54 protein-coding genes and 1 tRNA gene (1 of these 55 cut by a window edge) are annotated in these 57427 nt (G+C 66.9%); 33 read left to right on the top strand and 22 right to left on the bottom strand.

Going from position 1 to position 57427, the window contains the following annotated elements; translation table 11 throughout:
- From PV761_RS07370 to PV761_RS07335, 8 genes are all read left to right on the top strand, one after another.
- Positions 1–796, top strand: partial view of a hypothetical protein gene (locus PV761_RS07370; protein WP_347895562.1) — the final stretch only. It extends 1019 nt beyond the left edge of the window; 796 of the gene's 1815 nt are visible here — the last part of the coding sequence; the start codon falls outside the window, past its left edge; its stop codon occupies positions 794–796.
- Positions 797–845: 49 nt separating this feature from the next.
- The gene (locus PV761_RS07365; protein WP_347895560.1) at positions 846–1862 is read left to right on the top strand and encodes a tetratricopeptide repeat protein; all 1017 of its coding nucleotides are present in this window, start codon (positions 846–848) and stop codon (positions 1860–1862) included.
- On the top strand, positions 1862–2962 hold the full coding sequence (locus PV761_RS07360) for an NADH:flavin oxidoreductase/NADH oxidase (protein WP_347895558.1): 1101 nt from the start codon (positions 1862–1864) through the stop codon (positions 2960–2962). Before PV761_RS07365 ends, PV761_RS07360 begins: the two co-directional genes overlap by 1 nt.
- Positions 2963–3017: 55 nt before the next feature.
- A complete protein-coding gene (locus tag PV761_RS07355) occupies positions 3018–3842 on the top strand; it encodes an ABC transporter ATP-binding protein (RefSeq protein ID WP_347895556.1) in 825 nt (274 codons plus the stop codon).
- Positions 3824–5395: a transporter gene (locus tag PV761_RS07350; RefSeq protein WP_347895554.1), complete on the top strand. Its 1572-nt coding sequence runs from the start codon at positions 3824–3826 to the stop codon at positions 5393–5395. The genes PV761_RS07355 and PV761_RS07350 overlap by 19 nt, the downstream gene beginning before the upstream one ends.
- Positions 5396–5444: 49 nt before the next feature.
- Positions 5445–6227 carry a glucosamine-6-phosphate deaminase gene (nagB, locus tag PV761_RS07345; RefSeq protein WP_347895552.1) on the top strand — a complete coding sequence of 261 codons (783 nt, stop codon included), beginning with the start codon at positions 5445–5447 and terminating at the stop codon, positions 6225–6227.
- A 38-nt stretch (positions 6228–6265) separates the two neighbouring features.
- A complete protein-coding gene (locus PV761_RS07340; protein WP_028270077.1) occupies positions 6266–6601 on the top strand; it encodes a DUF3039 domain-containing protein in 336 nt (111 codons plus the stop codon).
- Positions 6602–6817: 216 nt separating this feature from the next.
- Positions 6818–8602: a DEAD/DEAH box helicase gene (locus PV761_RS07335; protein ID WP_347895550.1), complete on the top strand. Its 1785-nt coding sequence runs from the start codon at positions 6818–6820 to the stop codon at positions 8600–8602.
- Between the two features lie 66 nt (positions 8603–8668).
- On the opposite strand, the gene PV761_RS07330 is transcribed toward PV761_RS07335, so the two are convergent.
- Both PV761_RS07330 and PV761_RS07325 read right to left on the bottom strand, forming a co-directional pair.
- Complete coding sequence (locus PV761_RS07330) at positions 8669–9316, bottom strand: isochorismatase family protein (RefSeq protein WP_028270075.1); 648 nt, start codon at positions 9314–9316, stop codon at positions 8669–8671.
- Positions 9316–10644: a nicotinate phosphoribosyltransferase gene (locus PV761_RS07325; protein ID WP_028270074.1), complete on the bottom strand. Its 1329-nt coding sequence runs from the start codon at positions 10642–10644 to the stop codon at positions 9316–9318. Before PV761_RS07325 ends, PV761_RS07330 begins: the two co-directional genes overlap by 1 nt.
- Positions 10645–10681: 37 nt before the next feature.
- Between PV761_RS07325 and clpS the strand changes: the two genes are divergently transcribed.
- The 6 genes from clpS to rdgB all read left to right on the top strand — a co-directional run bounded on the left by clpS (position 10682) and on the right by rdgB (position 15090).
- Positions 10682–11050 (top strand): ATP-dependent Clp protease adapter ClpS, encoded by a 369-nt coding sequence (gene clpS, locus PV761_RS07320; protein ID WP_347895547.1) that lies wholly within the window; start codon positions 10682–10684, stop codon positions 11048–11050.
- On the top strand, positions 11043–11609 hold the full coding sequence (locus PV761_RS07315) for a DUF2017 domain-containing protein (protein ID WP_347895545.1): 567 nt from the start codon (positions 11043–11045) through the stop codon (positions 11607–11609). The genes clpS and PV761_RS07315 overlap by 8 nt, the downstream gene beginning before the upstream one ends.
- A 76-nt stretch (positions 11610–11685) precedes the next feature.
- Positions 11686–12741, top strand: coding sequence for a glutamate racemase (gene murI, locus PV761_RS07310; protein WP_347895543.1), 1056 nt, complete (start codon positions 11686–11688; stop codon positions 12739–12741).
- Complete coding sequence (locus PV761_RS07305) at positions 12738–13535, top strand: MBL fold metallo-hydrolase (RefSeq protein ID WP_347895541.1); 798 nt, start codon at positions 12738–12740, stop codon at positions 13533–13535. The genes murI and PV761_RS07305 overlap by 4 nt, the downstream gene beginning before the upstream one ends.
- Positions 13536–13648: 113 nt before the next feature.
- Complete coding sequence (gene rph / locus PV761_RS07300) at positions 13649–14407, top strand: ribonuclease PH (RefSeq protein WP_028270069.1); 759 nt, start codon at positions 13649–13651, stop codon at positions 14405–14407.
- Positions 14404–15090, top strand: coding sequence for an RdgB/HAM1 family non-canonical purine NTP pyrophosphatase (rdgB, locus tag PV761_RS07295; protein WP_347895539.1), 687 nt, complete (start codon positions 14404–14406; stop codon positions 15088–15090). The genes rph and rdgB overlap by 4 nt, the downstream gene beginning before the upstream one ends.
- A 58-nt stretch (positions 15091–15148) precedes the next feature.
- Here rdgB and PV761_RS07290 read toward each other — a convergent pair whose 3' ends face one another.
- Complete coding sequence (locus PV761_RS07290) at positions 15149–15919, bottom strand: VTT domain-containing protein (protein ID WP_347895537.1); 771 nt, start codon at positions 15917–15919, stop codon at positions 15149–15151.
- 140 nt (positions 15920–16059) lie between these two features.
- Here PV761_RS07290 and PV761_RS07285 point away from each other — a divergent pair, with 140 nt between their 5' ends.
- Together PV761_RS07285 and PV761_RS07280 are read left to right on the top strand one after the other, a co-directional pair.
- Positions 16060–17076, top strand: a complete 1017-nt coding sequence (locus PV761_RS07285) for an exonuclease domain-containing protein (RefSeq protein WP_347895535.1) — start codon at positions 16060–16062, stop codon at positions 17074–17076.
- A 61-nt stretch (positions 17077–17137) separates the two neighbouring features.
- Positions 17138–17698, top strand: a complete 561-nt coding sequence (locus tag PV761_RS07280) for a DUF4395 domain-containing protein (protein ID WP_347895533.1) — start codon at positions 17138–17140, stop codon at positions 17696–17698.
- 1 nt (position 17699) lies between these two features.
- Here PV761_RS07280 and PV761_RS07275 read toward each other — a convergent pair whose 3' ends face one another.
- Complete coding sequence (locus PV761_RS07275; RefSeq protein WP_347895531.1) at positions 17700–18845, bottom strand: ADP-ribosylglycohydrolase family protein; 1146 nt, start codon at positions 18843–18845, stop codon at positions 17700–17702.
- 211 nt (positions 18846–19056) lie between these two features.
- Between PV761_RS07275 and PV761_RS07270 the strand changes: the two genes are divergently transcribed.
- From PV761_RS07270 to PV761_RS07255, 4 genes are all read left to right on the top strand, one after another.
- On the top strand, positions 19057–20016 hold the full coding sequence (locus PV761_RS07270; protein ID WP_028270063.1) for an aquaporin: 960 nt from the start codon (positions 19057–19059) through the stop codon (positions 20014–20016).
- 61 nt (positions 20017–20077) lie between these two features.
- Positions 20078–21250 (top strand): exonuclease SbcCD subunit D, encoded by a 1173-nt coding sequence (locus tag PV761_RS07265; protein WP_347895529.1) that lies wholly within the window; start codon positions 20078–20080, stop codon positions 21248–21250.
- Complete coding sequence (locus PV761_RS07260) at positions 21247–24333, top strand: SMC family ATPase (RefSeq protein WP_347895527.1); 3087 nt, start codon at positions 21247–21249, stop codon at positions 24331–24333. Before PV761_RS07265 ends, PV761_RS07260 begins: the two co-directional genes overlap by 4 nt.
- 179 nt (positions 24334–24512) lie before the next feature.
- Positions 24513–25907: an MFS transporter gene (locus PV761_RS07255; RefSeq protein ID WP_347895525.1), complete on the top strand. Its 1395-nt coding sequence runs from the start codon at positions 24513–24515 to the stop codon at positions 25905–25907.
- Positions 25908–25926: 19 nt separating this feature from the next.
- Here PV761_RS07255 and PV761_RS07250 read toward each other — a convergent pair whose 3' ends face one another.
- The gene (locus PV761_RS07250) at positions 25927–26661 is read right to left on the bottom strand and encodes an IclR family transcriptional regulator (RefSeq protein WP_347895523.1); all 735 of its coding nucleotides are present in this window, start codon (positions 26659–26661) and stop codon (positions 25927–25929) included.
- 155 nt (positions 26662–26816) lie between these two features.
- Here PV761_RS07250 and PV761_RS07245 point away from each other — a divergent pair, with 155 nt between their 5' ends.
- From PV761_RS07245 to PV761_RS07235, 3 genes are all read left to right on the top strand, one after another.
- Positions 26817–27356 carry a flavin reductase gene (locus PV761_RS07245; RefSeq protein ID WP_028270058.1) on the top strand — a complete coding sequence of 180 codons (540 nt, stop codon included), beginning with the start codon at positions 26817–26819 and terminating at the stop codon, positions 27354–27356.
- Between the two features lie 58 nt (positions 27357–27414).
- Positions 27415–28869, top strand: a complete 1455-nt coding sequence (gene hpaB, locus PV761_RS07240; protein ID WP_028270057.1) for a 4-hydroxyphenylacetate 3-monooxygenase, oxygenase component — start codon at positions 27415–27417, stop codon at positions 28867–28869.
- Positions 28870–29062: 193 nt separating this feature from the next.
- Entirely contained in the window at positions 29063–30397 is a 1335-nt protein-coding gene (locus PV761_RS07235) for an MFS transporter (protein WP_028270056.1), read from the top strand.
- A 104-nt stretch (positions 30398–30501) separates the two neighbouring features.
- Here the strand turns inward: PV761_RS07235 and PV761_RS07230 are convergent, their stop codons facing one another.
- The 5 genes from PV761_RS07230 to PV761_RS07210 form a co-directional block, all read right to left on the bottom strand.
- Positions 30502–31329 (bottom strand): alpha/beta fold hydrolase, encoded by an 828-nt coding sequence (locus PV761_RS07230; protein ID WP_028272962.1) that lies wholly within the window; start codon positions 31327–31329, stop codon positions 30502–30504.
- Between the two features lie 4 nt (positions 31330–31333).
- Positions 31334–31663 carry a biotin/lipoyl-containing protein gene (locus tag PV761_RS07225; RefSeq protein ID WP_347895519.1) on the bottom strand — a complete coding sequence of 110 codons (330 nt, stop codon included), beginning with the start codon at positions 31661–31663 and terminating at the stop codon, positions 31334–31336.
- Positions 31656–32720: an alpha-ketoacid dehydrogenase subunit beta gene (locus PV761_RS07220; RefSeq protein WP_347895517.1), complete on the bottom strand. Its 1065-nt coding sequence runs from the start codon at positions 32718–32720 to the stop codon at positions 31656–31658. The genes PV761_RS07225 and PV761_RS07220 overlap by 8 nt, the downstream gene beginning before the upstream one ends.
- Positions 32713–33669, bottom strand: coding sequence for a thiamine pyrophosphate-dependent enzyme (locus PV761_RS07215; protein ID WP_347895696.1), 957 nt, complete (start codon positions 33667–33669; stop codon positions 32713–32715). The genes PV761_RS07220 and PV761_RS07215 overlap by 8 nt, the downstream gene beginning before the upstream one ends.
- A gap of 327 nt (positions 33670–33996) precedes the next feature.
- Positions 33997–35382: an amino acid permease gene (locus PV761_RS07210; protein ID WP_347895515.1), complete on the bottom strand. Its 1386-nt coding sequence runs from the start codon at positions 35380–35382 to the stop codon at positions 33997–33999.
- 172 nt (positions 35383–35554) lie between these two features.
- Here PV761_RS07210 and PV761_RS07205 point away from each other — a divergent pair, with 172 nt between their 5' ends.
- The 6 genes from PV761_RS07205 (at position 35555) to PV761_RS07180 (ending at position 41968) form a co-directional block, all read left to right on the top strand.
- Positions 35555–36025 (top strand): Lrp/AsnC family transcriptional regulator, encoded by a 471-nt coding sequence (locus tag PV761_RS07205; RefSeq protein WP_347895513.1) that lies wholly within the window; start codon positions 35555–35557, stop codon positions 36023–36025.
- A 143-nt stretch (positions 36026–36168) separates the two neighbouring features.
- Positions 36169–36879, top strand: a complete 711-nt coding sequence (locus tag PV761_RS07200; protein WP_347895511.1) for an NUDIX domain-containing protein — start codon at positions 36169–36171, stop codon at positions 36877–36879.
- The gene (gene nadA, locus PV761_RS07195; RefSeq protein WP_347895509.1) at positions 36876–38189 is read left to right on the top strand and encodes a quinolinate synthase NadA; all 1314 of its coding nucleotides are present in this window, start codon (positions 36876–36878) and stop codon (positions 38187–38189) included. The genes PV761_RS07200 and nadA overlap by 4 nt, the downstream gene beginning before the upstream one ends.
- Positions 38186–39904: an FAD-binding protein gene (locus tag PV761_RS07190; protein WP_347895507.1), complete on the top strand. Its 1719-nt coding sequence runs from the start codon at positions 38186–38188 to the stop codon at positions 39902–39904. Before nadA ends, PV761_RS07190 begins: the two co-directional genes overlap by 4 nt.
- On the top strand, positions 39901–40815 hold the full coding sequence (gene nadC, locus PV761_RS07185) for a carboxylating nicotinate-nucleotide diphosphorylase (protein ID WP_347895505.1): 915 nt from the start codon (positions 39901–39903) through the stop codon (positions 40813–40815). Before PV761_RS07190 ends, nadC begins: the two co-directional genes overlap by 4 nt.
- 7 nt (positions 40816–40822) lie before the next feature.
- Entirely contained in the window at positions 40823–41968 is a 1146-nt protein-coding gene (locus tag PV761_RS07180) for a cysteine desulfurase family protein (protein ID WP_347895503.1), read from the top strand.
- Between the two features lie 20 nt (positions 41969–41988).
- Here the strand turns inward: PV761_RS07180 and PV761_RS07175 are convergent, their stop codons facing one another.
- The 3 genes from PV761_RS07175 to PV761_RS07165 form a co-directional block, all read right to left on the bottom strand.
- Positions 41989–42495 (bottom strand): GtrA family protein, encoded by a 507-nt coding sequence (locus tag PV761_RS07175; RefSeq protein ID WP_028272973.1) that lies wholly within the window; start codon positions 42493–42495, stop codon positions 41989–41991.
- A 35-nt stretch (positions 42496–42530) separates the two neighbouring features.
- Complete coding sequence (locus tag PV761_RS07170) at positions 42531–43370, bottom strand: fumarylacetoacetate hydrolase family protein (protein WP_043439926.1); 840 nt, start codon at positions 43368–43370, stop codon at positions 42531–42533.
- A gap of 74 nt (positions 43371–43444) precedes the next feature.
- Positions 43445–44107, bottom strand: coding sequence for a DUF1684 domain-containing protein (locus PV761_RS07165; protein ID WP_347895500.1), 663 nt, complete (start codon positions 44105–44107; stop codon positions 43445–43447).
- 98 nt (positions 44108–44205) lie between these two features.
- Here PV761_RS07165 and PV761_RS07160 point away from each other — a divergent pair, with 98 nt between their 5' ends.
- Both PV761_RS07160 and PV761_RS07155 read left to right on the top strand, forming a co-directional pair.
- The gene (locus PV761_RS07160; protein WP_347895498.1) at positions 44206–45033 is read left to right on the top strand and encodes a hypothetical protein; all 828 of its coding nucleotides are present in this window, start codon (positions 44206–44208) and stop codon (positions 45031–45033) included.
- Between the two features lie 75 nt (positions 45034–45108).
- Positions 45109–45915: a transglutaminase family protein gene (locus PV761_RS07155; RefSeq protein WP_347895496.1), complete on the top strand. Its 807-nt coding sequence runs from the start codon at positions 45109–45111 to the stop codon at positions 45913–45915.
- Between the two features lie 20 nt (positions 45916–45935).
- Here PV761_RS07155 and PV761_RS07150 read toward each other — a convergent pair whose 3' ends face one another.
- The 8 genes from PV761_RS07150 to bcp form a co-directional block, all read right to left on the bottom strand.
- Positions 45936–46397, bottom strand: a complete 462-nt coding sequence (locus PV761_RS07150; RefSeq protein ID WP_347895494.1) for a MarR family winged helix-turn-helix transcriptional regulator — start codon at positions 46395–46397, stop codon at positions 45936–45938.
- Positions 46397–47521: an LLM class flavin-dependent oxidoreductase gene (locus tag PV761_RS07145; protein ID WP_347895492.1), complete on the bottom strand. Its 1125-nt coding sequence runs from the start codon at positions 47519–47521 to the stop codon at positions 46397–46399. Before PV761_RS07145 ends, PV761_RS07150 begins: the two co-directional genes overlap by 1 nt.
- A gap of 192 nt (positions 47522–47713) precedes the next feature.
- The gene (locus PV761_RS07140; protein WP_028271599.1) at positions 47714–50947 is read right to left on the bottom strand and encodes an efflux RND transporter permease subunit; all 3234 of its coding nucleotides are present in this window, start codon (positions 50945–50947) and stop codon (positions 47714–47716) included.
- Positions 50948–51016: 69 nt separating this feature from the next.
- Complete coding sequence (locus PV761_RS07135; RefSeq protein WP_028271600.1) at positions 51017–52522, bottom strand: malate:quinone oxidoreductase; 1506 nt, start codon at positions 52520–52522, stop codon at positions 51017–51019.
- Between the two features lie 78 nt (positions 52523–52600).
- A complete protein-coding gene (locus PV761_RS07130; RefSeq protein WP_347895489.1) occupies positions 52601–54277 on the bottom strand; it encodes an ABC transporter substrate-binding protein in 1677 nt (558 codons plus the stop codon).
- A 241-nt stretch (positions 54278–54518) separates the two neighbouring features.
- Positions 54519–55193, bottom strand: coding sequence for a fasciclin domain-containing protein (locus PV761_RS07125; RefSeq protein ID WP_028271602.1), 675 nt, complete (start codon positions 55191–55193; stop codon positions 54519–54521).
- A 250-nt stretch (positions 55194–55443) separates the two neighbouring features.
- Positions 55444–55525 (bottom strand) — tRNA-Leu (locus PV761_RS07120).
- A 140-nt stretch (positions 55526–55665) separates the two neighbouring features.
- Complete coding sequence (gene bcp / locus PV761_RS07115; protein ID WP_347895487.1) at positions 55666–56136, bottom strand: thioredoxin-dependent thiol peroxidase; 471 nt, start codon at positions 56134–56136, stop codon at positions 55666–55668.
- Positions 56137–56232: 96 nt separating this feature from the next.
- On the opposite strand from bcp, the gene PV761_RS07110 reads away from it, so the two are divergent.
- Positions 56233–56715: a MarR family transcriptional regulator gene (locus PV761_RS07110; protein ID WP_051628953.1), complete on the top strand. Its 483-nt coding sequence runs from the start codon at positions 56233–56235 to the stop codon at positions 56713–56715.
- Positions 56716–56727: 12 nt separating this feature from the next.
- Here PV761_RS07110 and PV761_RS07105 read toward each other — a convergent pair whose 3' ends face one another.
- Positions 56728–56886: a hypothetical protein gene (locus tag PV761_RS07105; protein WP_347895485.1), complete on the bottom strand. Its 159-nt coding sequence runs from the start codon at positions 56884–56886 to the stop codon at positions 56728–56730.
- A 180-nt stretch (positions 56887–57066) separates the two neighbouring features.
- On the opposite strand from PV761_RS07105, the gene PV761_RS07100 reads away from it, so the two are divergent.
- A partial coding sequence (locus tag PV761_RS07100) for a helix-turn-helix domain-containing protein (RefSeq protein WP_347895483.1) occupies positions 57067–57427 on the top strand: 361 nt, incomplete at its 3' end.

Here is a 57427-nt window from a genome sequence, read left to right as displayed (position 1 = left end):
CGCGAAGCTCAAGTCCCGGGTGGACCGCACCGAACTTGAAGTCCGCACTCAGAACTACAAGATCCGCTCACAGGTGGGCGCCTACGAGGCGCGCATGCCGGTCCGCGCCACCAAGCTGCTGACCACCGTTGTCACCAGCAAGCGCGCCTGGCCGCGTTCGGTGATGGCCGTGACCCAGGGCGAAGGCAATGTTGTGCCCCAGCTGCTGACCCTCGTGCAGAAGTCGCCGCGGGAGAACTACAAGCTGGTGCAGACCACGCCGCTGCAGCCGGGCACCACGTTCCCGGCCATCGGACGCACCGGAACGGAAACCCTGGCCGCGGACGACAAGTCGGGCCTGCTGTACAGCGGTGCTGAAGCCCTTGCCGGGCTGGGGGACCGCCTGACGAAGGCCGACTCGACCTTCAAGGACAAGCTCGTGGAGGGCCAGTCGTCGCCCTATATCGCCGACACGCTGGCCTACCAGGCAGATGTGGCCAAGACCGGGGTGAACGGCAACTTCAGCTTCACGCACAAGGTGTCCACGGAGGACACCGTGGTGTTCCGCACTGCCGACGGCGGCGCGCTGGTCATGGGCAAGTTGAACTTCGCCTTCGACGGCACGCCCAAGGCCGAGGGCGACAAGCTGGCGATCGGGGACGACGCAGCCGTGCTGGCCGGCGGCAAGGAAACGAGCACGGGCATGGTGCTCAACTTCGCCGAGTCCATGGCGGTCTACATCCCGCCGACCGGCTCGAAGGATCCGATGAAGCTCGTGGCCGCCACCCGCGGACTCGTGGGAGCCAGCTTCAAGTAGCCCGCTCCGCGTATGACCGGCAGCGGCCTGAGTGGCTAGAGTGGAGGCTATGAGTTCGCCAGCCTCCCGTCCAGTCCCTCCGGCCGCTGCCAGCCACCTTAACCTGCGCGGCGCCGTCGACCTTTCCAGCCTTAAACAACGCTCCGCGCCGCCGGCCGGGCAGCCTGCCGCAGCCGCTCCTGCCGGGCCGGCCGGCGCAGTCCCGCCGTCAGCAACGGCCCAGGGGGCGCCGGACACCGGCGGCCAGCCGCTTCGGGTCGAGGTCACCGAGGCCAACTTCCAGCAGCTCGTTGAGCTTTCGGCGCAGGTGCCCGTGGTTTTCGGCCTGTGGGCCAGCTACTCACCCGCTTCAGGCGAGCTGCTCAACGTCCTCGAAGACATCATCAACAGCTACGGCGGGCGCCTGGTCCTGGGTGCCGCGGACATCGACGCCTTCCCGCAGCTTGCGCAGGCTTTCCAGGTACAGGCCGTGCCCACCGCGGTGGCAGTGGTGAAGGGCCAGCCCGTTCCCCTGTTCCAGGGCGGAGCCGACGAACAGCAGGTCCGCAGCCTGCTGGATGAACTGCTGAAGGTGGCCGCAGCCAACGGAGTCACCGGCAGCCTGGGCGCCGGAGCCGCCCCTGCCGAGGCCGAGCCGGCCCCGCTGCCGCCGCTGCACCAGGCGGCCTACGACGCCATTGAAGCCGGAGACTTCGCCGCCGCGGCCGCCGCCTACCGGCAGGCCCTGCTGGAGATGCCCGCGGATGCCGAGGCCAAGGCCGGACTCGCCCAGGTGGAGCTCATGGACCGGCTGCAGTCCCTGACCGGTCCCGACGGTGAAGCGCTGCGCCAGCTCGCCGCCGACCAGCCGGACAACCTCGATGCCCAGCTGGGCGTGGCGGACCTGGACATCGCCGGCGGCCACATTGAGGACGCCCTGGGCCGGATCGTCGGCTTCATCGGCCGGAACTTCGGCCCGGAACGGGAGACTGCCCGGGTACGGCTGCTGGAGCTCTTCGAAGTGGTGGGCCCGTCCGATGAACGCGTCGCCAAGGCGCGGCAGGGGCTGGCACGGGTGCTGTTTTAATGTCGTCGGCGCTTTTTTCGCCGCTGGCGCTGCGCTCACTGACGCTCCGCCACCGCGGTTGGGTTTCGCCCATGTGCCAGTACAGCTGCGGGCCGGACACCGGTGAAGGCGTTCCGCACGATTGGCACCTCATGCACCTGGGTTCCTTCGCCACCGGCGGAGCCGCGCTGATCCTCACCGAGGCAGCGGCAGTGAATGCGGCGGGCCGGATCAGCCCGCTTGACGCCGGCCTCTACAACGACGAGCAGGCCGCGGCGTGGCAGCGGATCACGGCCTTTGTGCACCGCTACGGCGCCGCTGACACCAAGATCGGCACCCAGCTGGCGCACGCCGGCCGGAAGGCTTCGACGTACTGGCCCTTCTCGGGGAAACGCGGGTCAGTGCCGGCGTCCGACGGCGGCTGGCAGACCGTGGGTCCCGGCACCGGCGCATTCGACGGCTATGCGGCACCGACCGCCATGACCGCGGCAGAGATTGACGGCGTGATAGCCGACTTCGCAGCGGCCGCCGTCCGGGCGGTCGAGGCAGGGTTCGACACCATCGAAATCCACGGCGCGCACGGCTACCTGCTCCACCAGTTCCAGAGCCCGCTCATCAACGACCGGACGGACGCCTGGGGAGGGGACGAAACCGGACGGAATCGGCTCACCCTGGCCGTGGTGGACGCCGTTCGCAACGTCATTCCCGACTCCATGCCGCTGCTATTGCGGATCTCCGCCTCGGACTGGGCAGCGGGCGGTATCGACGCCGCCGCCTCCGTCAGGCTGGCCAGTGCCGCCGCCGAGCACGGCGTGGACCTGGTGGACGTCTCCAGCGGGGGCGCCGTGGCGCACCAGCAGATTCCGGCCGGTCCCGGCTACCAGACCGGGTTCGCAGCCCGGATCAAGCGCGAGGCGGGCATCCGCACCGGCACTGTGGGACTCCTGACGTCGGCCGGGCAGGCCGAACACGCCGTCGCCACGGGCCAGGCCGACGCTGTCTTCATCGCGCGTGCCGCGCTCCGCGACCCGCATTGGTGGCTGCGCGCGGCCTTCGAGCTCGGCCACGAGATGCCGTGGGTGCCGCAGTACGAGCGTGCGGTTCCCCGCCACTCGTTCTAGGAAGTAACCCTTTGGGACGATCCTCCCACCGCGGAGGTGAGGCTACGCTGGCACCATGACTGAACCGCAACCCGGTCCGCATCCGGCCGCCGGCCGCCAGGACCACCCTGTTCCTGCCCCGCTCGCTGTTCCGGCCCTGTCCATCCGCGGCCTCGCCAAGCGCTTCGGCGGGAAGATCGCCGTGGACGGCATCAGCCTGGATGTGCCGGCAGGGTCCTTCTACGGGATCGTGGGTCCCAACGGCGCAGGGAAAACCACCACGCTGTCCATGGCCACGGGGCTGCTCCGGCCGGACTTCGGCACGGCCCTGGTGCACGGTACCGATGTCTGGACGCGGCCGCTCGAAGCCAAGAAGCTGATGGGAATCCTCACCGACGGCGTGCGGCTGTTTGACCGGCTGACCGGTGAACAGCTGGTGAGCTACGCGGGCCTGTTGCGGGGGATGGACAAGGACGTGGTGTCCGCCAGGGTGGCGGAACTCCTGGCGGCGCTTGATCTCAGTGCCGACGCCGGAACGCTCGTGGTGGACTATTCGGCCGGCATGACCAAGAAGATCGCCCTCGCCTCGGCCCTCATCCACGCGCCCATGCTGCTGGTGCTGGATGAACCCTTTGAATCGGTGGACCCGGTTTCCGCTGCGAATATCAGGGACATCCTGGACCGCTATGTCGCTTCCGGCGGAACAGTGATCGTCTCGAGCCATGTCATGGACCTCGTGCAGAGAATGTGCGACCACGTGGCGGTGGTTGCCGCGGGCAGGCTGCTGGCCGCCGGCACCGTGGAGGAGGTCCGGGCGGGCGCCTCGCTGGAGGACAGGTTCGTCCAGCTCGTCGGCGGCCGGAGCCAGACGGAGGGCCTGGAATGGTTGCGCACCTTCTAAGGCTCAAGCTGACGCTCCTGCGGAACAGCCTCCGGCGCAGCCCATGGCAGCTTCTGGGCCTGATCATCGGCGGGCTGTACGCCGTCGGGATTGCCGGGTTCTTTGGGGTGGCGCTCGTCCTGCTCCGGACGGCCGACCTGGAGCTCGCCCAGACCGTGGTGGTGCTGGGCGGATCGGCAGCGGTCCTGGGCTGGGGAGTGGTCCCCGTCATTGCGTCCTCGGCGGACATGACCCTGGACCCGGCCCGGTTCACCACGGCGGCAGTCCCCATGCCGCAACTGTTGACCGGACTGGCCCTCGGCGGACTGATCGGGATTCCCGGCATCGCCACGGCGCTCGTGGCGCTTGCCACGGTGGGCACGTGGAGCAGGGGAGCGCCGGCTGTCGCGGCCGCCGTGGCGGGAGCCGTGCTGGGCGTGCTGACGTGCATTGTCCTGTCCAAAGTGGTGACGACGGCGACTGCCGGCCTGGCTTCCTCCCGGCGGTTCAAGGATGTCAGCGCACTCGCCTTTATGGTGCCGCTGATGCTCATGGGACCGATCGTGGCTTTCGTTGCCCAGGGTGCCGCGGGCTCCGCCGGATTCCTGGCTGACCTGGCCCGCATCGTGGCGTGGACGCCGGCCGGTGCCGCATGGTCACTCGGCGGCGACGCCGCGGCGGCCCGGTACGGACCGGCCGGGCTCAAGTTCCTGATCGCGGTGGCAACGCTGGCGGGCCTGGCCTGGTGCTGGAAGGTGCTCCTGCAGCGTGCCCTGGTCACTCCGCCGTTCGCGGCAGGCGGCAGGAAGCGCGGCGGCCGGATGGGCCTCTTCGGTGTCCTGCCGGCCACGCCTGTCGGCGCCATTACGGCCAGGGCCCTCACGTACTGGATCAGGGACCCCCGTTACTCGGGTTCCCTGGTGGTCATTCCGCTGCTGCCCGTCCTCATGTTCTTCCAGGCGGGGCAGACGGGTGATTACGGCGTGCTGGCGATCATCGGTCCGCTGGCGGCCTTCCTGCTGGCATGGTCGATTTCAGCGGACGTGTCCTACGACAACACGGCGTTTGCCCTCCATCTGTCCAGCGGCGTCCGCGGCGTCCACGACAGGCTGGGGCGCGCCCTGGCCTGCCTGGCGTTTGCACTTCCCATCGTGCTGGTCTTTAGCGTCGGGCCGTTCTTCTTCACCGGAAACTGGGACTGGCTGCCCGCGTTGCTGGGACTGGCCCTGGGAATACTGTTCACCGGACTCGGCCTGGCATCCGTGGTCTCGGCCCGGTATACGGTGGCGGTGCCCCTGCCCGGCGACAGCCCGTTCAAGAAGCCGCCCGGGAACGTCGCGCAGACCATGGCGGTCCAGTTCGGCGGGATGGGCGTCCTGCTGGTGCTGGTGCTGCCGGAAGCAGCCCTGGTCATTGCGCAGTCCGTCACGGGCAGCACGGTGCCCGGCTGGATCAACCTGGCGCTCGGCCCGGTGCTGGGCCTGGTCCTCTTTACGGCAGGCGTCCGCCTGGGCGGGAAATGGCTCGATGCCCGGGGCCCCGAACTTCTGGCACAGCTTTCAGTCAACCGATAGGCCGGTGGGGCCATGATTAGTAGTACTGGATGCGGAAAGGCGGTACGCCATGGAAGTGGTTATTCTTCCGGGGAGCAAACAGATCGGGTCCCTCGCAGCCGACGCCGTCGAGGCCCTGCTGCGCCGTAAGCCCGACGCGGTGCTCGGCCTGGCGACGGGAGCGTCCCCGTTGCCGGTCTATGACGAACTCGCCCGGCGTCATAATGACGGCGGCCTCGACTTCAGCCGTGCGCGCGGGTTTGCCCTGGACGAATACGTGGGCCTGGAGCAAGGCCACCCCCAGTCCTACCGGGAGGTCATCCGCCGGGAGTTCACCGACCGGGTGAACATCGCACCCGAAAACGTGCATACTCCCGACGGCCAGGCGGCGGACATCCCCGCGGCCTGCCAGGTCTACGAGGACGCCATCAGGGCTGCCGGCGGGGTGGACCTCCAGCTGCTGGGCGTAGGCACTGACGGCCACATCGGCTTCAACGAGCCCGGCTCGTCCCTGGCGTCCAGGACGAGGATCAAGAGCCTCATCGAGCAGACACGCCGGGATAACGCCCGGTTCTTCAAAAGCATCCATGATGTTCCCCACCACGTGATCACCCAGGGGCTGGGCACCATCATGGAGGCCCGCCATGTGATCTTGATTGCCACCGGCGCCCAAAAGGCCCAGGCTGTCCGGGACTTGGTGGAAGGACCGGTGGCTGCCATCTGCGCCGCGTCCGTCCTGCAAATGCACCCCCACGTCACCGTGCTGGTGGACGAGGCCGCCGCGTCATCGCTCAGGCTGGCCGATTACTACCGCCACACGTATGACAACAAGCCCGCCTGGCAGGGCCTGTAGTTCAGAGGTCCGGTTTTTTGTCCGGCACAACGGCTAAGATGGATGCCATGACTAGCATGACGGACCCCCTCGAAAACGACCCGATGCGCGAGCTTTCCGGACCAGGAACGTCCACGGCCACTATCGAGCGCGAGGAAGTGCGCGAGGAAGTGGAACCCGGTGACCGGGAACGGTTCTCCCACTACGTGCGCAAAGAGAAGATCATGGAGTCAGCCATGACGGGCGAGCCGGTCATCGCTCTGTGCGGCAAGGTGTGGACTCCCGGCCGCGATCCGCAGAAGTTCCCGGTCTGCCCGGAATGCAAAGAGGTCTACGAAGGCCTGCGTCCCGGGAACGACGGCGGCAAGGGCTCCGACGGCGATTCCGGCAAATAGGGCCGTTCACCGGTCACCTGGCTTAAGTCGGTGACCGGCCCGCCCGGCCAGGGCGGGGCAAGACAACCACGGGGGCGCAATCCCTGCTGCGCACGTCCCGTGACCACGATGATTTTTGATGACCGGAGCAGTGCGGCTCCTCCGGAACAGATTGGTGTTTATGTTTATGTGTCTTTCGCTCACGGCTGCCGCAATGCGGGGAATTGAGGGCTCTGCGTGACCGAGACACTCTTTGGCGGGCCAACGCTGCCGCCGGCCTATCCCGAGCGGGCAGCGTGGGGAACCGCGCAGAAGCTCCGTGCGTGGCAGCAGGAAGCGCTCGACCGCTACTTTGCCGCCGGCCCCAGGGACTTCCTCGCGGTGGCAACGCCCGGCGCAGGCAAGACCACCTTCGCGCTGCGTGTGGCGTCGATGCTGATCGAGGCGGGCACCGTTAACCGTGTGACCATCGTGGCGCCCACGGACCACCTGAAACGGCAGTGGGCTGACGCCGCGGCCCGCGTGGGAATCGCGATCGACCCCAACTTCAAGAATGCGGACGGGCAGCACGGACGCGGTTTCATCGGCGTCGCCGTGACCTATGCCCAGGTAGCCAGCAAGCCCATGCTGCACCGCGCCAAGACGGAAGCAGCCCGTACCCTGGTGATCCTCGACGAGATCCACCACGGCGGCGAAGCCCTGTCCTGGGGTGACGGACTCCGCGAGGCTTTCGACCCGGCCGCACGCCGGCTTTCACTCACGGGCACGCCCTTCCGCTCCGACACGTCACCCATTCCCTTTGTGGAGTACGCCGAGGACCGGGACGGCATCCGCCGCTCCAAGGCCGACTACACCTACGGCTACGGGAACGCCCTGCGTGACCACGTGGTCCGTCCTGTCATGTTCATGGCGTACTCGGGCCAGATGCGCTGGCGCACCAGCGGCGGCGAGGAGATGGCGGCGTCCCTCGGCGAGTCGGCCGTCACCAAGGACATCATTTCGCAGGCCTGGCGGACCGCCCTCAACCCGGCCGGCGAATGGATTCCGGCTGTGCTGGCCGGAGCGGACAAACGCCTGAGCGAGGTCCGCCGGACCGTACCCGACGCCGGCGGCCTGGTGATTGCGACCGACCACGAGGACGCCCGCGCCTACGCCGGCCAGCTGAAGAAGATCACCGGTGAATCACCCACCGTGATCCTTTCCGATGACGTCAAGGCATCCAGCAAGATCGAGGAATTCACCGCCAGCGACAAACGCTGGATGGTGGCGGTCCGCATGGTGTCCGAAGGCGTGGACGTTCCCCGGCTGTCGGTGGGCGTCTATGCCACATCCACGTCCACGCCGCTGTTCTTCGCCCAGGCCGTCGGCCGTTTTGTCCGCGCCCGGAAGCGCGGCGAAACAGCGTCGGTGTTCCTGCCGTCGGTTCCGCAGCTGACCGCGCTGGCGAACTCGATGGAAGCTGAACGCGACCACGCCCTGGACCGGCCGGAGAAAGAAGACCCGGACGGCCTGTTCAATCCCGAAGACTCGCTCATGGACGAGGCCAACCGGGAGGACAAGGCGTCCGACAGCCTCACCAAGGGCAAATTTGAGGCCCTCGACTCGCAGGCATCATTCGACCGCGTGCTGTTCGACGGCGGCGAGTTCGGCACCGGCGGCGACATCGGATCCGACGACGAACTGGACTTCCTCGGCATTCCGGGACTCCTGGACGCCGAACAGGTGGGCACGCTGCTGCGCCAGCGCCAGCATGAACAGCAGAGCCGGAAGAAGCTCCGGGCGGGTGAATCTGCCGCCTCGCAGGCTGCCCCCGCTGTTCCCGATCACCGGATGCTCATGGACCTGCGCAACGAACTGGCCAAGAACGTGGCCGCGTGGTCCGCGCGGACGGGAACCCCGCACGGGGTGGTGCATACGAAACTCCGCACCGTCTGCGGCGGCCCGCCGGTGGCACAGGCCAACGAGGAACAGCTGCAGGCCAGGCTGCGGAAGCTTCAGGACTGGTTCATCGGCCGGAAATAGGCGCCCGGACCGCCAGGTCCGGAGCCCGCCGGCAACGCGGGCGGCGAGGCTCAGGCCAGATCCAGGCTAGGCAAGGTCCACTCCGCCGAGTTCCATCTCGGCGTAGGCGTCGTCGAGGTCGGCTGCGATTCCGGCCGTGAGGTTCCGGACCACCGTCACCGAATAGCCGGCCTGGACGGCGTCCAGGGCGGTGGCCATGACGCAGTAGTCGGTGGCGATTCCCACAATCACCACGTCCTCCACATCGTGGCTTTGCAGCCAGTCGTCCAGGCCGATGGCGTCCTCGTCGGCAAACGAACTGGCAGTCAATGCCTCCGCGTCCTCCAACGGCAGGGCGCCGGGCTTCCGGTCGCCTGTGGGCACCGCGTCCTCGGGAGCAAGGATGCCTTCAAAACCGGAGTAGGCGGCGGTGAACTGGCCTTTGCGGAAATAGGCCTGGATGTACTCCGTGTCCAGGTCCGGGTGCAGTTCCGCCCCGCGGGTGCCGGCGACGCAGTGCGGCGGCCACGAGTCGATGAAGTCGGGGTTCTCCGCGAAGTGGGCGCCGGGCTCGATGTGCCAGTCCTGGGTGGCCACGATGTGGTCGAACTGGCCGTGATGGGCGTCCACGTATTCGCTGATGGCCCCGGCCACGTCCGCTCCGCCTTTGACGGCCAGGGAGCCGCCTTCGCAGAAATCGTTCTGCACGTCGACAATGATCAGGGCGCGTGACATCAGTTCTCCTCGTAGACGGTGGGGATGGCCGGCTCGCCGCGCTGCAGGCGGTTGACGACTGCCGGAAGTTCCGCCATGGAGTCAATGTGCCGCTGGCGGGCACGGAACACGCCCTCGGTCCCGGTCCAGCCGGGGAGGAGTTCGCCATTCTTGATGAACTGCTGCAGCAACTGGCGGTCATTGCCGTCGTCTTCGGGCCGGTGCCCTACTCCCACCATCTCGTGGGTGGCGACGCCGCGTTCGTTGAGCCTGCGGAGGGCGTACTTCCTGCCGCCCTTGCTCGTCTTGTTCTTGGCTGCTTTGGCAACGGACACGAATTCGCCGGAGTCGTCGGTGCGGCTGACGAGTTTGTAGACCATGCTCGCGGTGGGGGCGCCGGAGCCGGTGACCAGCGAGGTGCCCACGCCGTAGGAGTCAACCGGTGCGGACTGCAGAGCCGCGATGGCGTATTCATCCAGGTCCGAGGTGACGACGATCTTGGTGTTTTCGTTGCCGAGGTCGTCCAGCAGCCGGCGGACCCACTGGGCCTGCGCCACGAGGTCTCCGGAGTCGAGCCGGACTGCCCCCAATTTGGGACCCGCAAGGTCCACGGCCGTACGGACGGCCGTTTCGACGTCGTACGTGTCCACCAGCAGCGACGTTCCGGCGCCGAACGAGGCGATCTGTGCCTCAAAGGCTTCCCGTTCGGTGTCGTGCAGGAGTGTGAACGAGTGGGCGGCGGTGCCCACCGTCTTGATGCCGTACCGGCGCCCGGCTTCGAGGTTGGAGGTGCTGTCAAAGCCGGCGATGACGGCCGCACGGGCGGCGGCGGCCGCGGATTCCTCCTGGGTCCGCCGGGACCCCATTTCGATGCAGGGCCGGTTGCCCGCAGCGGTGATCATGCGCGACGCAGCGGAGGCGATGGCGCTGTCGTGGTTGAGCACCGAAAGGATGTAGGTCTCCAGGATGCAGGCCTCGGCGAACGTGGACTCCACAATCAGGATGGGGGAGTTGGGGAAATAGGCTTCGCCCTCGGCGTAGCCCCAGATGTCCCCGGTGAAACGGAACCCGGCCAGGTAGTCCAGGGTTTCGTCGTTGACCACGTGCGTGCGGCGGAGGAAATCGAGCTCGGGTCCGCCGAACCGGAAGTCCGCGATGCCCTCCAGCAGCCTGCCCGTTCCGGCCACAATCCCGTAGCGGCGGCCGTCGGGAAGCCTGCGGGCGAACGCCTCAAACACCGACTTCCGGTGTGCGGCACCTGAATGCAGCGACGCCTGGAGCATGGTCAGCTCGTAGTGGTCGGTGTACAAGGACGTGCGGGGATGATCCCAGCCAGCAGGGGTACTCACGAATTCACTCTAGTGCGCATCGCCCTAGAATGGACAGATGACCTTAAGCGTTGCGCTCGGCCCTGACACCCAGGAGAGCACCCAGACCGTAACAGTGACGTCCACCGACGCCCTGACGGCCCCGGACATTCCCTGGAACCTGGTGATCTGGAACGATCCCGTCAACCTGATGAGCTACGTGAGCTACGTTTTCCAGAGCTATTTCGGCTATTCGGAGCCGAAGGCCAACAAGCTCATGATGGAGGTCCATAAGAAGGGACGTTCCATCGTGGCGCACGGCAGCAAGGAACAGGTGGAGCAGCACGCCGTCGCCATGCACGGCTTCGGCCTGTGGGCCACGGTGGAAAAAGCCACCGGCGGCGGCAAAGACGGCGGATCCGGCAAGGGCAAAGGCAAACGTGGCTAAGGCATTCAAATACGGGCTCAAAGGCATTACCGGATACCTCGAACCGGCGGAACGGGAACTGCTGCGGAGCCTGATCGACGACGTCATCTCCATGCTCGAACCGGCCGAAAGCGCCAGCGAAGACCCGCTGACAGCCCTGATCGGGCTGGACATGAATGTCCAGGAACCGTCGGACCGTGCGCTGCGGCGGTTGCTGCCCAACGTCACCCGGACCGACGACGCCGCCGCCCTGGAGTTCCGCCAGCTCACCGAACGCTCACTGCGGGAAAACAAGATCGGCGCCCTGCGGGCGGCGGCGCTGGGCCTGGACACCAACGACGTGGTCCTCTCGCCCGCCGACGCCCGGCACTGGTCGCAGGCGCTGAACGACGTCCGGCTGGTCCTGGCTGAACGGCTTGACATCCGGGACGACGCCGACGCCGAACACGTCCACACCATGCAGGACTGGTCCCAGGCCGAAGACGTGGAAAGCTACCTGGCGCTGGTGTACAACTTCACCACGTGGCTGCAGGAATCGCTGGTGCAGGCCATGCTCCAGTCCATGGAACCGCGGGCCTGAGCGCTTCGGCGTGCGTGCGGCGGGCCTGACGCCAAATTGTGTGACTTATCCAACATGAGTCGGACGACACAATGTGATGGCCGCACCAACAGGGAAGCCCTATCCTCGAATAATCATGACTTCAGCATCGAGCATGGATCCGGCAGCGGACGCTGTGGCGGATTCCCCAGCGAGCAGCGCGGACGACAGCCCCATGGGCTCGCGGCCCATCGGCATCTTCGACTCCGGAGTCGGCGGACTGACCGTGGCGCGGTCCATCATCGACCAGCTGCCCAACGAATCGATCCTCTATGTGGGCGATACCGCGAACGGCCCCTACGGCCCGCTGCCCATCGCCGAGGTCCGCGCCAACGCCCTTGGCGTGATGGATGAGCTGGTGGATTCCGGCGTCAAGCTGCTGACCATCGCGTGCAACTCCGCCTCCGCCGCTGTCCTCCGGGACGCCCGCGAGAGGTACACGGCCCGCTACGGGATTCCCGTGATCGAAGTGATCCAGCCTGCGGTGCGTCGGGCTGTGGCCGCCACCAGGAGCGGCCGGGTGGGCGTCATCGGGACCTCCGCGACCGTGGGTTCCCGGGCGTACGAGGACACCTTCGCCGCAGCCCCGGACCTGCACATCACGTCCGTGGCCTGCCCGGCATTCGTCAGCTACGTGGAGGCCGGCATCACCACGGGTCCGGAACTCCTTGCCGTTGCCCGGGAGTACCTTGAGCCGCTGCGCACCGCCGGCGTGGATACCGTTGTGCTCGGCTGCACGCACTACCCGCTGCTCACCGGTGTGATCTCCTATGTCATGGGGGAGGACGTCACCCTCGTCTCCAGTGCCGAGGAAACCGCCAAGGATGTTTACCGGGCACTCGTTTCACACGATCTTCAGCGGACCGTCGAGGCGCCGCCCCAGCACCACTTCATCGCCACCGGCGAAGCCAGCCAGTTCGAAACCCTGGCCAGGCGCTTCCTCGGTCCCGAAGTGCTCAGTGTGAAGCACGTGGACCACGTTGCCGCGCAGTACCCCACCGGCAGCCTGGCGAAGATAACGCCGGAAATGATCGCGGCAGCCCGGGCCGGCGCCGCCCGGCCACGGATTTCCAACTTCGTCGGCGGATCCGCGGCCGGGGGAACACGGCTGTGAAACTGACCATTGTTGGCTGCACCGGTTCCTTCCCGGGGCCGGGCTCCCCGGCGTCGTGCTATTTGCTGACCGCCCACGACGGCGAGCGGACCTGGAAGATCGTGATGGACCTCGGCAGCGGGGCCCTCGGGGCGATCCAGCGGTACACGGACCTTGAGGACATTGACGCGATCTTCCTCACCCACCTGCACCCGGACCATTGCATGGACCTGTGCGGCCTCCATGTGGCCGTGCGCTGGAAGCCGGGCGGCTGGGGCCGGGACCGGATTAAGGTCTGGGGCCCGGCGGCGACGGCGGACCGGATGGCCACGGCGTATGGGCTGGAGCTGGACCCGGGCATGCACGAGGAATTCGACTTCACCAACTGGACCGAGCGGCAGTCCGTCACGGTGGGACCGTACACCGTGACGCCGTTCGCGGTGAACCACCCCGTGGAGGAGGCCTACGCCCTCCGCGTCGAGGTGACGGAACCGTCCGCAGGCGGCGTGCCGGTCACCCGCGTTCTGACGTACTCGGGGGACACCGACTCGTGTGCCGGGCTGGAGGAAGCCGCAAAGGACGCCGACCTCTTCCTGTGCGAGGCCGCCTTCGAGGAAGGCCGCGACGACGACATCAAGGACGTGCACCTGACGGGTAAACGCGCCGGCGAGGCTGCCGCCGCGGCAGGGGCGCGCCGGCTGCTCCTGACCCACATTCCGGTGTGGACGTCGCAGACCAAAGTCATGGCCGAGGCCAAACCCGTGTTCAGGGGCGACGTCGCCGTGGCCGTGGCCGGAGTCCATTACACCGTCTGAGGCCCAACTAAGTAGCAGCAGGTGTCGTTTTGAAGGCTCAGAACGACACCTGCTGCTACCTACTTGGGTGGAACGCGTCCTGGCCGGGGCTGTGCGATCGCTAAGCTTGCAACATGACTTCTGAAGCAATTGCAACCCCCGTCATTCGTGCCGACGGCCGTACCCCTGATCAGCTCCGCCCGATCAGCATCACCCGCGGCTGGTCCAAGCAGGCCGAAGGCTCGGCCCTGATCGAGTTCGGCAACACCCGGGTGCTGTGCACGGCTTCCCTGACCGAAGGCGTGCCGCGCTGGCTCAAGGGCGAGGGCCGCGGCTGGGTCACGGCCGAATACGCCATGCTTCCGCGCGCCACGAACACCCGCTCCGACCGCGAGTCGGTCAAGGGCAAGATCGGCGGCCGCACCCATGAGATTTCCCGGCTGATCGGCCGCTCGCTGAGGTCGATCATCGACACCAAGGCGCTGGGCGAGAACACCATTGTGCTGGACTGCGATGTTTTGCAGGCCGACGGCGGAACCCGCACCGCCGCCATCACCGGCGCCTATGTGGCGCTTGCCGAAGCCATCCGCTTTGCGCGCGAAAACAAGATCATCTCCAAGAATGCACAGCCCCTCATCGACACGATCGCTGCCGTGTCCGTCGGCATCATCGACGGCATCCCCATGCTGGACCTGCCGTACGTCGAAGATGTCCGCGCCGAGACCGACATGAACGTCGTGGTCACCGGGTCAGGCAAATTCGTGGAAGTCCAGGGCACGGCCGAGGGCGCCCCGTTCGACCGCGACGAGTTGAACCAGCTCCTGGACCTTGCCCTGCTGGGTACGGAGCAGCTCGCGGCCATCCAGCGCGAAACGCTGGCGGAGGCCCCGTGACGGACTCCGCCGGGCAACTGGCGGACCCCGCCGGTCCGGTGCTGGTGCTCGCGACCCACAACAAGGGCAAGCTCCGCGAACTGCGTGAGCTGCTGCGCGGGCAGGTGCCGGGGCTCGACGTCGACACCCAGGTCGTGGACGCCGGCGCCGTCGGTGCCCCGGACGTCGTCGAGACCGGCGTGACGTTCGCGGAGAACTCCCTGCTGAAGGCCCGGGCCGTGGCCGAGGCCACCGGCCTGGTGGCCATTGCCGATGATTCGGGCCTGTCGGTGGACGTCCTCGGCGGGGCGCCAGGGATCTTTTCGGCCCGGTGGAGCGGCCGCCACGGTGACGATGCCGCCAACCTTCGGCTCCTGCTGGACCAGCTGTCCGACGTCCCCGACGAGTACCGCGGCGCCGCTTTCGTCTGCGCCGCCGCGCTCGCGGTGCCGGGGGCGGCAGCGGACAGCGGACGCGAAGTGGTGGAGTACGGCCAGCTCGAAGGATCGCTGCTGCGCGAACCGCGGGGCCAAGGCGGCTTCGGCTATGATCCGGTGCTTCAGCCAAGCGGCCTGGACCGCAGCTGCGCCGAATTGAGCCCCGAGGAAAAGAATGCCATCAGCCACCGGGGCCAGGCGTTCAGGGCCTTGCTGCCGGCCATCGTTGAGGCGTTGGCCGACCACCGCACGCGGAGCCGGTCCTAGCCGTCAGATTAACGACGGAAGGCGCCCCGCAGTGCGGGGCGCCTTCGCTCGTTCCGTGCTACATGTTCGTCTTGCGCTCGTCCTGGGGTTCGTGTTCTTCGATGAACTCATCCACCGCGTCCGTGCCGAAGTGCGCCGCCTGGCGCTTGGCGGACAGCCCGCGGAGTACTTCGATGCCGATGGGGATCACGGAGACCAGCACGATGATGATGAAGATGATGTCCAGGTTGTCGCGGACCCACGGCACGCGGTCGCCCAGCAGGTAGCCGAGCAGCGTGACGCCGCCGCCCCAGAGCGCGGCGCCGATGACGTTGAAGAGGAAGAACTTGCGTTTGCTCATCTGCGCGACGCCCACGATCACCGGCACGAACGTGCGGATGATGGGAACGAAACGGGCCAGGATCAGCGCCTTGCCGCCGTGCTTTTCGAAGAAGGCGTGCGCACTTTCGACGTTTTCACGCTTGAACAGCTTGGAGTCCGGCTTGTTGAAGATGGCCGGGCCGGCCTTGGAACCGATGAAATAGCCGGTCTGGTTGCCGACGATGGCCGCAACGATGATCAGGGCCGCGAACAGCCAGATGTTGAACTTGATGGTGTCCGTGGCCACCAGGAGGCCGGCAGTGAACAGCATGGAGTCGCCGGGGAGGAAGAAGCCGATCAGCAGGCCCGTCTCGGCGAAGATGATGCCGCAGACCAGCAGCACCACCCAGGGGGCCAGCGCCGGATCTGCCAGGAAGATCTGGGGGTTGAGCCAGTCGGGGAGGAACGAGGCCAGGTGCGGCTGCACCGGTCCCGCACCCCCGAGGGTGGACACGGCAAAGTCACTCATCGCATGTAGGTTCACCCTCCAAGGTTACTGGACCCCCGGTGCCGGGCCTTCCCCGCAGGGACGTTGCGTGACCATCGACACCCGCGACAAACCGGGCCGGCGTGCCGGGCCGCGGGCCGGCCGGCGGTAAAGTTTGAGCCGTGGGTTTGGACTTTACGGCGATCGACTTCGAGACAGCCAACGGCTTCCGCGGTTCGCCGTGCGCCGTTGGGCTCAGCAAGGTCCGCGGCGGCGTGGTGGTGGAGGAAGCGTCCTGGCTCATGCGCCCGCCCGAAAACCACGACCGTTTCGATTACCACAATGTGCGGATCCACGGCATCAGGGCCGAGGATGTGGCCGGCCTGCCGCGCTTCGGCGAACTCTTCCCGGAGATCGGTGCCTTCATTGGCGGCGATGTCCTGGCTGCCCACAACGCGGCCTTCGACCTGGGCGTCATCCGGTCCGGGCTGGAAGTGTCCGGGCTGCCCGGCCCTGCCTACGACTACGTGTGTACGGTCATGCTTTCCCGCCGGTGCTATTCCCTGGTGTCCAACTCGCTGCCCTATGCGGCGGAGGAAGCCGGCGTTCCGCTGGTCAACCACCACGACGCAGCTGAGGATGCCAGGGCGTGCGCGGGAATCCTCATTGACATTGCCCGGCGCAACAGCGCCGGCAGCATTGCGGAACTCTTCCTGTCCCTGGGACTTGAGCTCCCGCATCAACAGGCCTTCGATCCCGCCCGTGACGGCCTGTCCAAGGCCACGCTGACTGCCCTCGGGGCAGCCGGCGGCACCGGAACAGCCGCGGCGCGGCCGTTCAAATCCGGCTGGCCCGAGGAAGGGGCCAACCCCGTGCCGAATTCCGACGCCGAACCCGGCCACCCGCTGTTCGGGCAGACGGTCGTGTTCACGGGGGAGCTTGCCATGCCCCGGCCCGAGGCCAAGGTCCTGTCGGCCGAATACGGCGCGCAGCCCGAAAGCAGGGTGACCGGACGGACCACGGTGCTGGTGGTTGGCGACGGCTTTGTGGCCTCGGATCTCCGCTCCGGCCGCCTGACCGGCAAAGCCCGGCGGGTCCTGGAACTCCACGAGCGCGGGCAGGCCATCGAGGTGCTGTCCGAAGGTGAGTTCCTGCAGATGGTGGGCGGGCAGGTTCCGGCAGCCGCCGCCTTGATCTAGCCGGCGGTCATACGGCGCAACAATCCTTCCGGTGCCGGAGGCGGGCTCCTAGCCTTGCACCATGGGCAAACTCCAGATCGACTCCCCGGCCGACGCCGTTCCTACCACTGCCACGGCGGCAGGCGGGCGCACCGGCCTCGACTGGCGCACGGTGTTCGCATTCCCGAACCCGGTCAACGAGTATGCGGCCAGGATCACCGCTGCCCTGGTGGTCGTCGTTGCGGCCGCCACGCTGTTGACCGGCTGGGGCTGGGGACTTGCCCTCATCGCCGCCGGCTTCTGGCTGCGCGTGCTGTTCGGTCCCAGGATTTCACCGCTGGCCCAGCTCTCCGTCAAGGTCCTGGCGCCGCGTCTGGGCCGGGCCAAGCTGGTGCCCGGTCCGCCCAAGCGGTTCGCCCAGGGCATTGGTGCAGGCATGTCAACCGCCGCAGCCCTGCTGCTCGCGGCCGGCCTGGCTCCCGCCGCCTGGACGCTCCTGGCCGTCCTTATCGTGGCAGCCTCGCTGGAAGCATTCGCAGGGTTCTGCCTGGGCTGCGCGATCTTCGGCTTCCTGCAGCGCCGGGGACTCATTCCGGCGGACATCTGCGAAGCCTGCAACAACATCTCCCTGAAGCGGCCCTGACTCAGGCGATGGTCACCGAGACCAGCTGCCCGGCCATCCCGCGGATGACCTCCGGGGCCTCCAGCGACTCCAGCCAAGCGGCAGGCAGGCACTCCTCGCCGTAGAAGGCGCCCAGGATGTTGCCGGCGATGGAGCCGGTGGAGTCGCTGTCTCCGCTGTGGTTCACGGCCAGCGCAATGGCCTCACGGAAATGCGCCTCGATGCCTGCACGGGAAACGCCGCCGGCAGTCCCCGCTGCGGTGTCGCCGTCAATATCCCCTGCCGGGGCTGTGGCCAGCACCGCATACAGGGCGACGGCGAGGGCTTCCTCGGCCACCCAGCCTTCCCCGAGCTCCCGGACCAGGTCTTCGGGGCCGAGGCGGTCTGCGGCGGCCGGCTCCTGCCGGGAAACCGCCGCGAGGTGGACGGACCGTTCCAGCCGGTCGATGAGTGCCGGCTCGGCGTCGTCCCGTCCACGGGCATCGTCGAGCACGTAGTCGGCCGCTTCCGTGAGACTTTGGCCACCCATGAGGGCGTGGATCAGGAGGCTGAAAGTTCCAGCACTCTGCCGCGCCGAACGGTGGCCGTGCGTCAACGACGCCGCGTCGGAGCTCAGCTTGTACACCGCCTCCGCCGGAATGTGCGGGATGAGGCCGAACGGCGCAGAGCGCATCACCGTGCCGCATCCCTTCGAATCGGGATTGACCGGGCGGTAAATGGTCCCCATTTCGCCGGAGGCCAGGCCGCTGAGGCAGGCATTCCCGGGCGCCCGACGGTGCTTCAGGGCTTCCTGTCCGTCGATCCAGCGCGGCTGCGGGGCTGGAGCCGAGGACGGCACCGGCACCCCTTGCGTTGCCAGCCAGCGAAGGTAGGCGAGCCACACGCAGGCGTTGGCATCGGCGGCCGTGCCCTCATTTGCCCACTCCAGTGCCTCGACGAGGCCGTCAACCGTGTACAGCGTCATCTGCGTGTCGTCCGAGAAGTGGCTGCCGGCGTCGAGCGCTGAAAAATCCTGGAGTCCCGCCGGACCGAAGCGGCTCCGGATAGTGGAAATATCATCGAATTCCACGGCGTAGCCGAGGGAATCGCCCAGTGCGCCGCCCAGCAGGCAGCCATGGATCCGGGACTGGGGCGTCGGCGCCGTCAGGCGGGAATGTTCAGTGCTCATATCTGTAAATTTACCCCGGAGACGGCATCCGGATTCCCCGGGAAGCACGTAGCGCAGTCGTCGTGGCGGTGCGTCGACCGCTAAGCTCGAATCCAGCAAGCGTCCAGACTCGGTTGGCAGAATACGTCGGACAGTACATTGCCGGGCGCACCGCCGCCCGCACGCGCACCGGGATCACCGGCCGCGCATCGAAGCAAAGGATTTCCACACCATGACCGCCCCTGTGCCTGCACGCCCGACTCCAAGTTCCGATTTGCCTGCCGCTCCGGAGGCTTTCAAACCGGGCCTGGTTGCACGCCTGTCAGCGGAGGCCTTTGGCACCCTGTTCCTGGTGATCGCAGGCCTGGGAGTTCCGCTGTTCACGATTCCGCAGTCGAACCCGCTGTCCGCCTCGCTGGCCGCCGGCCTTGCCGTCACCGCGGCCATGCTCGCCTTCGCGTACATCTCCGGCGGACATTTCAACCCGGCAGTAACCCTGGGCAACGCCATCGCCGGCCGCATCCGCCTGCCGGAAGCCGCGGCCTACCTCGGAGCGCAGCTGGTCGGCGCAGTGGCCGGAGCGCTCGCACTGTTCGGAATCCTGCGGACTGTTCCCAAGATCGAAGACACCCGGGCAGCCTTTGACACCGTGACCGCCGGCTTTGGCGAGCATTCCATCATCCAGGCGCCCATGGCCGGCGTCCTGCTCGTGGAGGTCCTGGGCGCCGCCATCCTGGTGGCCGTCTTCCTGGGCACCACGGCTGCACGCAACACCAGCAAGGCCGCCGCGCCCTTCGCCGTGGGCCTTACGCTCGCCGTCCTGCTGCAGCTGGGCCAGGCAGTGGGCAACACGCCGTTCAACCCGGCACGGGCAACCGCCTCGGCCATTTTCAGCAACTCCTGGTCCCTTGAACAGCTGTGGCTCTTCTGGGTAGCCCCGCTGGTGGGCGCCGCCATCGCAGGGCTCGTGTTCCGCGGGTTTGCCGAGGCCCCGGCTGCTGCGCCGGCCCGCGCGCACGACGCTGGCGACGATGTGGACGACGACGAACTGGTCACCAACGACGACGATCTCGACGACGACGATGCCACCGGCGGTGCCGCTGACAGTGCTTCAGGCAGTGCTTCAGACAGTGCAGCCGGCGCCGTTGACGACGACGCCCGCGACTTCTTTGACGGCAAGCGCGGACGGTAGTTGCCCGGCCAAGCCGTGTCTGTGCCGCAAAACTGTCGGTACCCGCGGATAGCTTAAGAACATGCGGTTATTGCACACTTCCGATTGGCACCTGGGCCGGTCCTTCCACGGCGTCGGCATGCTGGACGCCCAGCAGGACTTCATTGACCAGCTGGTCGAATTCGTCAGCACGGAGAAAGTGGACGTCGTCCTGATTGCCGGAGATGTCTACGATCGCGCCCTGCCCGGCGTCGACGTGGTCCGGCTCCTGGATGATGCCCTGGTCCGCCTGACGGACGCCGGAGCGCAGGTGGTTCTCACCAGCGGAAACCACGATTCCGCCATCCGCCTGGGTTTCGCGTCGCGGCTCCTGGAACGCGGGGGAGTGCACCTGCGTACACGGCTCGCCGAACTCGACGTGCCGGTGCTGTTTCCGCTGGATACGGCGGAGGACGGTCCGCTGCTGGCCATTTACGGCATTCCGTGGCTGGAGCCGAGGCTGGTCGCCGAGCAGCTGGGCGTTGAGCCCGCCAGCCACTTCGAAGTGACGCGCGCGGCCACGGCAAAGATCCGGGCCGATGTGGCCACCCGTGCCAGCGGAAGGACCGTGCATTCCGTCGTGCTGGCCCATACGTTCGCGAGCGGCGGGATCAGCTCGGACAGTGAACGGGACCTGAGCATCGGTGGAGTCGGGGCGGTCCCCCTGGATCTCTTCGACGGTTTTGGCTACACCGCGCTCGGGCACCTGCACGGCAGGCAGTCGCTGTCGCCGACCGTGCGCTACTCCGGTTCACCCCTTGCCTATTCCTTCTCAGAGGCGAAGCACCGAAAAGGCGGCTGGCTGGTCGAAGTGGATGCCACCGGTATCACCGACGTCAGGGAGGTCCGATGGGACGCGCCGCGCGCGCTCGCGGTGCTGCGGGGCACGCTGGACCACCTCCTCACGGCCGAGGAGCACGCCTGGGCCGAGACCGCGTATTGCCAGATCACCTTGACGGATCCCCAGCGCCCCGCCCAGGCCATGGACAAACTGCGCGCCCGCTTTCCGGACACCCTGGTCCTCGGTTTCGATCCCGAAGGCGCCACGGCCGCCACCACGACGAGTTACAGCTCCAGGCTCGCCGCGGCGGATGACGATCTGTCCATCTGCTGCGGGTTCCTGGAGCATGTTCGGGGCCGCAGCACCGATGAGTCAGAAGCGGCTGTCCTCGCGGAAGCGCTCGAAGCCGTGCGTCTGGGGGAGATGTCACGATGAGGATCCACCGCCTGGAAATCTCCGCCTTCGGCCCTTTCGCCGGCACGGAGCACATCGACTTTGACCGGCTCAGCACTCATGGACTTTTCCTGCTGAACGGCGCAACCGGCGCCGGCAAGACCAGCGTGCTGGATGCCATCTGCTTTGCCTTGTACGGGTCGGTGCCGGGCGCACGCCAGGACGGAAAGCGACTCCGCAGCGACCACGCGGATGCCGCCGCCGAACCGCGGGTCACCTGCGAGTTTTCTGCCAAAGGCCGGCGCTTTGAAGTCTCCAGGATCCCTGCATGGAACCGGCCCAGCGCCAGGGGCAAAAACGGATTTACGGAGCAGAAGGCCAACACGCTGCTGCGGGAACGCGTTGACGGGCAATGGATAGAAAAGTCCGGCCGGAACGATGAGGCCGGAGCGGAAATCAGTTCAGTGCTGGGCATGGACCGGGAGCAGTTCACCCGGGTGGTCATGCTGCCCCAGGGGGACTTCGCTGCATTCCTCCGGTCAAAGCCCTCCGACCGGCTGGAACTGCTTCAAAGCCTCTTCGGCACGCAGCGGTTCGAAGCCGTCGAACAGGAACTGGTGCGTCAGGCGGCAGAGGCCCGCACGGAGGTGGCCGGCCTCAACACCCAGTTGGACCTGCTGCTGGCACAGGCCCGGGCTGAGGCGGCCCCGTCCGACGAGGATCTGCAGGACACCCCGCCCGTGCCGGACGGCGCCGATCACCTTCTTGCCTGGCTGCAGGATACCGCCGCCGCCAGGGCCGGGACATTGCAGGCCGAAGCGGACCAGGCCGCGGCAGCGCGCGCCGGCGCCGCCCGGCGCCTTGAGTCCGCGGCCGCACGTGCTGCCCGACAGGCAAAACTCGCCGCCGCGGAACTGCGGAAATCGGCCGCAGACGCCGCAGCCCCTGAACTCAGTGAAAAGGCCCGGCAGCTTGGCCTCCACCGCAAGGCCGAAGTGCTCGGCGGCCAACTGCAGGCCGTCGACAAAGCCGGGGACGCCGAAGAACGTGCATCCCGCGCCATGGCCGCCGCCGCCACCGAATTGAACGCCGCGGTTCTCGTGGACCCCGAGCTTGCCGCCCTGTCCGACGGAGCGGGCGCCACCACAAGCCGCCACGCCGGCGGCAGTGAAGGCGGACCCTACTTCGAAGCCGCAGTCCTGCGCAGCGAACTCAGCCGCCTGCGCTCCCTCCGCGCCGTGCTCGAGGAACGGCTGCCGGACGAAGCCAGGCTGTCCGGGCTGGCAGCCCGTAGCACAGAGCTTCGCAGCACCCTGGAACAGTTGAGGGAGGGACGGCGCGCCGGCGCCGTGGCCCTTGAGGCGCTGCGCGCGGAAACAGCCGGGCTGCTGGCTGGCGTGGCGCCCCTCGAGGAGCTGGCTGCCGAAGCCCAGCTGCGGACCAAGGAAGCCGCCGCCGCAGAGGAACTCGTGGCCGTCGTCGGCCGGTACGCCACAGCGGCGCGGCTATGTTCGGGCGTTGACGAACGGCACCGTGTTGCCCGGGACGATCAGCAAAACCACCGCCAGCGGTGGCTGGATCTGCGGGAAGAGCGGCTCGCCAACGCGGCTGCCGAGCTCGCTTCCCAGCTCAGGCCGGACACACCGTGCCCGGTGTGCGGCAGCCCCGCGCACCCCTCGCCGGCGCCCGCGGCCACGGCCGCGCTGGCCATCGCTGAAGCGGAACAGGCAGCCCAGGACGCTTGTGAGTCGGCAGAAGCTGTCCTCGCAACGCTGGACCAGGAGCTTGCCGAAGCCCGGCAGCAGGTCGCAATCCTGGCGGCACAGGGCGGCGACACCCCGCCGGAGGATGCCCGCACCGAAGCCGTCCTGGCGAAAGAACGTGCGCGCGAGGCCGTCCAGGCGGCAGCGGAACTCGTGGCCAGCCGTGAGCGGCTGGCGGATCTGGACGAACAGGTCGCAGCCGCCGAATCCAAGCAGGCGGCCGCTGAGTCCAGCATTGCGACGACGGAGTCCACCCGCACGGCGGTCCTCGAACAGGAAGCTGCGCTGGAGGCTACGCTGCAGAAGCTGCGTGCAGGCTACCCGACCCTTGGCAGCCGGCTCACCTCACTGGATCAGTCCACGGCCCTCCTGGAACGAACAGACGCCGCGCGGACCGGTCTCGAACAGGCCATGCTGCGGACCACGGAGGCCCGCCAGCAGCTGGACCAGGCGCTTCCGGAGTCCGGATTCGCCTCCGCAGAGGCGGCCCGATCAGTCCTGCTCCCGGCCCCTCACGCCGCCACGCTAGAGGCCGCCATCCGGGCGGGCCAGGATGAAGCAGCCCGCGTCGGCGAACTCTTCGCCGGTGAGGAACTCACACAGGCCGCCCGCGAGCTGGCGTCCGACGGCCCGATTGAGCCTGGCGTGCTCGAAGAGCTCCGTGCGGAGGACACCGCTGCGGAACATGCCGCCCGGCAAGCCGTCGTCGCGGCCGGACTCGCGGACAAATCCGTGCAGTCCATCCGGCGGATTGCCGGGGACTACACCCGGCTGGCAGCCTCAGGCCAGGGTCCGCGGGAACGCGCGGCGCTGCTCACCGCGGTGGCCGACGCCGCCCGCGGGGCCGGCGACAACTCCTACCGGATGAGCCTGAACAGCTACGTGCTCGCGGCCAGGCTGGAGCAGGTGGCCGTCGCCGCGTCCGAGCGGCTGGTCGGAATGAGCGATGGCCGGTACACCCTGCAGCACACGGACGCCAAGGCTGCCCGGGGAGCCAAGTCCGGCCTCGGCCTCGAGGTGGTGGACCAGTGGACCGGGCACCGCAGGGATACGTCCACGCTCTCCGGCGGTGAATCGTTCATGGCCTCGCTGGCCCTGGCGCTTGGCCTCGCCGACGTGGTGCAGCAGGAGTCCGGCGGAGTCGACATCGAGACACTCTTCGTGGACGAGGGCTTCGGCAGCCTGGACGAGCAGGCACTGGAACAGGTCATGGACGCTTTGGAGGGATTGCGCGACGGCGGCCGGGTGGTCGGCCTGGTGAGCCACGTGCCGGAAATGAAGCAGCGCATCAGCACCCAGCTCCAGGTGGTCAAGGGGCGGAACGGCTCCACGCTGCACATTTCCGACGACGCCCTGGTCTGAGCCCCAGTGGCCTGAGTCTCGGGCCCGGCGCGGCGGTTCCATGCTCCACCAGTCCACGCTCCACCGGCCGGGCCCGGCGTTCCGGAGCCTCGGCTACACTTTAAGGGTTACCGGGTCGCGCGCATCGGGAGGAGGGACGATGCGCATCTTTGAGCGAACCCGGAATAATGACCACTTCAATGTTTTCGCAGGCATCCACCGCACCTTCCCCTGCTACCACTGCAGCTGCCAGTGCAGCCGAAGCCGCAGCGCACCCCGCACCCCACGCCAAGCAGGATCTCCCGCGTGCCCATTCGAGCCGGGGTGGCCGGTACGCCCGGCTTCCGCTGCTGGCCGGCAAGGGCTTCATCCCGCTGGGACTCTTCGCCCGACTTCCCCTCGCCATGCTGACCGTTGGCGCCCTGACCCTGGTTACGGCCGTCACGGGCTCGTACGCGGTCGGCGGAGCGGCAGCCGGGGCCGTGGGAATCGGATCCGCACTGGGAGCACCAGTGCTCGGGGCCTGGGCAGACCGGCTCGGCCAGCGGCCGGCGCTGTTGGTTGCTGCAGTCTTTAACACGGCCGCTGTGGTGGCCCTGATCCTTACCGCATACCTGGTTCCGTCCGGCCAGGATCTGGCCGCGGCTGTACCGGCCCTCGTCGCGGCTTTCGTTGCCGGAGCCAGCTGCCCCCAGGTGGGCCCGCTGGCCCGGGTCCGCTGGATGGCCCTGACCGCCCGGGGCAGCACGGCCAGGAATGCAAAGGACCTGGACGCGGCACTGTCCTACGAAAGCACCGCGGATGAACTGACGTTCGTCCTCGGCCCCGCGTTGGTGGGCATCCTTGCGAGCCTGGTCGCTCCGTGGCTTCCGCTTGCCCTCGCCGCGGCCCTGACACTCACCTTGGTGCCCGCATTCGCCGTCCACCGCACACACCTGGCCGTACCGCTGAGCGTGCGCCGGCGCCGTCCCGTCGCAGGCCCCGGGACAGCCAGCGCCCGCGGGAATGGCATGGCAGCCGTTGCCCTGCCATTCCTGGCCATGGTGTGCATGGGAACTTTCTTTGGTTCCACCCAGACGGGCCTGAGCTCCTTCTCCGCAAGCTTTGCCACGGCCGAACTTGCCGGGCTGCTGTACGCGGTCATGGGGCTGAGCTCGGCTGCCGCGGCGCTGAGCGTTGCCTACTGGCCGACGCGCTTTACCCTGTCGGCACGGTGGATGGTGAGTGCCGTGCTCATGGCCTGCCTCGCGGTGCTCCTACTGGTGCCTGCTTCGGCGTTCTCCATGGTGCTGGTGCTGCTCGTCCTCGGACTGCCGGTGGGCCCGCTGATGGTCACCGTATTCGCTATCGGCGGCGTTGTGGCCCCGGCCGGGCGGCTGGGAACCGTCATGACAGCCCTCGCCAGCGGCATTGTCGCCGGCACGGCGCTGGGGTCCTCCGTTGCCGGTCAGCTGGCGCAGCACCAAGGGTATTCGGCGGCATTCCTCGTGCCGGTATGCGCCGCAGCGGCGCTGTTCCTGCTGGGGGCGGCCGCCGCCGTCGTCCTCCGAAACGGCAAGGCCCGCCGCGGAACCCAACTGGCCGGCAGCCGCTAACCAGCGGCACGCCGGCGCCTTAGAGCAGCTGCTTTTCGATGCGCGCGGCGCTGGACATCAGGGCGGCCGCCACTTCGGCCGGGTCCTGCGTTGAGCGGATGTAGACGACGGCGACCGAGGCCGGGCGGCCGCCCGGCACGTTGATGGGGGCCGCCAGCGAGGAAACCCCCGCAATGACTTCATCGTGGCTGGCCGCATAGCCGCGTTTCCGGGCCTCGGCCGCCTCGGGCCGGTAGGGGATGTCCGACGCCAGCAGGTTCCAGCCCTGCTCCGTGAGGGCGGACTGGATGGCGATCCCCGGGGCGCCGGCGCTGATCGGGTGCCGTGAACCGGGGTGCTGGACCACGGTGGCCGCCGAGTGCCGGGGCTCCACCGTCACCAGGGTGATGCAGTCCTGGTGGTCCCACACCGCGACGAAGGCCGTCATGTTCAGGGTGTTGGCAAGCTGCGTGAGCTCAGGCAATGCGGCTGACTGCAGATTGCGCGAGACGCCGCGCGCCAGGACGGCCAGTCCGGGGCCGGGCTGGACCTTGCCGGAGTCGTCCCGGACCAGCAGGGAGTGGTCCTCCAGTGTGCGCAGGATGCGGTAGGCCACGGAACGGTGGACCCCCATCGCATCGGCAAGTTCGGCAATGGTGAGCGGCTGCTCTGCTTCCGCGAGAATTTCCAGCGCGCGTATCCCGCGCGAGAGGGTCTGCGACGGGGAAGCCTGGGCGGTCGCGGCCTGTGTGCCGCCGCCGGCAGTCTGAGTCATGCTGTCCATCCTAGGCCGGGTTCCGGGGCGCTCCACCCGGAGGGTCTTGTGTTGCGCCCCACTTTGGGTTAGCGTTCCATATGGGAACTATATGTTCAACTATAGAACAGTTGGGTCGTCGAGATCGACTATAGAGCGGACAATCCAAGGGATCAATGATGATTTCCACACCACGTCCGGGAGAGGCCTCCGAAGTTGCGGGCAGGACGTCTACGCCGAAGGACCACCATTTCCGCGGGAGCCTCGGCAGGTTTGCCACCGGCGTCGCGATCGTGACCTTCGACGGCGCCACCAAGCGCCACGGCATCACCGTGAACTCGTTTACGTCCGTGTCCATGGAGCCGCCCCTGGTCCTGGTCAGCATTGCCCGGACCGCCAAGGCGCACGATGAGCTTGCCGGCCGTCCGTTCACGGTGAACATCCTGGGGGCCGAGCAGCGGCACCTCGCCACGCATTTCGCCGGCCGCCCCGGGTACGAGCCCCGGTGGGTGGAGGGTGCCACGGCGCCGCGCCTCGCCGGGGTCCTGGCGTACTTCGAGTGCAGGCCCTGGGCTGCCTACGACGGCGGCGACCACACCCTGTATCTCGGCGAGGTGGCGGACTTCGACTACCGCCACGGCGACGCCCTGGCGTTTGCCAACGGCACCTACACCACCATCCCGGACCGGGAGCTGGGCATGGAGGACCTCCTCTAGTCCGGCACCCCTATCCGAACAAACCCGCTGCAGCTCAACGAGGACTGGAGGAAGAAAAATGGGTATCCGCACCGGCCGGCAGTACCTGGACAAGCTCAACGCCATGAAGCCCCATGTGGTGATCGACGGGGAGGTGGTCAGTGAAAAGGTCGCTGAGCATCCGGCGTTCCGCAACGTGGCCAGGTCCTACGCGAAGCTCTTCGACATGCAGCACGACCCCGCGTACCAGGAGGCGCTGACATACACCTCGCCCTCCACCGGCGACCTGGTGAACGCGTCCTTCCTGGTTCCCCGGACCATCGAGGACCTGCAGCGCCGGCGCCGGGCCATTTCCACCTGGGCCGAGTCCTCCAACGGCTTCCTGGGCCGCTCGGGGGACTATATGAACTCATCCCTGACGGCGCTCAGTACCGCGGAGAAATGGTTCTCGCAGGCCGACCCCAAGTTCGGCGAAAACATCCGCAACTACTACGAGTGGGCGCGGGAAAATGACGTCCTGGCCACGCACACGCTCATCCCGCCGCAGGTCAACCGCTCCGTCTCGGGCTCAGAGCAGATGGGCGGACAGTTGTCGGCCCACATCGTCGAGGAGCGGGACGGCGGCATTGTGATCAGCGGTGCCCGGATGCTGGCCACGATCGCGCCCATTGCCGACGAACTCCTGGTGTTCCCGTCCACCGTGCTGCGGGGCACCCCGGAGGACGCCCCGTATTCCTACGCGTTCGCCATCCCCAACGATGCTCCGGGCCTGCGGTACCTCTGCCGCACCTCGCTGTACAACGGCGGCAGTACCCATGACGAGCCCCTGGCCTCGCGCTACGAGGAAATGGACGCGGTGGCCATCTTCGACAACGTATTCGTGCCGGGCGAACGGATCTTCATGCTCGGCCACCCGGAGCTCTGCAACAGCTTCTACACGGAGACCGGTGCGGGCGCCCTCATGACACACCAGGTGGTCACCCGGACCATCGCCAAGAGCGAGTTCTTCCTCGGCCTGGCGTCGGAGCTGGCCGAGTCCATCGGGATCGACGGCTTCCAGCACATCCAGGAGGACATCGCCGAACTGATCATCGACGTCGAAATCGGCAAGGCCCTGGTTCGCGCATCGGAAGCTGACGCCGGCCTCAACGACGCGGGCGTGATGCTGCCCAAGTGGACCACGCTCAATGCCGCCCGGAACTGGTACCCCAAAATCGCCCAGCGCTTCCCGCAGATCATCCGGAAGTTCTCCGCATCCGGGCTGATGGCGCTGCCGGGTGAGGCCGATGTCAACAGCGGGGCCAGGGCGGACATCGACATGTACCTGCAGGGTAAGACCCTCACCGGCCCCGAGCGGGTCCGCCTGTTCAAGCTGGCCTTTGATGCCTCCATCTCAGGGTTTTCGGGCCGGCAGTCCCTCTATGAGTACTTTTTCTTCGGTGATCCCGTCCGGATGGCCGGTGCCCTCGTCAACAGCTATGACCGCGAACCGGTCCGGGCCAGGGTCCGTGAATTCCTGAGCAGGCCGGACTGACCGTCCGGCCCGCCGGGTCCATGTTGCCGCCGCCCACGAGCCCGGCGTCCATGTTGGCCCAAAAGTCCTAGTGCGCTTTGTCACACATTCGAGTATCCTCATACCAACTGACCGTTCGATCGGTAATTCGCTCGGCGTCAATCCACATTCGGCAGTAGCACTACCAGGCGCTGCCCACAGCCACGGAGTTCCAATGACCGCAACTTCACACGTCGATTCAGAGGCGGGTCCCAGCAGCAAGCATGAGGAACGCAAAGTCCTCGCAGGGACGCTGGTCGGTACCACCATCGAGTGGTACGACTTCTTCATCTTCGCCCAGCTGACGGCAACGCTGCTGTCCCCGCTGTTCCTGACCCCGCTGCAGCAGTCCAACCCCGGCCTTGCGCAGATTCTTTCCTTCGCGCTGATCGGCATCAGCTTCCTGTTCCGTCCGCTCGGCGCCGTTATCGCGGGCCACCTGGGCGACCGCCTGGGCCGCAAGGCCATGCTGGTCTTCACCCTCATCATGATGGGTGCGGCCACCGCCCTGATCGGTATGCTGCCGACGTATGCCCAGATCGGTGTCTGGGCTCCGATCCTCCTGATCACCCTCCGCATCATCCAGGGCTTCTCCGCCGGTGGCGAATGGGGCGGCGCGGCGCTGATGGCCGTGGAGCACGCTCCCAAGAGCAAGCGCGGCCTGTTTGGCGCCTACCCGCAGATCGGCGTTCCCGTCGGCATGATCCTGGCCACGGGCCTGCTGTACTTCCTGAACACCAGCATGTCCAAGGAAGACTTCGCGGCCTGGGGCTGGCGTGTGCCGTTCCTGCTGTCCATCGTGCTGATCGTGGTGGGCTACCTGATCCGCCGCGCGGTGGCTGAAAGCCCGGTCTTCAAGGAAATGATCGAGCGCAAGGAAAAGGCCAAGGCTCCGCTGGGACAGCTGATCAAGTCCCACAAGAAGTCCGTGCTCTACTCCACCATGATCTTCATCGGCAACAACGCGGCGGGCTACCTGCTGATCGCCTTCTTCATCTCCTATGCCACAAAGACTCTGAAGATGCCGGTCGCCGAGATCCTGCTGGCCACCACCCTGGCTTCGTTCGGCTGGCTGATCTTCACGCTCGTAGGCGGCTGGCTCTCCGACAAGATCGGCCGGGTCAAGACGTTCCTGATCGGCTACGGCATTGTGTTCGCCTGGATGATCCCGATGTTTGCCCTGATCGACACGAAGAACATCATGCTGTACGGCGTGGCGCTCTTTGTGCTCACCGTCGGCCTCGGGCTGTCCTACGGCCCGATGTCCGCCATGTACGCCGAAATGTTCCCCGCCAACGTGCGCTACTCGGGCATTTCCATCGGCTACGCATTCGGTGCCATCCTGGGCGGTGCGTTCGCGGCCACCATCGCCGAGTCGCTGATGCAGAGCACCAAGTGGACCGGCTCCATCGGCATCTACATCATGATCCTGTGCGTGATTTCCGCAGTCGGTGTTCTCCTGGCCGGCGAAACCAAGGGCCGCCCGCTGGGCGTCAGCAGCCACCACTAGGCGGCAGGCTGACAGTGCAGCCTTCCTGACAGTGCAGCCTTCCTGACAAGCACGACGGCGGGCGCGGACCACTTCGGTCCGCGCCCGCCTTTTTGTGCCTGGAACTAAACCCCGAGGAACTCCGTTGCAGCCTGCTTGAACGTCCTGCTGGTGATCACATTGCTGTGGTTGCGGCCGGGAATCAGCAGCTGCTCCACGAGCGCCCCTGATTTGGCACCCAGTTCGGCGAGCTCGGGCATGGTCGCGGCGCGGTCGTCCTTTTCCCCGGCCACGAGCAGCATGGGCATGTGGGGAATGGCTTCGGCCGGGTCGAAGGGTTCCCCCTTGATTGCCTCCACGAGCGACAACAGCGCAAAGATGTTGTTGCTGGGCAGCCCCTGGGCCATCTTCAGCAGCCCCGCCGTGGACTCGTCCGCGATGGGCGTGCCGTCCGCCAGGTAGCGCTGTGCGGCCACCAGGTCAAAGGCCGCCAGCGGATCGGCAATGTTGGGGCCGCCGAGCACCAGGCGGTGAACGAGCTCCGGCTGCGTGGCGCCGAATTCCCAGGCGAGCCGGGACCCCAGGGAGTAGCCGACCACGTCGAGCCCGCTGGCGGGGTCGCCGTCCCGCAACGGGCGGACGCCGGCGTCGAACGCCACCTGCAGGAGGTCCGCGCGGATCCGGCTGGGGCTGTACGAGTCCATGTCTTCCGGCGCCCCGCTGCGGCCGTGGCCGGGCAGGTCAACGGTGATGACGCGGCGGCCGGCTTCCAACAGGGCGGCCAGCCAGCCGGTGTCCTGCCAGTTGAGCTTGGTGGAGGAGGAGAATCCGTGCAGCAGCAGGACCGGGCGCAACCCGGCGTCGGCTTCCGGCTCGTGCACCTCCACGTAAAGCTGGGGGTCGGTGCCCTCCACGGTGTGGTGGTGCTGCTCGCCGGTGTGCCTGCCGCTCATGGTGTCAGTCCTCATCAAGTACGGCGCTCAGGCGGACCCGGCGCTTTGGTGCCTCTTCCTTCGGGACCGTGCCCACGATGCCGGCAGTGTGGTCCGGCACCTCAAACACAATCAGGGGCTCGCCGACATTGATCTTGTCACCGGGCCCGCCGTGGATACGCACCACTTTACCTGCCTGCGGACTGGGCAGTTCAACAGCGGATTTGGTGGTTTCCACTTCGACCAGCGGCTGGTTGCGCTCCACCTGGTCGCCCGGGGAAACCAGCCATTCCAGCACAGTTGCCTCGATCAGGCCCTCGCCGAGGTCGGGGAGCGGGAAGGAAATTTCAGCCACGTTTGTACTCCAATACTCGCTGGATGCCGAAGAGGATCCGGTCAATGTTCGGGATGTATTCATCTTCCAGATCGCCCGAGGGATACGGCACGTCGAAGCCGGTGACGCGCTCCACGGGGGCCTTGAGCGTGTCGAAGCAGGCCTGCGTGATGAGCTGGGCCACTTCGGCGCCAAGTCCGGAGGTAAGCGGCGCTTCATGGACGACGACGGCGCGCCGCGTCTTCCGTACGGACGCCGCCAGCGCGGCTTCATCGATGGGCTTCAGCCAGCGCAGGTCGAGGACCTCGATGTCGATCCCGTCCTCGGCGGCCAGTTCGGCCACCTGGAGGCAGCGCGCCACCATGGCGCCCCAGGCGACGAGCGTGAGGTGGCGGCCGGCACGCATGACCTTCGCGCCGGCGGGGGAACCGCCGGCGGGGGAGCCTGCCGGGTCCGCTGAGTCGAAGTCGACATCGCCTTTTTGCCAGTAGCGGGACTTCGGTTCCATAAAGACCACCGGATCCGGCCGCGCGGCGGCGTACTTGAGCAGGTGGTAAGCCTCGTGCGGGTTCGACGGCGAGACCACCTTCAGGCCCGGCACGTGCGCGAAGAGCGCCTCGAGGCTTTCGCCGTGGTGTTCTGGGGCGCGGATGCCGCCGAAGCTGGGTACGCGCAGGGTGATGGGCATCGGCATGGTGCCGCGGCTGCGGTAGTTCATCCGGGCAATCTGGCAGACGATCTGGTTGATGGCCGGATAGGCGAAGCCGTCGAACTGGACCTCCGGGATGGGATGGAAGCCGGCCATGGCCAGCCCCACGGACATGCCGAGGATGCCGGACTCGGCGAGGGGGGTATCAAACACCCTGCCGCTGCCGTACTTCGCCTGGAGGCCGTCCGTAACGCGGAACACGCCGCCGAGCCGGCCGCAGTCCTCACCGAAGACCAGCGCTTTCGGGTTCGCGGCGAGCACCTCGGCCAGGGCAAGGTTCAGTGCCTGTTGCATGGACAATTGTTCAACTCCGCGGCGTGGAGTTCCGTCAGCCATGGCGGCCCCGCTTTCAAGGATGGCATTAGACATGTTCGGACTCCTCGCGCCAGTTGGCGGCCTGGGCCTGCAGTGCAGGGGTGGTTTCCTGGAAGACCAGGTCGAACATTTCGGTGCCGGGGCGGGAGCCGAGCGCCTGGATCCCGGCACGGATGTGTTCCTCCTCGGCTTTGGCGGCTGCGAGTGCTTCGGCGAAGAAGGCTTCGTCGGCAACACCGTCGGCGAGCAGCCGCCTCCGGAACCGTTCCAGCGGGTCTTCGCCGGCGTCGTCGCGCTCTTCATTGAGCGACCGGTACCGGCCCGGGTCATCGGAAGTGGAGTGCGGGCCGCGGCGGTAGGTCATGGCCTCGATGAGCACCGGACCGTTGCCGGCACGCGCATGCGCGAAGGCGCGCCGCGTCGCTTCGACCACGGCAACGACGTCGTTCCCGTCGATCCTCAGTGCCGGCATGCCGTAGCCTGCGGCCCGGGCTGCGACGGAGCCGCCGGCTACCTGGCGTTCGGTGGGGACCGAGATGGCCCAGCCGTTGTTCTGGACGAAAAAGACGACTGGAGCCTTCATGACCGCCGCGAAGTTCATCGCCTCGTGGATGTCGCCCTGGGACGACGCGCCGTCGCCGAAGTACGTCATGGCCACGCCGTCCTTCTGATCCAGCGTCTGGCCGTGGGCCCAGCCCACGGCGTGGAGCACCGACCCGCCCACCACGGCCTGGATGGGTGCGAGCCGGGACTGCAGCGGGTCATAGAGCCCGCCGTGCCACGTGGCCTTGTGCGTGGACATATAGGCGACCATGTCCACGCCCATGGCCCTGGCCACACCCATTTCGCGGTAGGTGGGGAAGACAAAATCCCGGGTGGTGTCCACGGCGTAGCCGCTTCCCACCTGCGCGGCCTCCTGGCCAAGTTCCGGGGCATAGCCGGGGATGATCCCCTGGCGCTGCCAGGCGATGGCCGAGGAGTCCAGGTGCCGGACTGCCACCATCAGCGAAAACAGCTCGCGAAGCTGCCCGGCGGTCAGGGGTTCGGAACGTAGTCCCGACAGTTGCCCGGCGTCGCTGCCGCTGAAAGGGGAAGGCAAGGTATCCATGGTTGTGACCCTAGTCACGGGCGAAAGGCCGGGCAATCAGTTCAGGATCCACTGACCAGATTGCGAAAAGCTGCCATGGCATGGGCCGTACCGCATAGCAATTTGCTAAGTGAGCCTGGATTGCTGCACGCAGTCTCCCTGCGGCCATTCCCCAACTGGGTAGCAGCAGGTGTCGTTTTGAGGGCTCAAAACGACACCTGCTGCTACTTACTTGGGCGGAAGCTACCTGGCTTCGCTGCCCTGGCGGGACGCTGTCACCTTGGCGCCGATCTTGCAGGCCGCTGCAATCGCGGCGACCAGGATGATGGTGCTCACCAGCTGGCGGCTGCTCTCGGGGCTGCTGAAACCTACGGCGAAGATCAGGGCCAGCAGGACCAGCCCGAAGATCGTCAGGCCCGGGAAGCCCTTCATCCGGAGCGGAAGCTCGGTGCCCTCACGATCCGCCTTGCGGCGCAGGATCAGCTGGGAGACGAGGGCGGAGCCCCAGACCATCAGGCAGGTTGAGCCCACCAGCTGGAAGAGCGCCGGGAGGATCTGTTCCGGAAAGAGGAGTTCCAGTACGGCGGCGATGAAGCCGAAGGCCACGGAGACGCCCACGGCAACCATGGGCACCCTGGCCTTGTTCAGCTTCGACAGGAAACGCGGGGCTTCCTCGCGCTGGGCCAGCGAATAGATCATGCGGGACGCGCCGTAGAGGTTCGCGTTGAGCGCGGACAGCAGTGCAACGACCGCCACCAGGGTAATGGCCGTGCCGGCTCCCGGAATCCGTGCGGCATCGAGGACGCCGGCGAACGGCGAGGCGAGGGATGCGGAGGTCGCGGGCAGGACGGCGGCAATGACAAAGACCGAGCCGATGTAGAACACCAGGATCCGCCACAGCACCGTACGGATCGCCTGGGCCACACTGTGGCGGGGGTTGTCGGTTTCGGCGGCGGCAACGCTGACGATCTCGGTGCCGCCGAAGGCGAAGATCACCACGAACAGCGCAGTGGCAATTCCGCCGAGGCCGGCGGGGGCGAAGTTTCCGGTGATGTTGCCCAGGCCCGGGCTTGGTGCGTCAGGCAGCAGGCCCAGCAGGAGCGCCGTGCCGATCCCCAGGAACATCAGGATTGCGGCCACCTTGAGGATGGCGAACCAGAACTCGAATTCGCCGAAGTTGTTGACGCCGGCCAGGTTGATGGCGGTGAAGAGGGCCATGAACACCAGGGAGAGCACCCAGACGGGAATCACCGGCCACACCGTAAAAAGGAGGCCCGCCGCGCCGAGGGCTTCGGCGGCGATGACCACTACCAGCTGCAGCCACCACAGCCACCCCACGGTTGCGCCGGCAGTCCTGCCCATCGCCTTTTCCGCGTACACAGAGAATGCTCCGCTGTTCGGGTTGGCGGCAGCCATTTCGCCCAACGCCCACATGACCAGGATGATCAGCGTGCCGGCCACGAGGTAGGAGATCAGGACGGCCGGCCCGGCGGCCTGGACGCCAGCGCCTGAGCCGAGGAACAGGCCCGCCCCGATGGCGCTGCCCAGCCCCATCATGGTCAGCTGGCGGGGCTTCATGCTGTGGCCGAGCGAAGTGGATGGGCGCTCTGCGGTGGACTTCATCGTCATGCTTGCGAACCTTCTTGTGGTCGGTGGTTGGTCCTTTTGGGACATATTGAATTTACCGTCCCGCGCAGGCCTCCTCGCACAGCTTCCGTGAGAGCATGGTGGCAGTTTGCAGGAGTATCGCCCGCTTGCGCGGCGATTTGTAAACTATTGGGCCGGGCTGAAAGGGAAATCAATGAATGTGGACGCAATGGACGCCAAAATTGTCCGATTCTTCACGGATTCGCCCAGGGCGTCGGTGCTGGAAGCCTCGCGCGTCCTGAAGCTCGCCCGCGCCACCGTCCAGTCCCGGCTGGACCGGATGACGGCCGGAGGAGTCATCGGTTCGTGGGTGCCGCAGCCGGACCCCTCCCATTTCGGCTACCCGGTGGTGGCGTTCTGCTCGCTCACCATCAACCAGGACCTGGGGCACGATGCCGTGGTCGAAGCGCTGGCAGGGATTCCTGAACTGATCGAGATCCACACCGTTTCCGGCAGCTCGGACCTGATGGCTCGGATCGCGGCGCGGTCCAACCCCGACCTGCAGCGTGTCCTTGATGCCATGATCGCCACGAAGACCGTGCTGAGGTCCTCGTCCGTGATTGTCCTGAACACACACTTCCAGGGCCGGACGCTGCCGCTGCTCGAAGCGGCAGCCGCAATGTGACCTGAAGCATTTTGTGTAGGGGCCCTGCAGTCGTACCATTAGTTCTAGTCATATTGACTATAACTAACCGGAGTACCCGCGGACGGGTCACCGGTCGAAGCCCAGAGGCACCGTCGCGTGCGAAGAAAGCGGGGTGAACCGCCGTGTATACAAGCTCTGCCAACGTTGCCGAGCGCCAGGCCGCACCGCCGTCGCTCGCCATTTCCACGGTGATCTTCGCCCTCCGTCCCAGCGAGAAATCCGGGCGGCCCACGCTGTGGCTCCCGCTGGTACGCCGCATCCGTGAGCCGTTCAAGGATCTGTGGGCACTGCCCGGAGGCCCGCTGACCCACGCTGAATCCCTTCAGGACGCGGCGTCGCGGAACCTGCGGGAAACCACCGGGCTGGCGCCGAACTACCTCGAACAGCTCTACGCCTTCGGCGGCCTGCACCGCTCGCCGTCCCAGCGTGTGGTGTCCATCGTGTACTGGGCGCTGGTCCAGCCGACGGAAGCCGCGCTCGCCGACGAATCAGAGAACGTCAAGTGGTTCCGGGCAGACCGCCTGGGAGAGCTGGCCTTCGACCACAACGCGATCGTGGACTATGCCCTCGGGCGCCTGCGCAACAAGCTGGCCTACGGTTCGGTGGCCTACCACCTGCTGGGGGAGTACTTCACCCTGGCCCAGGTCCGGGAGGTCTACGAAGCCGTCCTTGACCGGGAGCTGGATCCCGCGAATTTCCGCCGCCAGCTCAAGTCCACGCCGGAAATCGAAGAAACCGGCGAATACCTGCAGGGCGGAAAACACCGCCCTCCCCGCCTCTACCGCTTTACCGGCCGCCCCGGCCTTGACCCAGATAACAGGAGCACACCATGAGCAGCGTCAACACGGCAATCCAGTTGATCACTCGCGAACAGGCCGCCAGCAGTGTCACAGGTATTGCAACAGCCGCCTCCACCTGCAGCCCGGCACTGGCCCGCGGGCCATGGGATTACGATCTCGCCGAGGCCCTCGCCGGTGTGCCCGCGTACGGCCCGGGTGCTTCCAGCTCGGACGTCGCCCCCGCGGCCACCCCGCGCCAGGGGCAGCTGCCCGAGGAATACAAGAAGGCCAGCGACGCCGAACTGGACACCCGCATCCGGGCGGCCAAGGCTGCCCTCGGGGACAAGGCCGTCATCCTCGGACACTTCTACCAGCGGGACGAGGTGATTGAGTACGCCGATTTCGTGGGCGACTCCTTCCAGTTGGCCAATGCCGCGCTGACCCGGCCGGACGCCGAGGCCATCATCTTCTGCGGCGTCCACTTCATGGCCGAAACCGCGGACATCCTGTCGAAGCCGGACCAGGCAGTCATCCTGCCGAACCTTGCAGCGGGCTGCTCCATGGCGGACATGGCGGACATCGATTCCGTGACTGACTGCTGGGAGCAGCTCGAAGAGCTCTACGGCACCGAACCCGACGCCGACGGCCGGGTTCCGGTCATCCCCGTCACCTACATGAACTCCTCCGCGGCGCTCAAAGGCTTCTGCGGGGACCACGGCGGCATCGTCTGCACGTCCTCCAACGCCGCCACCGTGCTCGAATGGGCCTTCCAGCGCGGCCAGCGGGTCCTGTTCTTCCCCGACCAGCACCTGGGCCGCAACACCGCCAAGGCCATGGGCGTGCCGATGGAGCAGATGCCCATGTGGAACCCGCGCAAGGACCTTGGCGGCAACGACGAACAGACCCTGCTGGATTCCCGCGTGATCCTCTGGCACGGCTTCTGCTCGGTGCACAAGCGCTTCAACGTGGGGCAGATCGAGAAGGCCCGCGCCGACTTCCCTGGCGTCAACGTGATTGTGCACCCGGAGTGCCCCATGGAGGTGGTGGACGCCGCCGATTCCGCCGGCTCCACCGACTTCATCCGGAAGGCCATTGCCGCCGCCACGGAACCCACCACGTTTGCGATCGGCACCGAGATCAACATGGTCAACCGGCTGGCGGCAGAATACCCGCAGCACACCATCTTCTGCCTGGACCCGGTCATTTGCCCCTGCTCCACCATGTACCGGATCCACCCGGGCTACCTGGCCTGGGTGCTGGAAGCGCTGGTCAACGGCGAAGTCCTCAACCGCATCACTGTGGATGATGACGTTGCCGCGCCGGCGCGCGTGGCCCTCGAGCGGATGCTGGCGGCGCGGCCGTGACCAGGCGGCTTGTGGTTGCCGGCAGCGGTATTGCCGGACTCTACGCGGCGCTTCTGGCGGCCGACGCCGACGACGGCTCCGCAGCGGAAGTGGTCCTGCTCAGCAAGGGGCAGCTGGAGCACAGCAACACTTTTTACGCCCAGGGCGGCGTGTCGGCCGTGCTGGAACCGGGCGAAGCCGCGCCCGGCGACTCCGTGGAGGCCCATATGGCCGACACTCTGGCAGCCGGGGCCGGCCTGAACAACCTGGAGGCCGTGCGGATCCTCTGCTCGGAGGCGGTGCAGGACATCGCCGGGCTGCGCCGGTACGGGGTCACCTTCGATGCCGACGCGCAGGGGGACACCGCACTGGGACTGGAAGCTGCCCACTCGGCGCCGCGCATCCTGCACGCCGGCGGGGACGCCACCGGCGCCCGCATTGCCCGCGGACTGATCGCCGCGGTCCTGGAACGGGCGGTGTCCGGCCGGCTCCGGCTGGAAACAGGCGCATTCGTCACGGAACTGACGACGGCGGACGGCCGGGTCACCGGCGTGACCTACCTGCAGAACGGCGAACTCAAGCACCTGGCAGCCACTGGCGTGCTCCTCGCCACCGGCGGTGCCGGAAGGATTTTCGCACGCACCAGCAACCCCTCGGTAGCCACGGCCGACGGCCTGGCGCTGGCCTGGCGCGCAGGCGCCGCCGTGAGCGATCTCGAGTTCTTCCAGTTCCACCCCACCACCATGGCGATGACGGAGACGGCCGGCGGTCCGCCGCCGCTCCTCGTGTCCGAAGCCGTCCGCGGCGAGGGCGCGGTGCTTCTCGATGCCGACGGCCACCGCTTTATGCCGGACTATCACCCCGACGCCGAACTTGCACCGCGCGACGTCGTCTCCCGCAGCATCGCGCTGCACCTGGCCCGGACCGGGGCCCCGGCGGACAGCCCGGTGTTCCTGGACGCCCGGGGCATTGCTGCCGCCAAGGGCTCCGGCTTCCTGGCCCGGCGGTTCCCCACGATCACCGCCGCCACGGCCGCGGCAGGATACGACTGGACGGCCGAACCGCTTCCGGTGTCTCCGGCAGCCCACTACTGGATGGGCGGTGTGGCCACGGACCTGGACGGACGGACCACCGTCCCGGGACTCTACGCAGCGGGTGAAGTGGCCTGCACCGGCGCCCAGGGCGCCAACCGGCTCGCCAGCAACTCGCTGCTCGAAGGGCTGGTCTTCGGGCGGCGTGGAGTGGAGGCGTTCCTGTCACCCGGGCCGGGTTGGGTGTCGCCTGCCGGCGTTCCTCCGCGTGCTGTCTCGGCCGCGGGCGGCCTCACCTTGACGCACGCTTCCGGAACACCCGCAGTCGACGACGGACGGCTCACGTCGGGTGGCAGTTCGGAAACACCACGGGACGATGCGGCCGAAGGTGTTGTTGGTTTTGTGCCTGATCCCGGGGCGTTTTCCCGGGACGCTCTGGGGCGGTTGATGACAGGTGCTGCCGGGGTGTTGCGGACGGGTCCTGAACTCGATGCCGCTGCCGCTCGGTTGGCCCAGTGGGCCGACTCCATCGGTGCCACCGAGCCCAGGAACCCGCGGGAGTTTGAAGACCGCAACCTGCTGCTGGCCGCCCGGCTGCTCGTGGAGGCCGCCCGGAACCGGACTGCCTCCGTGGGCGCCCACTACCGCGCGGATACGGATCCCGCGGCCGCCCCTTCACCTTCGATGCAAAGGATTTCCTCATGACCACCACCGCCCAGGAAACACCGGCCCGGACGGGCGTTGAGCTCACCGGCAGCCTCCCCGAAGCGGCCGTGCTGGGTGTGCTGCGCGCCGCGCTCGCCGAGGATGCCCCCTACGGTGACATCACCTCGCAGGTCCTGATTCCTGCGCAGGCACGCGCGACGGCGGTGCTGAACGCCCGTGTCCCGGGTGTCCTGAGCGGGGGAGCCGTGTTCGCTGCCGCCATGAAACTCACGGACCCGGACGCCGTCGTCGAACTGCTGGTGGCGGACGGCGAAAGGTTCGGCGCAGGTACGCCGCTGGCCAGGGTGACCGGCAACGCCCGGGCAGTCCTGCTGGCCGAGCGCGTGGGCCTGAACCTGGTCCAGAGGATGAGTGCGATCGCGACAAAAACGGCGGAATTCGTGGACCTTGTCCAGGGAACCAAGGCCCGGATCACCGACACCCGGAAAACGACGCCGGGCCTGCGCGTGCTGGAACGCTACGCAGTGCGCTGCGGCGGCGGAGCCAACCACCGCTTCAGCCTGTCCGATGCCGTGCTGGCCAAGGACAACCACCTCGCGGTCATCACGGGCGGGGACCCGGCCAAACTCACTGCAGTGCTGAAGTCCGCGAAGGCGCAGCTCGGCCACACCACGCACTTCGAGGTTGAAGTGGACCGGATGGAGCAGGTGGAGCCTGTGCTCGCCGCGGGAGTGGACACGATTATGCTGGACAACTTCACGCTGGAGGAACTGGCCGCCGGTGTGGCGCTTGTGGACGGCCGGGCCCGGGTGGAAGCCAGCGGCAACGTCAACCTCGGTACGGTGGCAGCAATCGCGGCCACCGGTGTGGACGTCATTTCCATCGGCGGCCTCACCCACAGTGTCATCGCCCTCGACCTGGGCCTCGACGTTGAACTGACGGTGGGCTGAACCCGCCATGATCTTCCTGGACGCCGCAGCAACCACGCCGGTCCGCCGCGAAGTGCTGGAAGCCATGTGGCCCTACCTCACCGGCGACTTCGGAAACCCGTCGAGCCACCACTCGCTCGGTGAGTCCGCCGCCTCGGCGCTCGCCGGCGCCCGCACGGCCACGGCCCGTGCGCTGAACTGCCGGCCCGCGGAGATTACCTTCACGTCAGGCGGCACTGAGGCGGACAACCTGGCCGTCAAGGGAATTGCCCTGGCACGGCAGGCTGCGGACCCGGCGCTCAACCGCGTGGTGATCAGCGCCGTCGAACATCCCGCGGTGGAAGAATCGGCACGGTACCTGGAACGGTTCCACGGTTTCGCCGTGGACACCGTCCCGGTGGACGGCTTCGGGCAAGTGACACCCGATGCTCTCGCCGCTGTCCTCCGTCCGGAAACCGCGCTGGTCAGCGTGATGTACGCGAACAATGAAGTGGGAACGGTCCAGCCAATCCGTGAACTCGCCGCGCTGTGCCGTGAGAAGGGCATCCCGTTCCACACGGACGCTGTGCAGGCCGCGGGCTGGCTTCCGCTGGATACGAAGTTCCTCGGTGTGGACGCCATGAGCATCTCCGGCCACAAGCTGGGTGCACCGAAGGGCAACGGGGCGCTGTTCGTGCGGAGCCGCACGCGGGTTGAACCGCTGCTCCATGGCGGCGGGCAGGAACGCGGCCGCCGCTCCGGGACCGAGAATGTGGCCGGCGCCGTGGCATTGGCCACCGCGCTGGCGCTGGTCCGCCCCGGTCGGGAACACGCAGAAGCCCTGCGGGACGACTTTATCCGCGAAGTCCTGGCCGGCGTGCCCGGCGCGCAGCTGACGGGACACCCGGCCGAGCGGCTGCCCTCGGTGGCTTCGTTCTGCTTCCCGGGGACCAGCGGCGAATCGGTGCTCCTTGAACTGGAACGGCAAGGCGTGGTGTGCTCCAGCGGGTCCGCCTGCGCGGCCGGATCCGATGCCGCCTCGCCGGTGCTGCTGGCGATGGGGATTCCGTCCGAGGTCGCCCAGACCGCCGTCCGCTTCAGCTTTGATGCCTCGGTGACGGCGGCCGAACTGCACGAAGCAGCCCTGGCCGTCCGGAACGCGGTGGGAAGCGTACAGACGCTGGGCATCCGCTAGCGGTGCCGTTGGAAGTGCCGTCAGCGGTGCCGTGCGCGGCGGAAGATCCAGTGCCGCAGCAGCGCAAAGCGCACTGCAGTGGCCGCGAAGCCGGACAATGTGGTGGTCCACAACTCATCGGACATGCTCGCGTCAGGATTGAACCAGTGCAGCACTCCGAGGCTGCCGCCGGTGAGCACCAGCGCAATTACGATGACCACCAGGCCGCTCAGGTGGTCCCTGCCGGCCTTGCTGCGTCCCGCGATTTTGAACGTGAGCCGCCGGTTAAGGGCAGTGTTCATCACCGAGGTGATGATCAGCGCCGCGGCGTTGGCCAGCTGCGGCCCCAGCCAGGGCCGGAGCAGTGCGTACAGGGCAAGCGAGGTCACCGTGCACACAATCCCCACACCGGTGAAACGGATGAGCTGCCGGACGGCGGGGAACCGCAGGATGCCACGGTAGTGCTTCGTGGCCGGCGGGCGCCGTGCTGGGGTGGTGGAACCGGACTGTTGCGTCAGCGGGACGGTGGCCGCGGCAGGTGATTCCATCGCTCAAGCCTGCCACACCGTGCCTGCGGATCTGGTCAGGCGGCGTCCCTGACCGGATTCGTCAGTTCGCCGATTCCTTCCACCCGGCAGGTGACGGTGTCACCGCGGTGCAGCTGCGCCGTTTCGGCAGGGAACCCGGTGAGGACCAGGTCGCCGGGGTGGAGCGTCATGAAGGACGTCAGATAAACCAGGATTTCGTCCACGCCCCAGCCGAGGTCCGCGGAACTGGCAGCCCGTAGTTCGGTGCCGTTGTGCACAATCCCGATGGAAAGGGCCGCGCTGTCCAGGACGGGGTCCAGGCCTGTTACGATCCACGGTCCCACCGGCGTGAACGTGTCCTGGCTCTTGGCGCTGATCCACAGCTCGTCCGCTTTCTGCAGATCCCTGGCAGTGACGTCGTTGCCGATGGTGAAGCCGAGGACGGCCTCCCGTGCCTTCTCCGGCGTCAACCCGCGTGCCTTGCGCCCGATGACGACGGTCAGCTCGGCCTCCGGGTCCACATGCCCCACTCCTGGCGCGAGTTCAATGGCATCGCCCGGTCCCACCACGCTGGTGGCCGCCTTGTGGAAGGCCTGCGGAGGAAGGTCCCGGCCCGCCCGGCCCGTGTTGTGCGCCATGCCCAGCACGTTGGCCGGAACACTGGGGGCCAGGAAGGTGAATGCGTCTTCGCCGACAGTGGAGCCGGGCTGCCAGCCTGCCCGCGGGGCGGCCGAAGCGTTCGCCAGTGACCCGGGGAAGGGGCTGTCGATAACAGTCCAGAGTTTGCCTGCTTCGCTGCCGAAGTCCGGAGCGTCATTGGCAACGAAGAAGTGTTCCAACTCCGAGGCGGCGGAGTGGGGGCGGACGCGGGCAATGCGGCGTGTCGGTGCGGTCATCAAGACATCCTACGTCCCGCCGGGACGTGTTGGCGGAGTGTGTCGCCCGCCCGCCATTGTGGCGGGAGGGCCCGTCAGTACAGTTCGCCGACCGGGATCTCCACGGCCAGCCGGTTGGACGGGCCGGCCAGCGGGCAGGCCCAGGCCTCGTTGTAGGCGCAGGAAGGGTTGTAGGCGAAGTTGAAGTCCAGGATGAACTCGGCGTCCGGCCCTGATCCCAGCACGCCGTGGAAGGCGCCCTTGATCGTGTCCAGCAGGTAGCGTCCGGCGCCGTAGCTGCCGCCGGGCTGACCCGCCGTCGCATCCCGGAACGGCACGAAGATGCCGCCGCCGTAACCGTGCAGCTTCCAGACGGCCAGCTGGCCCATCTCGGGCAGGTCGAAGGTGCCCAGGCGGACAAACCTGACCACCCCGTCGGTGCCCGTCTCAACGTTCATTTCCCGGCCGGCTCCCTCTTTCGTCAGGCGCACGTGGAACCTGTAGATGGGATCGTAGTCCGCTGTCCGGAGGCCGCTGAACGTGGCTTTGGAGGCGGCGGTGAGTGCCGACGCCGGGTGGGTGCCGAACATCCTGTCGCGTTCCTGCCGCCAATACGAGTGCGCCTCGGCGGGGCTGTCCACGGCTATCCTGCGGACGTTTTGGTACATGGCGAAGGTCCGGACCCGCCAGTCGGCAATGTCCAGGGCCGAGATGTCCGCCACGCTGTCCTGCTCCGTCTCAAAGTGCTGTTCCGCCATGCCCCCAGCGTAGCCCTCTTTGCGGGCGGGAAAGCCCGTGTGTCAACACTCCGGCCCGAAGGCGGCGGCCGCGCCGGGCGCGCGGCTACTCTTGCCTCATGACAGGGAAGGCAATGGCCCGCAGGGCACGGCTGGGCGCGGCGTTCATCGTTGCGGCCGCGGTGATGTCCGGATGCAGCGGCGACGGCAAGGGGCAACCGGCCTGGACGGCGGGCAGCAGCCCGTCCGAGAGTTCGACGGCGGGAGGAACGCCGTCGGCGTCGGCAACAGGCGCAACTCCCGGACCCTCGGCAACCGGCGGACAGCCTTCGGCGTCCGGTACGGAATCCGCGTCCGCCGGAGCGACGGCCGCCGCGTGGAAGGTCTTTTCGGACCCCGCCAAGGTGGTCAGTTTCGAACTGCCCCAGGATTGGATCGCGCAGTCGGTCGCACCGGACCAGGGGACGCTTCCGGGGGCCCTCAAGGTCGAAGTCAAGGACGCCAAGGGCACGTATCTGGCAACGCTTCAGACCGGCCTGCCATCGCCATCCCCGGCTGCCTGCGCGGACGCGGCCCGAAGGCCGTACGTGGTGGTCAGCAGTGTTCCGCTGGACCTGCCGCACCGTGAGGGCGACGGGCTGATCACCCCGCACGTGGTGTTCCGCGTGATCCAGGGATACAAGTACTTCGGCTCCTTTGGCATCACCAACGTGGTGGGAGGAAGCGACGGCAAAGCGTGCGCGCTGCAAAACGTGGTCCGTGGCCCCGAAGGCAAGGGCGACGTCTCGTTCGGTGACCTGGCCGCGATCAGGGCCTTCGCCGCGGATGAGAAGGTGGCCCCGGCCAAGGCTTTCGACACCCTGGACCAGGCGGCCAGGTACGTCAACGAGGGCTCTGAATTTGCGAATGTCCAGCGGATGCTAATGTCTCTGAAGATCAAAAGTTAGTCCCGCCGCCCGCCCGTAAACCCAACCGGCCGGCACCGGGGACTGTTCGGCAACTACCTCACACCCCGGAGATACATGGAACGCAGCGTGGCCGCCCGCCTCGTCTTCAAGACCGCAGCTGAAACCAAAGTCGCGCTGGCGGTTGCCGTCGCAAGGAATGCGGGCTATTCGTCGCTCGTGGAGACGCTGTCGGTGACCTCCGGCACGGACCCGGTGCCGGTGACGGAGCTGTCCGACCACCACGGGGGCCGCTTCCATTACATGGAGTTCGCGGATCCCACGGAGGTGACCGTGGACTACTCGGCCACGGTTTCCGGGCTGGCCCTTCCGGAAGAGCCCACCCGGATGGAACTCATCCGCTACGTCCGGCCCAGCCGCTACGCGGAGTCCGACCGGCTGCTGCCCACGGCCTACGCGGAATTCGGCGGGCTCCAGGGCGAAGAGCTCCTGCTGGCCGTCCGCAACTGGGTCTTCAGCGAGCTTCGCTATGTCAGCGGTTCCTCCCGGGGGACCGACGGGGCGGTGGAGACGCTCCTGAACCGCCGCGGCGTGTGCCGGGACTTCGCGCACCTGGCCATTTCCCTCCTGCGTTCGAAGGACGTCCCGGCCAGGCTCGTGGCGGTATACGCACCCGGGCTGAGCCCGATGGATTTCCATGCCGTGGCAGAGGCCTATGTCAACGGCGCCTGGCATGTCATCGACCCCACCGGGCTGGCCCCTCGCGAGAGCATGCTGAGGATCACCGCGGGCCGGGACTCCTCGGACACGGCCTTCCTGTCCACGGTGGGCGGAAGCCTGTCCCTGCGGGAACTTCGGGTGACCGCAGTAGTGGACGGGCAACTGCCTGCGGAGGACCCCGCCAGGCTCGTCGCGCTAACCTGACGCCTGCCCTGGCTGAGCATCTAGCGCCCTGACAGGGACCCTCGCAGTTTCTCGGTAAGCCGCAGCAGTTCACGCTGTTCACTGGCGGTGAGCGCCGGCGTGATCAGCGCGGAAATGTCGCGGACATGCTCGCGTCCGATCTGCTTCTGCAGCTCCCGCCCGGCATCTGTCAGCTTCAGGAGGACCCCGCGTCCGTCCTGCGGTGCCGGCATGCGCTCCACCAGTCCCCGCTTCTCCAGCCTCTCCACAAGCCTGCTGAGGCTGGACTGGCTGAGGAGCACGTTGTCATTCAGCTCATTCAACCGCAGCCAGCCGGAAGGGCAGCGCGAGAGGGTAAAAAGGACGTCGTATTCGTTGACGGCCAGCGACTTGAAGGCAGGGCCGGACTGGAGCCTTCGCATCACCGCCACCTGGGCACGGAACAGCGACTCCCAGGTTTCCGCAGCGAGTCTGACGGGCGAGCCGCCTGGCTGGGCGTTCATCAGGCGTCCTGGGCTGTCGGATTGGTCACTGCATCCTCCTGCACCTGGGCGGCCAGCCGGGCTGCCACCCGCGCGGCGTGGGTGGGCGGTTCCGGCACATGCGCGGGCGTGAGGGCGGCGTACTCCTTGCGCAGGACCGGCAGGACCTCTTCGCCGAACAGGTCGAGCTGTTCCAGCACGGTCTTCAGCGGCAGGCCGGCGTGGTCAATCAGGAACAGCTGGCGCTGGTAGTCGCCGAAGTACTCGCGGAACGTCAGGGTCTTTTCGATGACTTCCTGCGGGCTGCCGACGGTCAGCGGGGTCTGCGAGGTGAAGTCCTCCAGGGAGGGTCCGTGGCCGTAGACCGGGGCATTGTCGAAGTACGGGCGGAACTCCTTGACGGCGTCCTGCGAGTTCTTGCGCATGAAGAACTGTCCGCCGAGGCCCACGATCGCCTGGTCGGCCTTGCCGTGGCCGTAGTGCTCGTAGCGTTCGCGGTAGAGGCCGATCAGCTGCTGGTAGTGCTCCTTGGGCCAGAAGATGTTGTTCGCAAAGAAGCCGTCGCCGTAGTACGCGGCCACTTCGGCGATCTGCGGCGTGCGGATGGAGCCGTGCCACACGAAGGGGGCGACGCCGTCGAGCGGGCGGGGTGTGGACGTAAAGTTCTGCAGCGGCGTGCGGTGCTTGCCGGACCAGTTCACCGTGTCCTCGTCCCACAGCTTGCGCAGCAGGCTGTAGTTCTCGATGGCCAGTTCGATGCCGTCCTGGATGTTCTTGCCGAACCAGGGGTACACCGGTGCCGTGTTGCCGCGGCCCATCACCAGGTCCACGCGGCCGTCGGCGAGGTGCTGCAGCATGGCAAAGTCTTCGGCGATCTTCACGGGATCGTTGGTGGTGATCAGGGTGGTCGCCGTGGACAGGATGATGCGTTCTGTCTGCGCCGCGATGTAGGCCAGCGTGGTGGTGGGGGAGGAGGAGAAGAACGGGCGGTTGTGGTGCTCGCCGATGGCGTAGACATCCATGCCGATCTCTTCGACCTTCTTGGCGATGGCTACGGACGCTTTGATGCGCTCGTGCTCCGTGGGCGTGCGGCCCGTGGTGGGGTCGGTGGTGATGTCACTGACACTGAATACGCCGATCTGCATGATGTGCCTTCCGTTCCTGAACTGTTCGGGTCTGGTTTCAGTGTACCCGATATACATGCATTTGCATCTATCGGTGGATGTAACGTCAGGCACGCCAGGATATTCCCGCACGCTTAAACGGCCGTGCCCGTGCCACTTGGTGGCACGGGCACTGCTGTTGTTCGGCTGCGGAAAGGCGTTCGGGTACCGCCGCTATTCGGGCTCGCCTGCCGCAGCGCGGCGGCCGGATACCTTCGGCACCATGCCCGTTGTCCAGTCGCGGAACTCGGCGTCGACGTCGTCCGGGGGGCCAAAGTCGGGACGTTCGTGCATTGCCCGGAGTAGGGCTTTCTTCTCGCGGCGCCCTTCCACCAGCCGGTACAGGACCGGTACCAGCACCAGCGTCAGCGCCGTCGAGGACACCAGGCCGCCGATCACCACGATCGCCAGCGGCTGGGAGATGAATCCGCCGCCGCCGGTCAGGCCGAGTGCCATGGGCGTCAGGGCGAAGACGGTGGCCAGCGCGGTCATCAGGATGGGGCGGAGGCGCTGCCGGGCCCCGTGCGTGATGGCATCGGCCACGCTCATTCCGGGGGCCTTCATTCCGGAGGGCCCGGTCCGCGGTTGCCGGTACTGGTTGATGAGGTCGATCAGGACGATGGCGTTGGTCACCACGATGCCCACCAGCATCAGCATGCCGATCAGCGAGGGCAGCCCCAGCGGCACCCTGGTCACCAGGAGGAGCGCGATGGCTCCGGTGGCGGCGAACGGGACGGACACCAGCAGGATAAGCGGCTGGATGAGCGATTTGAACGCCGCCACCATGATCACGTACACGATGGCGATGGCGGCGAGCAGGGCCAGGCCCAGCTGCTGGAAGGATTCTGTCTGCTGGGTGGTGGCCCCGCCGATCTCCGCCGTCACGCCTGCGGGCAGTTCCACTCCCTTGAGCCGGTTCTGCACCTCTGTGCTCACGGCGCCAAGGTTGGCGCCCGACGGCGTCACCGAGACCCGCGCGGTCCGCTGGCCGTTGCTGGCGGTGATGGACACCGGGATGTCCACCTGTTCCACGGAAGCGACGCTTCCCAGCGTAACGGCACCGCCAGCGGCCGGCAGCGGGATGTTCCGGACGGCGCTAACGCTGGTGAAGCGGGTTCCCTCGCCGATCTGGACCGGGAAGTCGTTGGTGTCGATCCGCACCGTTCCGGCCGGCAAGGGGCTGATGGTGGAGGCCAGGACACCGGCCACCTGCTCCTCGTTCAACCCCGCCGCGACGGCTTTGGCGCGGTCCACTTTGACCTGGACCACCGGCTGGCTGGCCGCAAGGTTGGTGGCAACCTCGGTGCTGCCGGGTACGCCTTCCATGGCCTTGACCATGGCGTCGCTGGCCGCCCTGAGGTCTGCGGAATTTGCCGCCTTCAGGGTGATGTCCACCGTGGACGTGGTGCCGAACCCGCCCTGCTGGGAGCCTACGGAGATCTTGCCGACGTCACTGATTTTGGCCAGTTCGGTGCGGACGGTTTCCTGGAGCCTGGCCTGGTTGGCCTTCTCCTCGGTGACCACCGTGAACGAGGAGTTGGAAGCGCCGCTGGACGTCAGCGCGGTGAAGCCCGTCTGTGCGTTCCCTGACGTGACCTGGACGTCCTTGATGCCGTCGATGTCCCGCAGGACTTCCTCGACCTTCACGGCGGCCGCGCTGGTGTCCGTGAGGCTGGTTCCGGCGGGCAGGACTTGCCGGACCGTCATGCTGTTCTCGCCGGAGCGGCCCAGCAGGTCGGTGGCGAGCAGGGGGGTCATGGCCGCCGTTCCGCCGAGCACCAGGACCGCCGCGATGAGTGTCACCACCGGGTGTTTCTGTGTCTTGTTGAGGACTGGCAGGTATCCCCGCTGGAGCAGGCTACGCTGCTCCTTCTCATGGGCCCTGGCGGCGGCTTCCCGGGCCGCCTCTGCGGAAAGCTCGGCGCCCGCACTGCCGGCCGGCGTCCTGAGGAACCAGTACGCCAGGACGGGAACGATGGTGAGGGACACCAGGAGTGACGAGAGCAGCGCTATGGTCACCGTCAGGGCGAAGGGCCGGAACAGTTCGCCTGCCAGTTCCCCGACAAAGGCTATGGGGAGGAAGACGGCCACGGTGGTCAGGGTGGATGCCGTAATGGCACCGGCGACTTCCCGGATGGACGTGAGGATGGCGGAGAGCTTGGTTTCGCCATAGCTCAGGTGCCGCTTGATGTTCTCGATGACCACAATCGAGTCGTCCACCACGCGTCCGATCGCGATGGTGAGTGCTCCGAGAGTCAGGATGTTCAGCGAGTATCCCGTGGCGGAGAGCCCGATGAACGTGATGAGCAGCGAGAGCGGGATGGACACGGCGGTCACCAGCGTGGACCGCACGGACATCAGGAACACCAGGATCACCGCGACGGCAAAGCCGAGGCCCAGGAGCCCCTCCGTGGTGAGGTCCTTGATGGACTTTTCGATGAACGGGGCCTGGTCGAACACCGGGGTGAACTTGGCGTTGGATCCCAGCTCGGCTTCAAGCTGGCTGATGGAGTCCTTCACCGCGTGGGAGATCGCCACGGTGTCGCCTTCGGGCTTCTTCGTCACGGAGAGGGCAAGCGTTTCCTTGCCGTTGGTCCGGGTGATCGAGGTGCGTGTGTCGTCCTTGATGCTGACATCGGCCACGCTGCCGATGGTGGCGGCGTCCCTGGCGCCACCTAGCGGCAGGGCCTTGACGGCGTCCAGGGAGTCCACGGGGCTGCCGATCTGCAGCGAGAGCGTTTTGCCCTGTTCCTCGATGGTGCCTGCCGGAACCAGCGCCCCGTTGTTCTTCAGGGCGTTGGTGATGGACTGGAGGGTGGCGCCCTTGGCTGCCATGGCCTCGGGGCGGGGGAGGATCTGGATGTGCTGGGACGCACCGCCGGTGACGTCGGCGCCCCTGACGCCGTCGAGCTTCTGGAGGCGGGGGACGCTGAGGCGCTGGAGATCGGCGTTCAGCTCACTGAGCGGTTTGTCGGAGGAGACCGCCAGGAAGACAATCGGGAAATCGCTGATGCTGCCCGCGATGGCCTGCGGCTGGACGTCGTCGGGCAACGTGCGCTTGGCATTGGAGATGGCACGGTCGATCTGGTTCCGTGCCCGGTCCAGGTTGGAACCGTACGTGAACACCATGGTGATCTGGGAAACGCCGGTGCGGGACGTGGACGACGTCGACTCCAGCCCCTCGACACCGTTAAGGGCGGTCTCGAGGGGCCCGCTCACCTGCTTGTCCACCACTTCCGGCGAGGCCCCGGGCATGGCCGAGATGACCGTTATTTGCGGAAACTCGATGGAGGGAATGAGCTCCTGTTTCAGCGAGGACATGGTGATCACGCCGAACACCGACGCAAAGACGGTGATCAGCGCGATCAGTGCCCTGTTTGCCAGCGAAAGTTTAGCCAGCCGGTACATCTCATGGTCTCCTGGTGGGTTGACGGTCTAGTGGTTGGAGGTGGAACCGGCCGTAACCCGAGCAGGGCGTCAGCTGGAGGGAGCGTCCACGGCTTCCAGCTGGAGGGCCTTGGCAGTTTCTGCCTCCAGCTGTGCGGCCAACTCCGGGTTGTCGTTGAGCTTGATGCCGTAGCCGGGCATCATTTCCTTGAGCTTGGACTGCCAGCCCTTGAAGTCCTTGGGGAAGGACTTCTGCAGGAGTTCGATCATGATGGGAACAGCGGTGGATGCTCCCGGGGAAGCCCCCAGCAGCGCTCCGATGGAACCGTCTCGTGCCGCGATCACCTCGGTGCCGAACTGCAGGACACCGCCCTTCTTCGGGTCCTTCTTGATGATCTGAACACGCTGGCCGGCGGTGATGAGTTCCCAATCGCCGTCTTTTGCTTCGGGGTAGTACTCGCGCAGGGCCTCGACCTTGTCGCCGTGACGCTTGGCCACTTCCTTGACCAGGTAGGCCGTGAGGTCCATATTGTCCTTGGCCACGGCAAGCATCGGGATGATGTTGCTCGGGCGGATGGACAGCGGCAGGTCCAGGTACGAGCCGTTCTTGAGGAAGTTGGTGGAGAACCCGGCATACGGGCCGAACAGCAGTGAACGCTTGCCGTTGACGTAGCGGGTGTCCAGGTGCGGTACGGACATGGGCGGTGCTCCGACGGAGGCCTGGCCGTAGACCTTGGCGCTGTGCTGGGCTGCGAGGGCCTCGTCGGTGCAGCGGAAGAACTGGCCGGAGACCGGGAAGCCGCCGTAGCCCTTGCTCTCCGGAATTCCGGAGGCCTGCAGCAGGTGGAGCGCGCCGCCGCCCGCGCCGACGAAGACGAACTTGGCGCGGATGTTGCCGTGCTCGCCGGACTGCTTGTGCTTGAGCGTGAGGTCCCAGCCGCCGCCCGGTGCACGGCGGATGCCGTTGACGTCGTGGCCGTAGTTGATCTCCACACCGTTGTTGCCCAGGTATGTGGTCAGCTCGCGGGTCAGGGCGCCGAAGTCGACGTCGGTCCCCTCGGCTGCGCGGGTGGCAGCGATCCGCTGCTTGGCGTCCCGGCCCTTGACGATCAGCGGCGCCCACTTGGCGATCTGCGCGTGGTCCTCGGAGTACTCCATCGAGCGGAAGAGGGTATTCGGCTTCAGCGCCTCATACCGGGCCTTCAGGAAGTCGGCGTTGGCGTCCCCGATCACAAAGCTCATGTGCGGGACGGTGTTGATGAAGCCCTTGGGGGACCCGATGAGGGAGTTGCTGACCAGGTGGGACCAGAACTGGCGGGACAGCTGGAACTGCTCGTTGATGTGCAGTGCCTTGGAAGGATCAACCGAGCCGTCTTTGGCTGCGGGAGAGTAGTTAAGCTCACACAGCGCGGCGTGGCCGGTACCTGCGTTGTTCCACGGGCCTGAGCTTTCCAGGCCGGCTTCGTCGAGCCGTTCGAACAGCGAGATGGTCCAGTTCGGTTCGAGCTGCTTGATGAACGCACCCAGGGTGGCGCTCATGATGCCGCCGCCAATCAGGACGACGTCGGCATGTTGGGTCTTGGATATGAAAGTCACAATCAGTCTCCGATAGCAGCGGCTCTGGCTGTCACAGAATATCCCGAGCGCCCCTCTAACTGAAATTGGGGCGGTCCGTCAAGGCTTAAGCTCCACCTTTGTGAAAACCTCGTTTAATACCGGCGAGGCGGGGTACTTCAGCACCCGGTCGGAGAGCGCCAAGGCAGAAATGGGGAAGGCGATGGGGACGGCAGGGACGGATTCCGCAATCTGGGCGTTGATGGTGCGGTACTGCTCCGTCCGGTCCTGTCCCTCTGGCAGGCCCCTGGCCCGCGCAATCTTCGAAAAGACCTGCGGGTCCTGGTAGCCGAACTCGCCGGTTTTCTCGCCGAACAAAGGCCCCACGAAGTTGTCCGGATCGGAGTACGAACCATTCCAGCCCAGCAGGTGCAGGGCATGGTCGCCCGGAGACTGCACCTTCTGCAGGTACCCGTCCGTCCAGTCCACCGGGACCGGCTTGATGTTCAGGCCGACGGCGGTGAGCTGCCTGCTGAGTTCCGCATAGATTTTTTCGGGTGTCGGCAGGTACGGCCTGGTCACATTCAGGGGGTAGTAGAACTTGAGTTCCTCGCCCTTGTAGCCGGCCTCCTCCAGAAGCGCTTTGGCCTTGGCCGGATCATGGCCCAGGGAGGGGGCGTTGTTATTGAAGCCGCTGAGTTTGGGCGGAACGAACTGGGACGCCTGGGCGGTGTTGTCGATGAAGAAGCGGCGGATCAGCGTTTCTTTGTCCACCGCCAGCTCGATGGCCTGGCGCACCTTGATGTTCTGCAGGATGGGCACATCCTGGTTCATGCCGAGGTACATCACGGAGAACGGGTCCCGCTGGATGATCTGCTTCCCGCGCTTGACGAGCTGGTCGAAGTTGCCCACGGTGACGGCGTCATAACCGTCGATCTTCCCGTCGAGGAGGGCCTGGAGCCGGGACTGCGGATGGTCGTAGGTGACGAAGTTGATGGTGCCGATCTGGCCCTTGTCGCCCCAGTAGTCCTTGTTGCTGACCAGCTTCACGCTGGAGTCCTCCCAGGCTGCGAAGCTGTAGGGGCCCGTGCCCACGGGATGCAGGGCATAGGCCGAGACCGGCTGGCCGTCGCGGCTCTGGCTGAGGCTGTCCGCTTTCTGCGCCGCCATGGCAGTCGGCGAGGACATCGCGAAGGCCGGGAGCGTCAGGGCCTGGAGGAACCCGGTGAAGGGCTGCGTGAGGTCGATCCGGACATTCCCGGGGGTAAGTGCAGTGCAGCCCTTGTAGATGGACAGCGAGGCCTGGTCGGCGTGGGCCTTGAAGACGCCCTTGAACGATGTGCCCGGGGCCTGCTTCCGCAGGCTTTCGGGGAAGGTGAACCACCGGTTGAAGTTGGTGCAGACCGCTGCCGCATCGAAGGGGGAGCCGTCCTGGAAGGTGACGCCTTCACGGAGCTTGAAGGTGTAGGCGCGGCCTTCACTGGACTCTGCCCACTCGGTGGCCAGCAGTGGAGTGGGAAGTCCGGTTGTCTGGTCCACTCCGACGAGGCCTTCGAGGACCTGGCGGGTGATCCGGTAGGACTCGACGTCAGAGGCCAGGGCAGGATCGAGTCCCAGCGGCTGGGCCGCGGTGCCGAAGGTGAATGTCGCCGTGGGCGCGGCGGGTGCCGAGCTGGTCGGAACCGCAGACGACGACGCCGGTGCCGGAGCGGGCGTGCCCGTGCACGAGGCCAGAAGCAGCGACAGGACCCCTGCGCCGATACTGACTGCAATGCGGCGCGATTTACTGCTGGGCACTCGATGATCACCTCTGGACGGCAGGAAGGCCCGCGGACAACGGACCGGTCCCCAGTCTAATTGACCGATCCTGGACACCCGCCGGGTGCGTGCCGGCCGCGCGCCGCGGTGCATGCCGGGCTGCCGCCAGCCTTTGCTGAGGGCAAGAAAGGAGGCCCGCACCGTGCGGTGCGGGCCTCGATTTCTCCAGGATCGGTCCAGGGAGTCAGTCTGGAGCCGGAGCAGGAGCGTGCAGGGTTGCCTACTTCGGCATCAGGACGGAGTCCACCAGGTAGACCGTGGCGTTGGCCGTCTGAACGCCGCCACAGATGACGCTGGCGTCATCGACCTTCAGCGCATCCTTGGTGCCTGTCACGGTGACCGACCCGCCCTGGACCGTCTTGTGGGTGCCCACAATCTTGTCAGGAGTGATCTGACCCGGAACCACGTGGTAGGTCAGGATCTTGCTCAGGAGGGCGTCGTCGGTCTTGAGCGTTTCGATGGTGGCGGCGTCGATCTTGGCGAACGCGTCATCCACCGGTGCGAAGACCGTGAATTCACTGCCATTGAGCGTGTCCACGAGGTTGACCTTCGGGTTGAGCTTGCCGGACACGGCTGCCGTGAGGGTGGTCAGCAGCGGGTTGTTCGAGGCTGCAACCGCAACCGGATCGAGGGCCATCCCTGCTACCGAGCCGGCGCCGCTGGGAACCTTTTCCGCGTAACCGGCGCAGCCGGGGCCAACCAGGTTGGCGGCCGGATCCATGGCGGCCGAAGAGCTGGCGGACGGTGACGGTGCCATGCTCGAGGCGGACGGCGTCGAAGCCGGTGCGGAAGAGCTGTTCGCCGTCGTGGCTGAACCGCCGCAGGCGGTCAGGCTGAGCAGTGCTGCAGCTGCAACACCTGCGACGGTGAAAGTTGTGCGCTTGAATGACTGCATTTCGATTCTCCTTGTTAGTGCCGACCATTGCCTGCGGTGAACGACTTTGCCGATCACTGCACTGGCTGAATTTCCGACTGCGGGCACCGACCCTTGGTTGGTGTCTCAATGGGTATTCGGCCGTTCGGCGGGAATGGATGGGTGGACGGGGAGAATCTTTTTTCCGAGGATCCCCCGGACGCTGGCGCAGGGAAGTTAAACGAAGGAATCCCGGACCGTGAGGCCCGGGATTCCAAGGGTTGTGCAGTTGTGCGCAAGGGGGGACTTGAACCCCCACGCCCGAAGGCACAGGAACCTAAATCCTGCGTGTCTGCCAATTTCACCACTCGCGCGCGCCGCCGTCGTGCATGTTTTCCTGCTGTTCCTGCGGATGCAGGGAACGTCCGACGGCGGATTCCAGGCTCCAGTGTACCTGCCGGGAGCGCCATCCGCTCGATGGGCCGGTGTGCCGCACGCGGCCTGGCGAAAACGACTAGGACAGTCCGAGGTCCCGGCGCAGCTTGGCCACATGGCCGGTGGCCCGCACGTTGTACTGGGCTATGGAGACCATGCCGTCCGCGTCCACCACAATGGTGGACCGGATGAGGCCCTCATAGGTCCGCCCGTAGTTCTTCTTCTCCCCCCAGGCACCGTAGGCCTCAGCCACGGCGTGGTCTTCGTCGGACAGGAGCGGGAACGTCAGCCCTTCTTTTTCTGCGAATGTGGCGAGCTTCCCGACCGGATCCGGAGACACGCCGACGACGTCGTAGCCTTCGCGTTGCAGGGAGGCGAGCGTGTCGCGGAAGTCGCACGCTTCCTTGGTGCAGCCCGGCGTCGACGCCGCCGGGTAGAAGTACACGATGGTGTTCCGGCCGCGGTAATCCTTCAGGCTGACGTCCTTCCCTGCGGAATCCTTCAACGTAAAGTCCGGTGCCGGAGTGCCGGGAGTGAGTCGTTCAGCCAAGATTTTCTCCTTAGGAATGTTCTGGACATCCAAGCTTAGTAAGCGGGGGAGCGAGGGACGAATCCCACGCTGGCTATACTAAGTTGTATGCCTGATATGGATCGCTGGCCCACAGGGCGCCTCTTGTCCACCGCGGCACGTCTCGTGGAACACTCCTGGAACGAGAAGCTGGGAGCCATCGGGCTCACCCATGCCGGAGTGATCGCCATGGAGGTACTTTCCCTTAACGGACCCATGACGCAGGCCCAGCTGGCCCAATTGGTCCGCGTCCAGGCCCAGACCATGGGAAAAACACTCAGCCGGCTCGAGGTCCACGGCCACATCCGGCGCGAGCGCAGCACGTCCGACCGCCGAAGCCATGTGGTGTCCCTGACCGAGCGCGGGGTGGAAGCTGTGGCCGCTGCGGCGGACATGGAACGAACAGTTCTTGCCGCCGCTTCCATCGACCCGGACATCCTTCGCCAGGAGCTCCAGGCGGTGGTGACCGTCCTGGCCAGCCGTTTTTCCTCGCCTGAGACCAAGGCAATTGTGGCAAGTGCCGAATCCGGCCTGACTGTCGACGCGAACAGCGCCAACTGACCAGCTGATTGACTACCCCAGGAGCCGGACGGCAATGGCCTCCAGCGCCTGGACGTCCCAGCCCTTATTCAGGGGACCCAATTTGGCCTGCAAGACGGCCATGACGCCCATCTCCAGCAAAGCCTGTAAAGCCGAACCGGGGTTTTCGCTGAACTCGAGGCTGCTTTCCAATATCCCCAGCGCGTCGGCATCCGTGGAGGCGCAGGCAGGGAGGCCGCCATCGCGGCGCCAAGCGCGTCGGCGTCGGCTTCGATCGTGCCCGTCACAGTAAACCGAAAGACAGCCATGGTTAGCCCCTCCCACACCTAGTGTCCTGCGTCTGAAATTCGCTTCGTAATTATAGAATGGGGTATGGCGAACGTTGGACGGCCGAAGGCCCCTCTGGAATTGTCGGATGAAGAGCGGGAAACACTTTCCCGGTGGGCTCGCAGGGCCAAGTCGGCACAGGCGCTGGCCACGCGTTCGAAGATCGTACTGGGCAGCGCCGAGGGTCTGAGCAACGTGGAGGTCGGTGTCCGGTGCGGGGTTGAACCTCATACCGTGGCGAAGTGGCGGCGCCGTTTCCTGGAGCGCCGGCTGGACGGGCTGGTCGATGATCCCAGGCCCGGCCGTCCGGCCAGTATCACCAGTGATCAGGTCGAGGATGTCGTGGTTGCGACGCTGGAATCGACGCCGAAGAATGCCACGCACTGGTCCCGGGCGAAGATGGCCG

Source organism: Arthrobacter sp. CC3, assembly GCF_039907775.1.
Lineage (GTDB): Bacteria > Actinomycetota > Actinomycetes > Actinomycetales > Micrococcaceae > Arthrobacter.
Note: the sequence above shows the minus strand (reverse complement) of the source record. Positions and strands in the feature narration are given on the sequence as shown.

Coding starts and splice junctions, on each gene's coding strand:
- PV761_RS07245 (WP_028270058.1), top strand. CDS start 26,817: ATGATGATTTCCACACCACGTCCGGGAGAGGCCTCCGAAGTTGCGGGC.
- PV761_RS07355 (WP_347895556.1), top strand. CDS start 3,018: ATGACTGAACCGCAACCCGGTCCGCATCCGGCCGCCGGCCGCCAGGAC.
- PV761_RS07145 (WP_347895492.1), bottom strand. CDS start 47,521: ATGCAGATCGGCGTATTCAGTGTCAGTGACATCACCACCGACCCCACC.
- rph (WP_028270069.1), top strand. CDS start 13,649: ATGACTTCTGAAGCAATTGCAACCCCCGTCATTCGTGCCGACGGCCGT.
- PV761_RS07175 (WP_028272973.1), bottom strand. CDS start 42,495: ATGGAATCACCTGCCGCGGCCACCGTCCCGCTGACGCAACAGTCCGGT.
- PV761_RS07125 (WP_028271602.1), bottom strand. CDS start 55,193: ATGCAGTCATTCAAGCGCACAACTTTCACCGTCGCAGGTGTTGCAGCT.
- PV761_RS07260 (WP_347895527.1), top strand. CDS start 21,247: ATGAGGATCCACCGCCTGGAAATCTCCGCCTTCGGCCCTTTCGCCGGC.
- PV761_RS07140 (WP_028271599.1), bottom strand. CDS start 50,947: ATGTACCGGCTGGCTAAACTTTCGCTGGCAAACAGGGCACTGATCGCG.
- PV761_RS07170 (WP_043439926.1), bottom strand. CDS start 43,370: ATGACCGCACCGACACGCCGCATTGCCCGCGTCCGCCCCCACTCCGCC.
- clpS (WP_347895547.1), top strand. CDS start 10,682: ATGACCTTAAGCGTTGCGCTCGGCCCTGACACCCAGGAGAGCACCCAG.
- hpaB (WP_028270057.1), top strand. CDS start 27,415: ATGGGTATCCGCACCGGCCGGCAGTACCTGGACAAGCTCAACGCCATG.
- nadC (WP_347895505.1), top strand. CDS start 39,901: ATGACCACCACCGCCCAGGAAACACCGGCCCGGACGGGCGTTGAGCTC.
- PV761_RS07110 (WP_051628953.1), top strand. CDS start 56,233: ATGGATCGCTGGCCCACAGGGCGCCTCTTGTCCACCGCGGCACGTCTC.
- PV761_RS07165 (WP_347895500.1), bottom strand. CDS start 44,107: ATGGCGGAACAGCACTTTGAGACGGAGCAGGACAGCGTGGCGGACATC.
- PV761_RS07280 (WP_347895533.1), top strand. CDS start 17,138: ATGGGCAAACTCCAGATCGACTCCCCGGCCGACGCCGTTCCTACCACT.
- PV761_RS07275 (WP_347895531.1), bottom strand. CDS start 18,845: ATGAGCACTGAACATTCCCGCCTGACGGCGCCGACGCCCCAGTCCCGG.
- PV761_RS07215 (WP_347895696.1), bottom strand. CDS start 33,669: ATGGTGGCAGTCCGGCACCTGGACTCCTCGGCCATCGCCTGGCAGCGC.
- PV761_RS07350 (WP_347895554.1), top strand. CDS start 3,824: ATGGTTGCGCACCTTCTAAGGCTCAAGCTGACGCTCCTGCGGAACAGC.
- PV761_RS07265 (WP_347895529.1), top strand. CDS start 20,078: ATGCGGTTATTGCACACTTCCGATTGGCACCTGGGCCGGTCCTTCCAC.
- PV761_RS07155 (WP_347895496.1), top strand. CDS start 45,109: ATGGAACGCAGCGTGGCCGCCCGCCTCGTCTTCAAGACCGCAGCTGAA.
- PV761_RS07270 (WP_028270063.1), top strand. CDS start 19,057: ATGACCGCCCCTGTGCCTGCACGCCCGACTCCAAGTTCCGATTTGCCT.
- PV761_RS07220 (WP_347895517.1), bottom strand. CDS start 32,720: ATGTCTAATGCCATCCTTGAAAGCGGGGCCGCCATGGCTGACGGAACT.
- PV761_RS07255 (WP_347895525.1), top strand. CDS start 24,513: ATGTTTTCGCAGGCATCCACCGCACCTTCCCCTGCTACCACTGCAGCT.
- nagB (WP_347895552.1), top strand. CDS start 5,445: ATGGAAGTGGTTATTCTTCCGGGGAGCAAACAGATCGGGTCCCTCGCA.
- PV761_RS07235 (WP_028270056.1), top strand. CDS start 29,063: ATGACCGCAACTTCACACGTCGATTCAGAGGCGGGTCCCAGCAGCAAG.
- murI (WP_347895543.1), top strand. CDS start 11,686: ATGGCCGCACCAACAGGGAAGCCCTATCCTCGAATAATCATGACTTCA.
- PV761_RS07160 (WP_347895498.1), top strand. CDS start 44,206: ATGACAGGGAAGGCAATGGCCCGCAGGGCACGGCTGGGCGCGGCGTTC.
- PV761_RS07230 (WP_028272962.1), bottom strand. CDS start 31,329: ATGAGCGGCAGGCACACCGGCGAGCAGCACCACCACACCGTGGAGGGC.
- PV761_RS07205 (WP_347895513.1), top strand. CDS start 35,555: ATGAATGTGGACGCAATGGACGCCAAAATTGTCCGATTCTTCACGGAT.
- PV761_RS07360 (WP_347895558.1), top strand. CDS start 1,862: ATGTCGTCGGCGCTTTTTTCGCCGCTGGCGCTGCGCTCACTGACGCTC.
- PV761_RS07340 (WP_028270077.1), top strand. CDS start 6,266: ATGGATGCCATGACTAGCATGACGGACCCCCTCGAAAACGACCCGATG.
- PV761_RS07150 (WP_347895494.1), bottom strand. CDS start 46,397: ATGAACGCCCAGCCAGGCGGCTCGCCCGTCAGACTCGCTGCGGAAACC.
- PV761_RS07365 (WP_347895560.1), top strand. CDS start 846: ATGAGTTCGCCAGCCTCCCGTCCAGTCCCTCCGGCCGCTGCCAGCCAC.
- nadA (WP_347895509.1), top strand. CDS start 36,876: ATGAGCAGCGTCAACACGGCAATCCAGTTGATCACTCGCGAACAGGCC.
- PV761_RS07330 (WP_028270075.1), bottom strand. CDS start 9,316: ATGTCACGCGCCCTGATCATTGTCGACGTGCAGAACGATTTCTGCGAA.
- PV761_RS07210 (WP_347895515.1), bottom strand. CDS start 35,382: ATGACGATGAAGTCCACCGCAGAGCGCCCATCCACTTCGCTCGGCCAC.
- PV761_RS07250 (WP_347895523.1), bottom strand. CDS start 26,661: ATGACTCAGACTGCCGGCGGCGGCACACAGGCCGCGACCGCCCAGGCT.
- PV761_RS07180 (WP_347895503.1), top strand. CDS start 40,823: ATGATCTTCCTGGACGCCGCAGCAACCACGCCGGTCCGCCGCGAAGTG.
- PV761_RS07290 (WP_347895537.1), bottom strand. CDS start 15,919: ATGAGTGACTTTGCCGTGTCCACCCTCGGGGGTGCGGGACCGGTGCAG.